General features: G+C 32.3%; 57 protein-coding genes (2 of these 57 running past the window's edge). 23 read left to right on the forward strand and 34 right to left on the reverse strand.

What is annotated here, in order from left to right; all coding sequences use genetic code 11:
- From Q1B37_RS06390 to Q1B37_RS06430, 9 genes are all read right to left on the reverse strand, one after another.
- Positions 1-168, reverse strand: the beginning of a protein-coding gene (locus tag Q1B37_RS06390) for a M48 family metallopeptidase (RefSeq protein ID WP_299601325.1). Its footprint begins 654 nt before the window's first position; only the first 168 of its 822 coding nucleotides appear in the window; the start codon lies at positions 166-168; its stop codon lies beyond the left edge, outside the window.
- 124 nt (positions 169-292) lie between these two features.
- Entirely contained in the window at positions 293-2,692 is a 2,400-nt protein-coding gene (locus Q1B37_RS06395) for a glycoside hydrolase family 31 protein (RefSeq protein WP_299896840.1), read from the reverse strand.
- A 159-nt stretch (positions 2,693-2,851) separates the two neighbouring features.
- Complete coding sequence (glgB, locus tag Q1B37_RS06400) at positions 2,852-4,762, reverse strand: 1,4-alpha-glucan branching protein GlgB (protein WP_299896842.1); 1,911 nt, start codon at positions 4,760-4,762, stop codon at positions 2,852-2,854.
- A 65-nt stretch (positions 4,763-4,827) separates the two neighbouring features.
- Positions 4,828-6,099 carry a glucose-1-phosphate adenylyltransferase gene (locus Q1B37_RS06405; RefSeq protein WP_299896844.1) on the reverse strand — a complete coding sequence of 424 codons (1,272 nt, stop codon included), beginning with the start codon at positions 6,097-6,099 and terminating at the stop codon, positions 4,828-4,830.
- A 5-nt stretch (positions 6,100-6,104) separates the two neighbouring features.
- The gene (locus tag Q1B37_RS06410; RefSeq protein ID WP_299896848.1) at positions 6,105-7,511 is read right to left on the reverse strand and encodes a glycogen synthase; all 1,407 of its coding nucleotides are present in this window, start codon (positions 7,509-7,511) and stop codon (positions 6,105-6,107) included.
- 221 nt (positions 7,512-7,732) lie between these two features.
- Positions 7,733-8,575, reverse strand: a complete 843-nt coding sequence (locus Q1B37_RS06415) for a DNA alkylation repair protein (protein ID WP_299601315.1) — start codon at positions 8,573-8,575, stop codon at positions 7,733-7,735.
- 23 nt (positions 8,576-8,598) lie between these two features.
- Complete coding sequence (locus Q1B37_RS06420) at positions 8,599-8,913, reverse strand: hypothetical protein (protein WP_299896850.1); 315 nt, start codon at positions 8,911-8,913, stop codon at positions 8,599-8,601.
- Positions 8,914-9,049: 136 nt separating this feature from the next.
- The gene (locus Q1B37_RS06425; RefSeq protein ID WP_299601311.1) at positions 9,050-9,730 is read right to left on the reverse strand and encodes a YafY family protein; all 681 of its coding nucleotides are present in this window, start codon (positions 9,728-9,730) and stop codon (positions 9,050-9,052) included.
- Between the two features lie 8 nt (positions 9,731-9,738).
- Positions 9,739-11,052, reverse strand: a complete 1,314-nt coding sequence (locus Q1B37_RS06430) for a cation:proton antiporter (protein WP_299896853.1) — start codon at positions 11,050-11,052, stop codon at positions 9,739-9,741.
- A gap of 160 nt (positions 11,053-11,212) precedes the next feature.
- Between Q1B37_RS06430 and Q1B37_RS06435 the strand changes: the two genes are divergently transcribed.
- Entirely contained in the window at positions 11,213-12,085 is an 873-nt protein-coding gene (locus tag Q1B37_RS06435) for a pirin family protein (protein WP_299896856.1), read from the forward strand.
- 4 nt (positions 12,086-12,089) lie between these two features.
- Here the strand turns inward: Q1B37_RS06435 and Q1B37_RS06440 are convergent, their stop codons facing one another.
- The 5 genes from Q1B37_RS06440 to Q1B37_RS06460 form a co-directional block, all read right to left on the reverse strand.
- The gene (locus tag Q1B37_RS06440; RefSeq protein WP_299601305.1) at positions 12,090-12,683 is read right to left on the reverse strand and encodes a hypothetical protein; all 594 of its coding nucleotides are present in this window, start codon (positions 12,681-12,683) and stop codon (positions 12,090-12,092) included.
- Between the two features lie 87 nt (positions 12,684-12,770).
- A complete protein-coding gene (locus tag Q1B37_RS06445; protein ID WP_299896859.1) occupies positions 12,771-13,088 on the reverse strand; it encodes a hypothetical protein in 318 nt (105 codons plus the stop codon).
- A 50-nt stretch (positions 13,089-13,138) separates the two neighbouring features.
- A complete protein-coding gene (locus Q1B37_RS06450; protein ID WP_299896861.1) occupies positions 13,139-14,359 on the reverse strand; it encodes a radical SAM protein in 1,221 nt (406 codons plus the stop codon).
- A 149-nt stretch (positions 14,360-14,508) separates the two neighbouring features.
- Positions 14,509-14,727 carry a hypothetical protein gene (locus Q1B37_RS06455; RefSeq protein WP_299896863.1) on the reverse strand — a complete coding sequence of 73 codons (219 nt, stop codon included), beginning with the start codon at positions 14,725-14,727 and terminating at the stop codon, positions 14,509-14,511.
- A 217-nt stretch (positions 14,728-14,944) separates the two neighbouring features.
- The gene (locus Q1B37_RS06460) at positions 14,945-15,334 is read right to left on the reverse strand and encodes a YchJ family metal-binding protein (RefSeq protein ID WP_299896866.1); all 390 of its coding nucleotides are present in this window, start codon (positions 15,332-15,334) and stop codon (positions 14,945-14,947) included.
- A 369-nt stretch (positions 15,335-15,703) separates the two neighbouring features.
- On the opposite strand from Q1B37_RS06460, the gene Q1B37_RS06465 reads away from it, so the two are divergent.
- On the forward strand, positions 15,704-15,955 hold the full coding sequence (locus tag Q1B37_RS06465; protein WP_299601296.1) for a hypothetical protein: 252 nt from the start codon (positions 15,704-15,706) through the stop codon (positions 15,953-15,955).
- A gap of 323 nt (positions 15,956-16,278) precedes the next feature.
- Here the strand turns inward: Q1B37_RS06465 and Q1B37_RS06470 are convergent, their stop codons facing one another.
- A complete protein-coding gene (locus tag Q1B37_RS06470; RefSeq protein ID WP_299896869.1) occupies positions 16,279-17,112 on the reverse strand; it encodes a DMT family transporter in 834 nt (277 codons plus the stop codon).
- A gap of 278 nt (positions 17,113-17,390) precedes the next feature.
- Here Q1B37_RS06470 and Q1B37_RS06475 point away from each other — a divergent pair, with 278 nt between their 5' ends.
- Positions 17,391-18,353, forward strand: coding sequence for a hypothetical protein (locus Q1B37_RS06475; protein WP_299896872.1), 963 nt, complete (start codon positions 17,391-17,393; stop codon positions 18,351-18,353).
- A gap of 12 nt (positions 18,354-18,365) precedes the next feature.
- On the opposite strand, the gene sulP is transcribed toward Q1B37_RS06475, so the two are convergent.
- Positions 18,366-20,114, reverse strand: a complete 1,749-nt coding sequence (gene sulP, locus Q1B37_RS06480) for a sulfate permease (RefSeq protein ID WP_366944307.1) — start codon at positions 20,112-20,114, stop codon at positions 18,366-18,368.
- A gap of 116 nt (positions 20,115-20,230) precedes the next feature.
- Between sulP and Q1B37_RS06485 the strand changes: the two genes are divergently transcribed.
- Entirely contained in the window at positions 20,231-20,986 is a 756-nt protein-coding gene (locus Q1B37_RS06485; protein ID WP_299896875.1) for a sulfite exporter TauE/SafE family protein, read from the forward strand.
- Positions 20,987-21,057: 71 nt separating this feature from the next.
- Positions 21,058-21,861, forward strand: coding sequence for an MBL fold metallo-hydrolase (locus tag Q1B37_RS06490; protein ID WP_299896878.1), 804 nt, complete (start codon positions 21,058-21,060; stop codon positions 21,859-21,861).
- A 17-nt stretch (positions 21,862-21,878) separates the two neighbouring features.
- Here Q1B37_RS06490 and Q1B37_RS06495 read toward each other — a convergent pair whose 3' ends face one another.
- Both Q1B37_RS06495 and Q1B37_RS06500 read right to left on the reverse strand, forming a co-directional pair.
- Complete coding sequence (locus tag Q1B37_RS06495) at positions 21,879-22,328, reverse strand: cold-shock protein (RefSeq protein ID WP_299601285.1); 450 nt, start codon at positions 22,326-22,328, stop codon at positions 21,879-21,881.
- Between the two features lie 218 nt (positions 22,329-22,546).
- Entirely contained in the window at positions 22,547-23,335 is a 789-nt protein-coding gene (locus Q1B37_RS06500) for a hypothetical protein (RefSeq protein WP_299896885.1), read from the reverse strand.
- Positions 23,336-23,504: 169 nt separating this feature from the next.
- Between Q1B37_RS06500 and Q1B37_RS06505 the strand changes: the two genes are divergently transcribed.
- On the forward strand, positions 23,505-24,092 hold the full coding sequence (locus tag Q1B37_RS06505) for a pseudouridine synthase (protein ID WP_299896888.1): 588 nt from the start codon (positions 23,505-23,507) through the stop codon (positions 24,090-24,092).
- Positions 24,093-24,132: 40 nt separating this feature from the next.
- Here the strand turns inward: Q1B37_RS06505 and Q1B37_RS06510 are convergent, their stop codons facing one another.
- From Q1B37_RS06510 to Q1B37_RS06535, 6 genes are all read right to left on the reverse strand, one after another.
- Entirely contained in the window at positions 24,133-24,765 is a 633-nt protein-coding gene (locus Q1B37_RS06510) for a chloramphenicol acetyltransferase (RefSeq protein ID WP_299896890.1), read from the reverse strand.
- The gene (locus tag Q1B37_RS06515; protein ID WP_299896892.1) at positions 24,765-25,454 is read right to left on the reverse strand and encodes an HAD family hydrolase; all 690 of its coding nucleotides are present in this window, start codon (positions 25,452-25,454) and stop codon (positions 24,765-24,767) included. The genes Q1B37_RS06510 and Q1B37_RS06515 overlap by 1 nt, the downstream gene beginning before the upstream one ends.
- Entirely contained in the window at positions 25,448-26,020 is a 573-nt protein-coding gene (locus tag Q1B37_RS06520) for a hypothetical protein (RefSeq protein WP_299896894.1), read from the reverse strand. The genes Q1B37_RS06515 and Q1B37_RS06520 overlap by 7 nt, the downstream gene beginning before the upstream one ends.
- Positions 26,021-26,029: 9 nt before the next feature.
- Positions 26,030-27,721, reverse strand: coding sequence for an energy-dependent translational throttle protein EttA (gene ettA / locus Q1B37_RS06525; protein WP_299601271.1), 1,692 nt, complete (start codon positions 27,719-27,721; stop codon positions 26,030-26,032).
- A 55-nt stretch (positions 27,722-27,776) separates the two neighbouring features.
- Positions 27,777-27,959, reverse strand: a complete 183-nt coding sequence (locus tag Q1B37_RS06530) for a CAL67264 family membrane protein (protein ID WP_299601269.1) — start codon at positions 27,957-27,959, stop codon at positions 27,777-27,779.
- A 218-nt stretch (positions 27,960-28,177) separates the two neighbouring features.
- Positions 28,178-29,587, reverse strand: a complete 1,410-nt coding sequence (locus Q1B37_RS06535) for a DNA/RNA non-specific endonuclease (RefSeq protein ID WP_299896896.1) — start codon at positions 29,585-29,587, stop codon at positions 28,178-28,180.
- Between the two features lie 256 nt (positions 29,588-29,843).
- Between Q1B37_RS06535 and Q1B37_RS06540 the strand changes: the two genes are divergently transcribed.
- From Q1B37_RS06540 to Q1B37_RS06550, 3 genes are all read left to right on the forward strand, one after another.
- Positions 29,844-31,472: a carboxyl transferase domain-containing protein gene (locus tag Q1B37_RS06540; RefSeq protein WP_299896899.1), complete on the forward strand. Its 1,629-nt coding sequence runs from the start codon at positions 29,844-29,846 to the stop codon at positions 31,470-31,472.
- Positions 31,473-31,610: 138 nt separating this feature from the next.
- Positions 31,611-32,408 carry a hypothetical protein gene (locus Q1B37_RS06545; RefSeq protein ID WP_299896902.1) on the forward strand — a complete coding sequence of 266 codons (798 nt, stop codon included), beginning with the start codon at positions 31,611-31,613 and terminating at the stop codon, positions 32,406-32,408.
- Between the two features lie 235 nt (positions 32,409-32,643).
- Positions 32,644-33,285, forward strand: a complete 642-nt coding sequence (locus Q1B37_RS06550; protein ID WP_299896905.1) for a hypothetical protein — start codon at positions 32,644-32,646, stop codon at positions 33,283-33,285.
- A gap of 116 nt (positions 33,286-33,401) precedes the next feature.
- Here the strand turns inward: Q1B37_RS06550 and Q1B37_RS06555 are convergent, their stop codons facing one another.
- The 7 genes from Q1B37_RS06555 to menA all read right to left on the reverse strand — a co-directional run bounded on the left by Q1B37_RS06555 (position 33,402) and on the right by menA (position 41,895).
- Positions 33,402-34,724 carry a M24 family metallopeptidase gene (locus tag Q1B37_RS06555; protein WP_299896908.1) on the reverse strand — a complete coding sequence of 441 codons (1,323 nt, stop codon included), beginning with the start codon at positions 34,722-34,724 and terminating at the stop codon, positions 33,402-33,404.
- Between the two features lie 100 nt (positions 34,725-34,824).
- Positions 34,825-36,939 carry a von Willebrand factor type A domain-containing protein gene (locus Q1B37_RS06560; protein WP_299896911.1) on the reverse strand — a complete coding sequence of 705 codons (2,115 nt, stop codon included), beginning with the start codon at positions 36,937-36,939 and terminating at the stop codon, positions 34,825-34,827.
- 106 nt (positions 36,940-37,045) lie between these two features.
- Entirely contained in the window at positions 37,046-38,161 is a 1,116-nt protein-coding gene (locus Q1B37_RS06565) for an AMP-binding protein (protein WP_299896914.1), read from the reverse strand.
- A gap of 69 nt (positions 38,162-38,230) precedes the next feature.
- Positions 38,231-39,172, reverse strand: coding sequence for a CPBP family intramembrane glutamic endopeptidase (locus Q1B37_RS06570; RefSeq protein WP_299896916.1), 942 nt, complete (start codon positions 39,170-39,172; stop codon positions 38,231-38,233).
- Between the two features lie 15 nt (positions 39,173-39,187).
- Positions 39,188-40,225 carry an o-succinylbenzoate synthase gene (locus Q1B37_RS06575; RefSeq protein WP_299896919.1) on the reverse strand — a complete coding sequence of 346 codons (1,038 nt, stop codon included), beginning with the start codon at positions 40,223-40,225 and terminating at the stop codon, positions 39,188-39,190.
- On the reverse strand, positions 40,225-40,905 hold the full coding sequence (locus Q1B37_RS06580; protein WP_299896922.1) for a metal-dependent hydrolase: 681 nt from the start codon (positions 40,903-40,905) through the stop codon (positions 40,225-40,227). Before Q1B37_RS06580 ends, Q1B37_RS06575 begins: the two co-directional genes overlap by 1 nt.
- A 30-nt stretch (positions 40,906-40,935) precedes the next feature.
- On the reverse strand, positions 40,936-41,895 hold the full coding sequence (gene menA, locus Q1B37_RS06585) for a 1,4-dihydroxy-2-naphthoate octaprenyltransferase (protein ID WP_299896925.1): 960 nt from the start codon (positions 41,893-41,895) through the stop codon (positions 40,936-40,938).
- A gap of 85 nt (positions 41,896-41,980) precedes the next feature.
- On the opposite strand from menA, the gene Q1B37_RS06590 reads away from it, so the two are divergent.
- The 8 genes from Q1B37_RS06590 (at position 41,981) to Q1B37_RS06625 (ending at position 49,726) form a co-directional block, all read left to right on the forward strand.
- Entirely contained in the window at positions 41,981-43,171 is a 1,191-nt protein-coding gene (locus Q1B37_RS06590; protein ID WP_299896928.1) for an AraC family transcriptional regulator, read from the forward strand.
- A 134-nt stretch (positions 43,172-43,305) separates the two neighbouring features.
- Positions 43,306-45,009, forward strand: a complete 1,704-nt coding sequence (locus Q1B37_RS06595) for an alpha-amylase family glycosyl hydrolase (RefSeq protein ID WP_299896931.1) — start codon at positions 43,306-43,308, stop codon at positions 45,007-45,009.
- 135 nt (positions 45,010-45,144) lie between these two features.
- On the forward strand, positions 45,145-45,669 hold the full coding sequence (locus tag Q1B37_RS06600) for a DoxX family protein (RefSeq protein WP_299896934.1): 525 nt from the start codon (positions 45,145-45,147) through the stop codon (positions 45,667-45,669).
- Positions 45,670-45,681: 12 nt separating this feature from the next.
- Positions 45,682-46,563 carry a DUF2807 domain-containing protein gene (locus Q1B37_RS06605; protein ID WP_299896937.1) on the forward strand — a complete coding sequence of 294 codons (882 nt, stop codon included), beginning with the start codon at positions 45,682-45,684 and terminating at the stop codon, positions 46,561-46,563.
- A 366-nt stretch (positions 46,564-46,929) separates the two neighbouring features.
- Positions 46,930-47,295, forward strand: coding sequence for a hypothetical protein (locus Q1B37_RS06610; protein ID WP_299896942.1), 366 nt, complete (start codon positions 46,930-46,932; stop codon positions 47,293-47,295).
- A 201-nt stretch (positions 47,296-47,496) separates the two neighbouring features.
- Positions 47,497-48,114 carry a VTT domain-containing protein gene (locus Q1B37_RS06615; protein WP_299896945.1) on the forward strand — a complete coding sequence of 206 codons (618 nt, stop codon included), beginning with the start codon at positions 47,497-47,499 and terminating at the stop codon, positions 48,112-48,114.
- A gap of 29 nt (positions 48,115-48,143) precedes the next feature.
- A complete protein-coding gene (locus tag Q1B37_RS06620) occupies positions 48,144-49,382 on the forward strand; it encodes a mechanosensitive ion channel domain-containing protein (RefSeq protein WP_299896948.1) in 1,239 nt (412 codons plus the stop codon).
- Positions 49,383-49,447: 65 nt separating this feature from the next.
- Positions 49,448-49,726, forward strand: coding sequence for a DUF3817 domain-containing protein (locus Q1B37_RS06625; protein WP_299896951.1), 279 nt, complete (start codon positions 49,448-49,450; stop codon positions 49,724-49,726).
- Here the strand turns inward: Q1B37_RS06625 and Q1B37_RS06630 are convergent.
- Together Q1B37_RS06630 and Q1B37_RS06635 are read right to left on the reverse strand one after the other, a co-directional pair.
- Positions 49,716-50,267: a hypothetical protein gene (locus Q1B37_RS06630; protein WP_299896955.1), complete on the reverse strand. Its 552-nt coding sequence runs from the start codon at positions 50,265-50,267 to the stop codon at positions 49,716-49,718. The genes Q1B37_RS06625 and Q1B37_RS06630 overlap by 11 nt on opposite strands.
- A 62-nt stretch (positions 50,268-50,329) precedes the next feature.
- Positions 50,330-52,375, reverse strand: a complete 2,046-nt coding sequence (locus tag Q1B37_RS06635; protein ID WP_299601232.1) for an HDIG domain-containing metalloprotein — start codon at positions 52,373-52,375, stop codon at positions 50,330-50,332.
- A gap of 180 nt (positions 52,376-52,555) precedes the next feature.
- On the opposite strand from Q1B37_RS06635, the gene Q1B37_RS06640 reads away from it, so the two are divergent.
- The 6 genes from Q1B37_RS06640 to Q1B37_RS06665 all read left to right on the forward strand — a co-directional run bounded on the left by Q1B37_RS06640 (position 52,556) and on the right by Q1B37_RS06665 (position 57,151).
- On the forward strand, positions 52,556-53,734 hold the full coding sequence (locus Q1B37_RS06640; RefSeq protein WP_299896966.1) for an acetyl-CoA C-acyltransferase: 1,179 nt from the start codon (positions 52,556-52,558) through the stop codon (positions 53,732-53,734).
- Between the two features lie 54 nt (positions 53,735-53,788).
- Entirely contained in the window at positions 53,789-54,538 is a 750-nt protein-coding gene (locus Q1B37_RS06645) for a C40 family peptidase (RefSeq protein ID WP_299896969.1), read from the forward strand.
- A gap of 11 nt (positions 54,539-54,549) precedes the next feature.
- Positions 54,550-55,080, forward strand: coding sequence for a GNAT family N-acetyltransferase (locus Q1B37_RS06650; RefSeq protein WP_299896972.1), 531 nt, complete (start codon positions 54,550-54,552; stop codon positions 55,078-55,080).
- Between the two features lie 78 nt (positions 55,081-55,158).
- Positions 55,159-55,740: a TetR/AcrR family transcriptional regulator gene (locus Q1B37_RS06655; RefSeq protein ID WP_299896975.1), complete on the forward strand. Its 582-nt coding sequence runs from the start codon at positions 55,159-55,161 to the stop codon at positions 55,738-55,740.
- A 48-nt stretch (positions 55,741-55,788) separates the two neighbouring features.
- Positions 55,789-56,376: an NAD(P)H-dependent oxidoreductase gene (locus Q1B37_RS06660; RefSeq protein ID WP_299896978.1), complete on the forward strand. Its 588-nt coding sequence runs from the start codon at positions 55,789-55,791 to the stop codon at positions 56,374-56,376.
- 25 nt (positions 56,377-56,401) lie between these two features.
- Entirely contained in the window at positions 56,402-57,151 is a 750-nt protein-coding gene (locus Q1B37_RS06665) for a glucose 1-dehydrogenase (RefSeq protein WP_299601224.1), read from the forward strand.
- Between the two features lie 55 nt (positions 57,152-57,206).
- On the opposite strand, the gene Q1B37_RS06670 is transcribed toward Q1B37_RS06665, so the two are convergent.
- On the reverse strand, positions 57,207-57,671 hold the 3' end of the coding sequence (locus Q1B37_RS06670; RefSeq protein WP_299896981.1) for a DUF5916 domain-containing protein. Its footprint extends 1,770 nt past the window's final position; 465 of the gene's 2,235 nt are visible here — the last part of the coding sequence; the start codon falls outside the window, past its right edge — the gene reads right to left on this strand; it ends in the stop codon at positions 57,207-57,209.

Below are 57,671 nucleotides of genomic sequence, written 5' to 3' on the forward strand. Positions count from 1 at the left end.
TACCACTTTACTTTCTCCTAATACCTGATTATACTGAGCAAAAGCTGCAGGCAGAATCTGGGAGTTAGGTACCAAAGCTAACGTTTGTTTACCTGTAAATGGATTTGTTGCACACGAAAGGAAAAGAGCTATAGATCCTAATGCAACTATTACTTTTCTTTTTTTCATAATAAGTAAGGATAGATATAATTTTTGTAATATAAAATTACAAAATTCAATACACCCATTAGAATAAAAAGCTATCTAATTATACACAAAAATCTATATAAGACTATAAATTCCGATAAACTACTTATTCCGCAATAATATGAAGTTCTGTAAAGTCTTTAGGAACAACAATAGAGTTCTTATTAAACTTAAGATCACTTAGAGATACTTCTACATTATCTATTTCGATTTTTCCTATAGTAAAAGGTAACGCGATGAATTCTATATTCATATTTTCATATTCTGTAACATACGTTCCATTCTTATGTTGCTGAATAATGATTTCATTTTCTTTACCAGTAAAAGAAAAACTTCGTAAACTATATCTTCCTTTAGTATAATCATACCCATCTTGTGCGTCTTCATATACCTTAGAAACCTCTTTATTTCCTAGCTTAAAATATACTTCTAGTTTTAATTCTTCAATTTTCTTTTCTCCAACATATTGTTGAATTGGATATTTCGGAATAATTGCTCCTTCTTTTACAAACAAAGGAATTGTATCCAAATCAGCATCTACCCATTGTTCCATTCCTCCTTTTACATATTCACGCGTCCAATAGTTATACCAGTTTCCTCGCGGAATATACAGCCTTCTTCCTTTGGCATTTGGTTCTTGTACTGGGCATACTAAAATTTGATTTCCAAAAACAAATTCATCCGTTCTATAATGTGTTTGTGGATCCGTTTGATCATAAAGCACCAAGGATTTCAACATTGGAATTCCTTCTTCAGCGTATTCCCAGAACATTGTATATAAATACGGTAGTAATTGATATCTTAATTCTACATATTTTCTAGTAACATCAATCACTTCTTCTCCAAACGTCCAAGGTTCCTGATTACCGTGATCACCAGAGGAATGCGTTCTACAAAATGGGTGGAAAACTCCAAGCTGTATCCAGCGAGCATACAATTCTCCAGTAGGATGTTCTGCAAAACCACCAATATCACTACCTGTAAAAGACATACCACTCATACTCATACGTTGTGCTTGGATATTAGCAATCCAAAGATGTTCCCAAGTAGCTACATTATCACCAGTCCATGACGAAGTGTATCGTTGAGCTCCTGAATATGCTGATCTCGTAATAACGAAAGGCCTTTTTGGGTATGCAAAACGCTTAATTCCTTCATAAGTAGCTCTGGCCATCTGAGTACCATAAATGTTATGAGCTTTTCTATGGCTACATGGATTACCATCATAAAAATGACGAACATCATCAGGGAATGTCTTTCCTGGAACCTCCATAACAGCGGGTTCATTCATATCATTCCATACTCCTTTGATTCCTATTTCGTCAATTAATTCTTTGAACAAACCTGCCCACCACTCTCTTACTTCTGGGTTGGTAAAATCTGGAAAGTAACATTCTCCTGGCCAAACTTTCCCTCTCATGTAAGGGCCATCGGCACGTTTACAGAAATAATCATTTTCCATAGCTTCCTGATATACCCAATATTGATCATCTATTTTAATCCCTGGATCAATTATAACAATAGTTTTGTAACCATCTTCCGCTAATTCGTCTACCATGCGTTTTGGATCCGGAAAATATTCTTTATTCCAGGTAAAACATCTGAACCCATCCATATAATCGATATCCAGATAGATAGCATCACAAGGGATTCTTAGTTCTCTGAATTTGTTAGTTATCTCTTTTACTTTACTTTCGGGGTAATAACTCCATTTACATTGGTGATATCCCAAAGCCCATAAAGGTGGTAATTCTGGTTTACCTGTAAGATCGGTATAACGTGTTATTACATCCTGCATATTAGGACCATAGAAGAAGTAATAGTTCATTTCTCCTCCATGTGCCCAAAAACTGGTTACATTGCGACGTTCATTACAGAAATCGAAGAAAGTTTTAAATGAATTATCGAAGAATATTCCATACGCTCTATCTTCATACATTCCTATATAAAAAGGAACACTTTTATATAAAGGATCTTGATCCTTCCCAAATGCATATTGATCTGTAGCCCAATTTTCTATTCGCTTCCCTTTCAAATTTAAATGCATTGGTTTATCTCCTAAACCATAGTAACATTCTCCTTGAGGGGCGGATTTACTCATTTTCACAATATTACCTCCATACTCGTAGCTTTGCTCCCAATGAAAACCCCAATCATCTTTGCAAATTACATTACCTTCTCTATCACTAATGGTAACTTGGATATTTGATTTAGCAATATTGATGATTACTTTTTTGGTAATAATATTATAAGAATCATCCAATTCTTCCACGGCTAACTCACTATAACCCCTAACACCTTTCTCACTAATAGCATAGGAAAAGTCCTTTTCGAAATTATTATCTGTAGCATATCTAAAACGAATAACACTACCTCTTAAAATGGTGACTTGTAGAATTACTCCATTTTCGGTTGTGAAATTTATTTTATCTACATTTTGAGAAAAAGAGACAATCTTTCCTGGAAATAGATTTCCTTTTATTTCTAATTCGGTGTTAGTAATCATAGCTTAGTTGGTTTCTTTGCTGTATTAGTATTGTAAAAAAACAATATCTATCGCAATAATTAAATTGTTTTATCGAGTATTTATCAAGAATATTTTACGAAAACGTTTGAAACAATATTCTGTTAACAATTGTTTAATATTGAAACTCAAACATCCATTCTACTTATCAAATTTAAACACTACAGCTCCTAAAGGTGGAATTGTAATTTCCGCAGAATAATCTCGGTAATGCCAGTCTTTTGATTCTATTTTTATTTTTGACGCTTTAAAATTTCCTGTTCCTCCATATTTGGTATCGTCGCTATTAAAAATTTGTGTTAAAGTACCTTTCATAGATATACCAATACGATAATCTTTTCTGGGAACTGGAGTAAAATTACAGGCTATAACTAATGCCTCTTTATCATTATGGCCTTTTCTAACATAGGTAATTACAGAATTTTCATGATCATCATAGCTAATCCACTCAAAACCATCCGCATCAAACTGTTTTTCATATAACGCTGGATTTTCTTTATATAATTTATTTAGATCGGTAATAAGGTTTTGAACACCAGAATGATAATCATATTGTAATAAGTGCCAGTCTAAACTACCCTGAAAATTCCATTCGTCATGCTGTCCAAATTCTGCACCCATGAATAACAAATTTGTTCCAGGATGCGTAAACATATAGCTATATAAAAGCCTTAGGTTGGCAAATTTCTGCCATTCGTCACCAGGCATTCTACCAATAATACTCCTTTTTCCATATACAACTTCATCATGTGATAATGGAAGCAAGAAATTTTCGGTAAAAGCATAGGTCATACTAAACGTTAGATCATTCTGATGATGCCTTCTATGAATTGGCTCTTTACCCATATATAATAATGTATCGTGCATCCAACCCATCATCCATTTCATACCAAAACCTAATCCTCCTACAAAAGTTGGTTTGGATACCATTGGAAATGAGGTAGATTCTTCTGCTATGGTTTGTACATCTGGAAAACTTCTATAAACCTCTTGATTTAATTCTTTCATGAAATCAATCGCTTCAAGATTTTCTCTTCCACCAAATATGTTTGGTTCCCATTCTCCATCTTCTCTGGAATAATCAAGAAATAACATAGAAGCCACTGCATCTACACGTAATCCATCTGCATGATATTGATCTAACCAAAATATAGCATTACTTATCAAAAAGCTTTTTACTTCATTTCGTCCGTAATTAAATATCAGACTTTTCCAATCTGGATGATATCCTTTTCTTCTGTCAGGATGTTCATATAAACAAGATCCGTCGAAAAAGCCTAAACCGTGACCATCTTCCGGAAAATGTGATGGTACCCAATCTAATAGGATCCCAATGTCATTTTGATGTAGTTTGTCTACTAAAAGTTTGAACTCTTCGGGATATCCAAATCTAGATGTTGGAGCAAAATAACCTGTAAGCTGATATCCCCAAGACGGATCATAAGGATATTCCATGATAGGCATTAACTCTACATGAGTAAAATTCATTTTTTTCACGTAGGCCACTAATTCATCCGCCAATTCGAAGTATGACAAGGATCTGTCTTCTTCTATTTTTCTTTTCCAAGAGCCTAAATGAACCTCATAAACAGAAAAAGGAGCATCGATTGCATTGTTCTTTTTCCGTTTTTTCATCCATTCAGCGTCTTTCCAGTCATATGAATCTTCCCAGACTACTGATGCTGTTTTAGGAGGATGCTCATATCTACGTGCATACGGGTCTGCCTTCTCGGTAATCACACCATTATGATGAGAATGAATTTTATATTTATAAATATTTCCTTTTCCGACTTCTGGAATAAAACCTTCCCAAATTCCAGAGGCATCCCAACGAACATTGAGTTGATGTTCATTTTCATTCCAAAAATTAAAATCCCCAATAACAGACACGGATTTGGCTGAAGGAGCCCACACAGAAAAATAAGTTCCCTTTACACCATTCACCGTTACGATATGAGAACCAAATTTTTCATATAACCTGAAGTGCTTTCCAAGTTTAAAAAGATCTATATCAAATTCAGAAAATAAACTATGTACTATAACTTTACTCATAAGAGGTAATCATGATATGAGTGCATATCATATTTAACTAAATAGAAACTCTATTTAATTGGTTATTAAATTTTGAAATTATCTGGGATGATAGTCCCTTTTCTAAATACTACAATACCATCCTTAATAACGAATCGATCATCTTCGGTATCTTTTAAATGTGATCCTCCATTTACAATCACATTATTACCAATCCTGCAATCTTTATCGATAATAGCATTATTGATGTTACAACCTTCTCCAACACCAATAAAAGGTCTATTTTCATTAGAATCGGTTTCTAACTCTTCTAGATCTTGATATCGGTCACTACCAATCATATAGGTATTTTTAATCACTGTATTTTTACCAATTCTAGATCTAATTCCGATTACAGACTGTTCAATTTCTTTTGCCTGAATGAGGCATCCTTCAGCAATCATTGCTTTATCTAAGCGTGTACCAGATATTTTTGACGGTGGTAGAATTCGAGGTCTGGTAAGTATATTACGCTCATTATCGAATAAATCAAACTTTGGAATGTCATTGGCCAACTCTATATTAGCTTCAAAAAAGGAAGCAATAGTACCTATATCTGTCCAATATCCTTCATATTGATACGCCAATACTTTATGCGTATCTATAGATTGTGGAATAATCTCTTTTCCGAAATCGATTCTCGATGGATCTGATAAAAGTTCTACCAATAATTGCCTGTTAAATATATAAATCCCCATAGAAGCAAGGTACTCACGTCCTTCATTTTTCATCTCATCACTTACTTCAGATTCCCAACCAGGCAATTTATCCGTACTTGGCTTTTCTGTAAACGAGCTAATAAAACTCTCATTATCAGTTTTTAATATACCAAAACTGGTAGCATCTTTAGCGTTAACGGGTAAGGTAGCAATAGAAATATCAGCTCCTTTTTCGATATGCGCAGAAATCATTTCATCAAAATCCATTTGATATAATTGATCTCCTGATAGAATCAGCGCGTACTCAAAATCATGATTTAAAAAATGATGCATAGATTGCCTTACTGCATCTGCTGTACCTTGAAACCACGTTTTATTATCTGGTGTTTGCTCTGCAGCCAATACATCTACAAAAGCTTGACTAAAAGAACTGAATATATAGGTGTTTTTAATATGACTATTTAATGATGCAGAATTAAACTGAGTTAAAACAAACATCCTTTTGATATCGGAATGTATACAATTGGTTATAGGAATATCAACTAAGCGGTATTTACCGGCTATAGAAACCGCAGGTTTTGATCTACTTTCCGTTAAGGGAGATAATCTGGTTCCCTGTCCTCCTCCAAGGATAATCGCAAGGACTTTTTTGTTAATCATTGTGGTTATTTTAAAGATTTATATAATTCTATGTATTTGCTCGCTGAATTATTCCAAGAATGATCAATTTTTACAATCTCTTTTTGTTTCTCTCTATAGTATTTTTGATTCTCGTAAAATTCAACTCCCCTTTTAATTGAATTATACACATCCTGAACATTTACCTGGTCATGACAGATCCCAAAACCGTCATCACCAATATCTATAATCGTATCCTTAAGTCCTCCAATTCTTCTAACAATCGGAATAAGTCCATATCGTAAGGCATACATTTGATTTAAACCACAAGGTTCTACGCGCGAAGGCATTAATAAAAAGTCTGCTCCTGCATAAATGATATGAGAAAGCTTCTCATCATATCCAATATAGGTGTTATACGAATCAGGAAATTCTTCTTTTACTCTTCTAAGTCTATTTTCTACTTGGTGATCACCAGATCCCAATATCAAAATATTCACATCTAAATTACGAAGTGTTTCTAAACATATATCTGGTAAAAGATCAGCACCTTTTTCATACACTAATCTTCCTATAAAAGCAAATAACGGTTTTTCTACATCCAAACCAAACTCATCACACAACCATTTTTTATTAGCTTTTCTACCAGAAACAATATTCTTATCTCCATAATTTTTTATAATCATTGGGTCCGTTTCTGTATTCCAGATCGTATGATCGATACCATTTAAGATACCAACACATTTATCTTTTTCATGATGCAAAAGACCTTCTAATCCGTTTGCTTTTGATTGTAATTCGTCCATATAACTAGGAGAAACTGTAGTTACTCTCCAAGCACATTTAATAGCAGTTGCTAATGGATTAATACATTGATCCCAATCCAACAATCCTATATTATGCAGATCAAATTGCGGAATATAATCTAATTTATCATAGGAAAACCAACCTTGATACTGTGCATTATGGATGGTGAGAACTGTAGGGATATCTATTAATTCCTGAAAGGCGGGAACTTGAGATACCAAAAAAGGAATCAATCCAGTATGGTGATCATGACAATGAATAACATCAGGTTTTATCTCTTGATTACGAAGCCAAATGAGTATGGCTAATTGAAAAGTAATGAATCTTTCCGTGTCATCATCATAACTGTATACATTTGGACGGAATAATAACTCTTTCTGATATACTAGATATATCTGAAAACCAAATTCTGATGAAATTACCTTCTTAATGGTAAAATCATAATGATGTATTCCTAAATTGATTGTTTCGGAAAAGACATCTTCACAAACAAGCTGATGTACCTTATCATTATCGTAATATGGTAGTATTACTTCAGTATTACAACCTAGTTCATTTAGATATTTAGGAAGCGAACCCACCACATCTCCAAGACCACCGACTTTTGCTAAAGGGTAACATTCTAAACTAGTATAAAGTACTTTCATTACTTACTCTTTTCTACTTCTAAAATTATGAAATAGGTCTATTGTTAATAACTTTGATAAGGAGTTTAAATCTATAAAAATCCTGAAAACATTTACCTATAAAAACTTTAAAAAGAATAAGATTTAATAGTAATTTAATAATTATTTAGTGTATTAATTCGCTATTTTATAATAATATGATAATCTTTGAAAATGTGGTGATGGTTAACAACTATTTTTTATTATTTATTAATTGACCGCAAGCCTTTTTTGACAATATACTTAGTCTCTTTAGTCTTGGATTCTGTTTCCCATTGATTGCAGATCTTTGTAACCCATTTTGGTTGTGTTTTACTTGCATCATTTAACCAATTTCCTATTGCGTCTCTTACATATTTTGAAGGATCCGATTTTAGTGGTTCTAAAACACTTAAAGCTTTTTCTGGAGATTCTTTAAGTTCATCGATTTTTTTCGTCCATACTCCAATAGGTCTTATCGTTTCTACCGCATATCTTCTAATATTCTCATCAGAATTTTTAACCCAATTGGATAATATCATAATAGATTGATCTAAATCCTGAATAATATATTCTTTGGTTGCAAAAATGGCTACTTCTCTTACTCCAAAATGACGATCTGCAGCAAATGGTTTGATCGTATGTAATCTTTCTGTTATAGACATATCAGTCGCCCCATAATACTGCGCCGCCCAACATCTGGGTATATCTGAAATATGATTTGAAAGATAATTTATAATACCTGGATCATTGGTGAGCTGCATAAATGTAGCTCCAATAACTTTGGTATTAGAATTTGCTGTTGGTTTCTTTTGATTAGATACAGCTTCATAAAAACTATCATACCAATTTGATTTATCTAATTCTTCTAATACTAGTTTTAATAAATGTAATTGATCAACTGCCAACCATTCGATCAAATTTGCTGTTTCTATTAAACCTTTATTTAAATACTCCAGAACTTCTGGGTTAAGATCTTTAGTACTTCTCGCTCCTTTTCTTTGTAAAATATGTTCAGGAATCATTCTACTGGTAATCTGTGAAATTGGTTTTAATTCTGCTAACATGGTTGTGTGGTTTAAAGATATGGTTATTCTTCGAATTGGTTAAAAACATCTAAATGATACATTTGCATAGTTTCTGGTTTGATAATTTCGAATATTGCAACAGCTTTAGGGTTTTTCATAATATCTTCGGATGCTTTTTTTGCAGCATTAGCATCTCTCCAATATAACAGATCAATAAATTTTCCATCTTCATTACTTGCGGTAGTTCTATCTATAAAACCATCATATAGTTTTATGATATCATTTAAAGAGGTCAAGGCTTCTTTGGCTTGTTTTGTAGAATACTCTGGATTGACTTCAAAGAGCACTACTTCCATGGTGTACGGTTTGTTTTTCATAAGGTGTTGGTTTTGACTAAATATACTTGCGCAGCATAAAAACAGACTAAGCATAACAGTGTGAATTAAGTGATACATGTTTTAATTTTTATCAAAACTAAATACCACATATGACAACCTTATGTCAGTAGGATTACTAGTGTTCTCTATATTTTTTAAAATAATCTTCTAGAGTGAATAATTTTGGAGGAAATATCTCTGAAGTTTCTATAAGATTTACAATACGATCCGTTCGGAATTCTCGATAATCATTACGTAATCTACAGAAAGCAATCATTACCCAAATAGTATTTGTAAAATATACCCCTAAAGGTTCTACGGTTCTTTTTGTAAACTCTTGAGAAGCCGCAGTGTACTGAATTTCTAAAACCCTTAAATCTGTAATCGCTTGTTGTATTACAGATAAATAGGTGCTTTCTGGTGATTTCCTAAAAGGCGGACTTACAATCCTTTGTTCTAGTAATTCTAATTTTTCCTTTTGCGAAGTGTTTAAAATTGCTTTTACTTTTTCTACCACTTCATTATAATCCGCGATTAACGAAGCGTCATTATTAGTCTCTATAATTTTAGCAGCTGTAATTAAAGCATTCGCCTCTTTCTCTGTAAACATAATAGGCGGTAATGAATATCCATCTACTAAATAATATCCAGTTCCTGCTTCAGCGCCAATAGGTACTCCTGCATCGGACAAGGCTAGCATGTCTCTATAAATAGTGCGTATACTTACATCAAATTTATCTGCTAAATCAGCAGCTTGCACTATTTTTTTGGATTGTAGTTTTACTAAAATCGCAGTTAATCGATGTAATCTTTTCATTATGAAACTTATTCTGGAGTTTCACCTTCTTCATCAGAAGAGTGTTCAATTTCACTAAGATCTGTCGTAGTATCCATAATATAAGCAACTTCTGCATTGGCAGCTTCCTCTATTTGTTCTGGAGTTAACTCATCTTCATTCGTACTCTTATCACGGATCATTCCACCAGTCATAATCAAACTTGTTCCTATTATTACAAATAACAAAATGCCAGGTTCAAATCCAGGGATAATCGCTTCAGCCGGAATTGCATAAAATAATAAAACAGTTATCAAACCTCTTGGGGCAATAAACAACTGTGGTGATATATCTTTACCCACAAATATTCTCAATAGCGCATATCGTATTGCGTAAATGGATATAATTATCAATATGCTTATCAGCGCTACTTTCAAATTTAACAGCGAAGATAATGTTATTGTAATTCCAAAAATTACGAAAAACAATGTTCTTACCACAAAGGCTGTTTCTGCGGTAATCACATGTAGCTCATGATATATAGCCTTGGCCTTTTCATAGTCTAGGAGGTTTTCCAATTTCCACTGAAAAAACAGTTTCATATTGGCTATAACCAATCCAAAAATTAGAATGATAATAAGCGAGGATAAATGCATCTTCTTTCCTAATCCATATAATAACAATAGTACTGCAATCAATAAGAACAGTTTTACCTGACTCTTAATTTTTTGAAAAATTAAAATGATACCGTAACTAGCTATCAACGAAATGATGATGGTAAGGATTAGGTTAAATGCAAAACCTGCCACGCCCGCATCCTCGGCAGGATTTAACTTTCCTGTTAAGAAATAGAACATCATGATTCCCAGAATATCCGAAAATGTACTTTCATATACATGAAATTCTTTTTTTGCTTCTGATAATCCCGCAACACTAGGAATTATAATCGCACTAGATAAAATAGACAATGGTGTAGCGTATAACAATGCAGATTGCATTGTCATACCGTCAATTAACGCTTTTAAAACAACAGCCGCAACATAAGCCGAAGCCACTAAACCTATTAAGGCAATAGCTAAGGATTTTAAAATAGGAACCAATTTTTCCCGTTTTAATTTTAATTCCAAAGCAGCTTCTAAAACGATCATTATTAGCCCAATAATTCCTAAAACTTCTAACATTGGAAAGAAATTAAAAGAACCTTCACCAAATGCTTTGATCGCATACTGGATAACAACTCCCAATATAATAAGCATTAAAACTGCCGGTATTTTGGTTTTTTTTGCTATTCCATTAAAAATAAAAGATAAAATAAGTACTAAAGATACTTCTATAATCAGGTTATAAGAAGAAAAAATTTCCATTGGTTGGTTTAGGTTGTTTAAGATTGCTTCGGAAAAGATAGTAAAATAATTTCACCTACTTCACGTACTATTTTTTTAAAGAATGACTTAATAAATTTTTAACGTATTACCTATCCTAAAAAGTGTATTTTACCAAAACTATTCACAAATCATAAAGCAAATGTCTAATCAAGGATTGATAATTGAAGAACGTAGCCGTGATATTGGTGATTTTCTAGTAGGAAGATTAATACCATTTAGAAAAAAAAGAATGGTTGGTCCTTTTATATTTATAGATCATATGGGTCCTACTATTATTAAAAACGGAAAATATATGGATGTTGATCAACATCCACATATCGGATTATCAACGTTAACGTATTTACTAGACGGAGAAATTATGCATAAGGATAGTATTGGTACAAACCAGCGTATTTCTCCTGGTTCGGTAAATTGGATGGTTGCCGGAAAAGGTGTAACCCATACCGAAAGAACTCCAGATGATATGAGAGATGGTACAGAGTTTTTAGCACATGGATATCAAATTTGGGTTGCATTACCTAAAAACCTGGAAGAAATAGAACCAGAATTTCATCATATAGATAAAAAAGAACTTCCTTATTGGAATGACCATGATACAGAGTTTAGATTAATTGCAGGAAAAGGATATGGAAAACAATCTCCGCTACCAGTGCATTCAGAACTTTTTATGGTTGAAATAAAAAGTACAGAACGATATGAGCTGCAAATAAAAGGCGAGTTAAAAGGTGAAATAGGGATTTGTATTGTAGAAGGTGAAATAGGTGCTTGTGATTCCATTATTGGAAAAGGAAATATGCTAGTGTCCAAAATTGAAGATACCTGCTCTATAGTATTAGAACCGAACACCCATGTTTTATTATTTGGTGGTGAGCCGTTTCCTGAAGAAAGGCATATTTACTGGAATTTTGTTTCTTCGAGTAAAGATCGATTAGAAGAAGCAAAAGAAAAATGGAGAAACAAACAATTTCCAAAAGTCAATGGTGATGATAGTTATGTAGTTATGCCAGAATAAATAACTAACCTGCAGCTAATTCGCGTCTTATATCTTTCAAGCTTTTGTTGGTGTTTACCAATTCTAAAATGATTTCTTTACGAAATTCATCTAGATCATCATAGTCATAGTATTTTGCCCATTTGTGATCTTCCAAAAGCGTTTTAATCTGTTTTATTAGTTTTCGGGTCGCATCCACTGGCCTTATAATAGCTATTTGATCATAATCAGGATTGTCTTTGTGCTTGTAACTAACAGTTTTGGTTTCGAAATTAACAGATACATAGTAGGCATCAACATCCTCACTCAGGTTTTCTCTAAAGTCAGTCCAATCAGCGTAACCTAATCTAAGGTCATCAATTTCTACAGGTATTTCGGATACTAATCGCCAGTTACATTTAGCAGCTCTTCCCCAATGATTCGACAATCGATAAACCCCGTTTGTAGTATAATAATAGGTACTACCTGATTCACTTCGATAATGTGGTTTTCTCCTAGATATTTCTCTTAATCGAACTCCTCTAAAAACACAGTATGTATTCTTAAAAAAGTTATTTCTGGTAAATTTCTTTACTTTCGCTACTTGTTCTTCCAATGACTTTAATTTTTCCGAGAGCAAAGAAATTATTTTTTGAGAAGAAAAGAAAAACAAGTTTTTAACAGCATATTGTTAGAAAATTAAATACTCATTTCTAAATATGCTAATTCATGCAGGGTTATTTTTTTTACCAAAAATTAAAAACATACAATAACCGGATACATTTCCTATAAAAATCCCAATATAATGTGGTACAGCGAAAAAAGCTTCATACCACCAACCTATTCTTTTTCCGAATTTTCTAGTACACGCTCTTCCTATATAAGACATTCTCCACCAATGGATTGTTTTTTTTCCATCACGACCATCACGATATACTTCTTTGCCTGTTGTATATACACATCTTAAGTGTCCTCGTAAACTGCATTGATCTACAATAGCAAATTCTCCCATTGAATTCTTTTGCTTTTCAATTTTGTTTCCCATCTTGTAGAAGTATTAGTTTAAACTATAAAATTTTATTTCAAAATATCAATTTATTTTCCATAAGTAGCAAAATACTCCAGATCACTTTTATATCGTGAAGATCCTAACTCTTGTCTATCAAGAAAAGACCATATCTCTTCACTTTTCATTTGATCCACTTTCTCATTAGCAAAAAGATCTGGAAAAAGAATCATCAATTTGTTTTGAATGTAAGCCGTAAACTTTATCAGATCCTTACAGTATACGGATACATTGTCAAAACCATTTTCTTTTTTAAATCGATGTACCAATCTTCCACCTTGGCATATTTCCATAATAGGACAACTAAGACATTTTGAATTTAATTTTGTTGTACTATCTTCAAAATACAATTTCCCTAGTGGTGATTTTTTAATATCCGAAAAATTATGAGTATTAATATTCATATCCGTTTTCGTAAAACCATGCCCGCATGCTTTTAAAGAATCAATGGCTTCAATTTCTCCGTTAGTCTCGATTACCAATACTGTAGATTCGTTATTAGTATGCTCAGTAGTTCCTAAAAGTCGATTTATTAAACCAGCAAACATAGGTATCTGATATCTTTCTGAATCTTCTATCCAAAGATCAAATAGTTGAATCAACCAATCTGCCATAATCGTTTTTGTTTTATCGAAAGGAAATGTATCATGTGTAAAATCAGGAATTAAAAAGTTAACCGAATTTACATTCATATCTTTAAAACTATTATAAATGCATTGAGGATCCTCTTCTACATTGATTACACATACTGTGTCAGCGTATCCTATATGTTCTTTTAGTATTTGGACTGATTTAAAAACACGATCATAACTTCCATTTCCTTTATGATCTTTTCGATACATATCATGAGCTTTTTTTGTCCCATCTACACTAACACTAGGATAAATATTTAATTCTCTAAACAAAGAACACCACGATTTATCGATCAAAACTCCGTTCGTTTGTATATCATATTTGAAGATTACGTCGGATAGTTGTTGATTTAATTTGTTTGCCTTTTTAATAAAATATCTGTAAAACTTTTTATCTATCAATAAAGGTTCTCCTCCATGAAAGATAAATGAAAACTCTTTCTTTTTATATCTAAGGATATATTGTCTTGTTTTATCCAAAATTTCATCAACTAGCTCATAGGACATAAATTTTGGTTGCTGTTTATATGTAGTATCACCAAGATTGTACATAAAACAATAGGAGCAATTAAGATTACATCTACTTGCTACTTTTAGAATTAGCGCATCGAATTTCATAAGGATATTTTAATTAGAATCAATAGGTGCGAAAAATGTACTAAGCGAAGCATAGTGATAAAAATGTACAAGTTTACTATACTCCGCCTAGTTATACGTAGATTGAAAAACCTACAGTAAGTTCCTAATACGAAACCATATCGTATATACTATCGGTGATGTGCAGGTGTTTCTATAGCTGTTGCCACACAACGTCCTAATGTTTCTGACCAAACCTGACCTTCTGCACATCTTCTACCGCCACTGGTTGGGTAATAGATGATATCTGGTATATTATTTTCTACACCTCCAAGAATGGCTTTCATGTTTTGAAGTTCTTTTGAAGAAAATTTATCCAAGCCCTTGCGTATTAAAAATACTTTTTTCATTGTATTGAATGTTTAGATTTTGCCTACTCTATATGATTTTCGGCGGCCTCATGATTAGTGTGTGCCCATGCGCGCAAATGGACATTACAACATTAAATACACAAAGGATGATTTTGTTACCCTTCATCGGGAAAAATATTTTATTTGATATAGTAATTTGAATTGATCTTGAGGAAGAAATAAGTATATAAAAAGAACAATTTAAATGTCAAATAGATTATACTACGCCTAAATATACCCAATATCCATTTTCCTTAATAAACTTAGAATTTTCATGAATACACTGTAATGATCCATTTTCGAAGTAAAATGCTTTGAATTCGACCGTACCTTCTGAATCATTTTGAAGACCTTCTTTTGTATTCAAAACTTCTAACTTTACCCATTGAACAGATTTAGCCCATTTTACTATGGATTTCTTTTCTCTAGCAGAAGGACGTGTTGTACTATGATGACTATGCTGCAAATAATCTCCATTTGCAACGACAAAAGCACTATAACGAGATCGCATTAAAGATTCCGCAGTTAGAGCATTAGTTATATCTAAATGAATTTTATGACAACAAGCCTTGAATGAATCCAACTTTCCGCAATAACAGTTATTCATTCTTTATGAGTTTTCTTTAGATTGGTTTACTCTATTTACAATTTCTTTTAACCTTGCAACCCTCAATTCTTTCTCTTTTCGCAATTTGTTCTTTTTGCGATCCATGAGTTTTTTATGCTTTGCTTTATTGAGAGTATTTTTTGCTTTTCCCTTTTTAGGCATTATTTGAAGGTTTATGTTGCAAAAATAACGAAAGCATTTCTAAAGATTAAATTAAACAAAAGAGCGTTCAATTATTATAAAATTAACTGAATTACAACTATTTACTAGTAATAAATGGGGAATTTTTAATTTTTTGCACTTTTTTATTTGATTTATTACGGTTTTTCCGTAGTTTAGTCTTGCCTTAAATCTTTAAAACCATTGCTTATGCATAAAACTACTCTTGAGAAGCGATTTAATTCGCAAAATTTAGCAGAAAAATATCGTCATGTTTGGAATAAAGGTATTCACCTTTTTTCGATCAATGATGCCAATAGAGACTTCTATTACAGTGTTTTTTACATTGACTTTCTATTCGCGGAAATTATATATAACAAATTAAATGGTGAAATAATCACTATTAAAAGTTTTACAGATAAAGCAAAACTAATGTATTATCTAAGAGAAGATTTTAGTTAGCCATATATTATTATTGAGTATATGAATGCAGTAATCTTAGTTTAGTTTCTAGATTAGAACATTTTGCCCCAACAATTGTCGAAGTCTGATTTTTAAGTGATTAAATGATTAGTTAATTAGTTAGTTAGTTCACCAAACGCTCTGTATTTCATATGCTCATTAATAATGAGATAAAAACATTTATCCAAAACTATTGTAACATATAACTCAACTATTATATACATCGTCGTAAATACCCAAGAAACGTTCATGATACTGAAACAAAAGTTCATGAGCGTTTTGCTTTTTAATAGAAGTAAACCCTATTTCTTTTTAATCATGAATTATTTGGATTTATAGAACATATTTAGAACTAGTCCAGTAATCACCATAATTGTACCTAATATGCTAAGAATGGGATAATTATCTCCAAAAATAAATACTCCAGCAATCATGGTAAATATTACTTCCATATATTTCAGAGAAACAATTTTATTAGTCGCTTGTGATTGAAAAGCTTTTGTCATAAAAAGCTGTCCAAAATAACCAAAGACTCCTAAACTTAATAACAATGCCCACTCTGCTCCTTGAGGTGTTTTTGTCCATTGAAATATGGATAATATCCCGCCCAAAATCGTAGATATCCACATAAAATAATTTACAATAACTACTGGATGATCTCTTAAACCGATTTTATTTATTAATACATAGACAAAACCACTAAACAAGGCGGATAAAACAATTAATAATAATCCGAAAGAATTAATCTCTGTATCAAAACCTTTTATAATTAAAACACCACTAAAAGCAATTAAAAAGAAAAGCCATTGAATATGCTTTACTTTTTCCTTTAAAAATAAAACGGCCAATAAAGTTGCAAAAATTGGAGAAAGATATCTTAAAGATACTGCTGATCCTATTTTAAGATATTCTACAGACATAAAAAAAAGTCCCATAGATGTTACTCCTGCTAATCCACGTAGTATCAACCATTTTTTCTGATTCCCTAATATAGGAATCTTGTGATGTAGCAAAAAAGGCATTGTAAAAAACAATGTTCCTATAGATCTAAAAAAAACTAATTGATACGCACTAAAACCTTCTAAATACTTAACGAGCAGATTCATTACAGTAAATGAAATTGTGCTAAGAATCATAAAATAAATTGCCTTCTTCAAATATTCTCCACTTTAAAAATTTGAAACTATTTTTTATCTGGTTTTAGAGTTCAAATATAGAATTAGTTCATAGATAATCCTTTAAAACATAAATGCATTATTCTTAAAAAATGGATCTTAAATAAGAAGAGTTATAATTTTATGGAGCGGTTTTTGCTTAATTAATAATAAGAAAAACAATGATTTTATATATTTTGAGTTATTAATAAAACCTTTTAAAAGTTGATATTAGATTATTTTTATTAATTTTAACTACTATTTAAGTCCCTCAAATCCCTATGAAGAACGTACTCCTACTGTTGGTATTACTTGCCTATCAGTGTATTTACAGTCAAGTACACACTATTCAAGATGCAGGTGAAAAATTCCCTATTTCTTATGCAACAATTTCATTTGGTAATGGAAATGGGCTCTTTGCAGACGAAGACGGAGTATTTGAGTTTTCAAAAAAACGATATAAGGATATTGATTCTATCTATATTTCTGCTTTAGGGTATAAAGAAAAAGGAATAAGCACAAACAATTTACCGAAAATAATAGAGTTAACACCAGACGTAGCACAATTACAAGAAGTTGTAGTAAAAGCAGAAAATTTAGGTAGATATAAAACAAAAAGGAAAGGATCCAAAATACACGACGATTATTTTAAATGTTGGTTACCTACAGTAGAATCTGAAATTGCAGTGTTTTTTCCACGAGATCCATTAAAATCAACCAAAATTGCATCCGTTTACTTACCCGTAATGATGGAATCTTCTAGAGGATCTTCTAGTAGGAAGCAAGCATTCTCTACCCTATTTAAAATGCAATTTTATAGAAACGATAATGGGTTTCCAGGAAAACGATTAGCTGGGGATGATATTATTTTTAGAATTACCAATGATGATAAAACTAATTTCGAACTTAATATTTTAGAACATAAAGTTTTTATTCCAAAAAATGGTGTTTTTGTTTCTATTCAAGTTTTGGGTTACACCGATAAAAATGGAAAACTACAGCATACTAAAAAATATCATGAGGTCGAAACTCGTAAAGGTATCGTAAAAGTTTCCACCACATTTAGGCCTTTGCTACCGTTTACCAATAAAATTGAAGATAATATCACATTCACAAGGAGAATATTTTTTAAAAATAGAACTTGGCAACGGTTTGATGAGAAATACAGCGAAAATAACATGCTCATTCAAACAGGATTTATGAACTACGGAATGGGCTTAAAAATGCATGTATATGAAAAATAAACCTTATTTTATTTAGTCTAGAAAAGATCTCTTTTTATTGTATTGTACGGCTACTTCCATGGATTTTTTCTGAATGGTTTTATGCTCTGTAAAATCTACAGCGTCCTCAATATTCAGGAAATTATGTTGACCACCCAAATTATCTGTAAAACCTGATCTTTTCAAAAAATCACGAACAGGTCCAATTGTTCCAGAAATTAGTAATTGTATTCCTTGATCTTGTAAATAACGATGAACATCTTCTAGTATATGCAGCCCTGTACTGTCTATATCATGAATATTAGTACTATCCAAAATCAAAAATTCTGGCGATTCGTCTCTTTTCTTTATCTGTTGAATCATCGCTTCCTTAAAATAACTCGTATTGGCAAAATACAATTGATCATCGAATCTTATAATGAGATATTTCGAAGATCGCTTAGCATCTGGAAATCTTTTAATATTTCTATAATAATTAGTATTCGGGATATTTACTAATTCCGCAATATGGGGTCTAGAACTATAGTACTGTAAGAAAATGTATGACAAAATAACACCAATAAAGATCCCTTTCTCTACTCCAAAAACAAGTGTTCCTAGAAAGGTAATAAACATAACTATAAATTCTCTTCTTCTTAATTTGAGAAGGTACTTTGCTTCAGAAATATTGATTAAACCAAATACAGAAACTAATATGATCGAAGCTAAAACGGCTTTGGGAATGTAATAGAAAAAAGAAGTTAGAAACAATAAAGAAATTACTACCATAAAGGCGGTAATTATAGACGAAACTGTAGTTTTTCCACCTGCTTCGTCATTAATAGCAGATCTACTATAACTTCCTGATGATGGAATCGCTTGAAAAAAAGCACCTATCACCTTAGCAATACCTAAGGCTAATAATTCTTGATTAGGACTTACGGTATGATCACGATTTTTCATCTCCAGTGATTTTGCAATCCCTATGCTTCCAACATATCCAATAAATGTAACCGTCAAAACAGAAGGAATCAAAGCAATCATAGAATCATAATTCATATCTGGAATACTAAAAGAAGGTAGTCCTTTGGGCACATCCTCAATAACTGAAAGTCCTAAATTTTGTAAATCAAAAATTATCGTAATAACCGTTGTAACCACCAAGACAAATAAAGCTCCAGGAAAAGATCTTTTCCATTTCTTAAGAACTAACATCACAAAAATAGAGCCTAAACACATTCCTAATGTAATAAAGTTCACGGAAGAAATATGTTGCACTGCATACCATAAAGATTGATGCACATAATCAAAATTAGGAATTTTGATACCCAGCGACTCACCAAGCTGTGATATGATAATAATAATGGCTGCTGCTGAAATGAATCCAGAAATCACGGGTTGGGAAATCAGATTTACTAAAAATCCCATTCGCAATAAACTCAATATTATTTGTAATAAACCGATTAACAAACCTGAGAAAATTACCAAATTGGTAAACTCATCTGTAAAAGGAGTCGCTATCTGGCTCACTCCGCTCATTACTAATATTGCTGTTACCGCAACAGGACCAATACTTAACTGTCTGGAGGTTCCAAATAATGCATAGATAATCAATGGAATAAGACAGGCATATAATCCAAAAATTGGAGGAGTTCCCATTAACAATGCGTATGCAATCGCCTGCGGAATAAGAATAACTCCTACCGTAACCCCTGCTACTACATCAGCACCAAAAGTGCCCTTTTTATAGCCTTTAACTGCTTCTAAAATTGGAAGTATTTTGTGGATTTTTTTAACGTCTATTTTGGTTTTTGTTTGCTCCTGTAAATCTACAACAGTTTACGATTTTATGCCAATTGATTTTAAAAAAGCAATTATATTTTATGGTTTTATTTATTTTTGAAGTGTAATAAAAACTAATGAACGATACATTACTTTTAATTATTCTAGCATTGATTGGCTTCTTTGCCGGAGTTATTAACACCATTGCGGGAGGAGGATCTTTACTCACATTACCAATGCTTATTTTTATGGGGTTACCACCTGCAGTAGCAAACGGAACCAACCGCATTGGTATTTTTATACAAAGTATTACATCCGTTGCCGGATTTAAAAGCAAAGGAATAAAACCTTCTATTTTAAGTGTTTATTTAGGTATATCTGCATTAATCGGATCTTTAATAGGTGCAAAAATTGCGATTGATATTAAAGGTGAAACGTTTAATAGAATATTGGCGATTATTATGCTAATCGTAGTTCTTTTTATGGTTTTTAAGCCCAAAGTTGATCTTGCCAATATTGCCGAACGCACCCAAGGAAAGTATAAGTTGCTATCCATAGTAGTTTTTTTTATCATCGGCATTTATGGAGGTTTCATTCAAGCAGGAGTTGGGATATTCATTCTTTTAGCATTAACATCTATTAACCGCTTAAACCTTGTAAGTTCAAATGCCGTAAAGGCATTAGTCGTTTTTATCTACACTATTGGCGCACTAGCAATTTTTGCTCTTAATGATCAAATCGATTATTTATATGGTCTTGTCCTAGCATTTGGAAATGCTTCTGGTGGTTGGATTGGAAGTAGATGGTCCGTTAAAAAAGGGGACGGTATTGTAAAGGTATTTTTAGTGGTGATGGTTATTGCCATGGCAATTAAATTATGGATAGATAGTTAATCTTACATTAAAATGTTTTCGATTCTATCCTCATTTTATACCTTGTTGAGATAACTAAACCTTAAAAGTTTATGAAATACTATATAACACATCCCCTATTATTAGTTTTCACTATATTTCTTTTTAGTTGCAATTCTAATACCAAAGAAAAAAATAAAGATAATAACGTTCCTACTGATGTTGCTGAGAATAATACTAAACCAATTTCTGATTTGAAAATTATTCCTATTCAACATGCTACTACGGTTCTGGAATACAAGGAACATACCATTTATATTGATCCAACTGGTGGTCTTAACGCATTCAAAAATCAAAAAGAACCTACAATTGTATTAATTACGGATATTCATGGAGATCATATGAATATTGAAACCTTAGATAGCTTGGATTTATCTAAATCTAAAATTGTAGTGCCGCAAGCAGTAGCGGAGAAGCTTCCTGCAAATTATACCAAACATCTGGTAATTCTAAATAATGGTGAAACAAAAGAGGTAAATGGTATTTCTATTGAAGCTATACCAATGTATAATTTAAGAGAAGAAGCTCTAAAGTTCCATAATAAAGGAAGAGGAAATGGTTACGTTATTACATTGGGTGGAGAAAGACTATATTTTTCTGGTGATACCGAAGATATTCCTGAGATGAGAGCTCTAAAAAATATTGACAAAGCTTTTGTTTGTATGAACCTTCCTTACACCATGACAGTAGAAAGTGCTGCTGATGCAGTTTTAACTTTTAAACCAAAACAAATATATCCCTATCATTATAGAGGAACTCAAGGTTTAAGCGACGTATCAAAATTCAAAGAAATTGTAAATACTGGTAATAAAGAAATAGAAGTAGTTCAATTAGATTGGTATCCCGATATAAAGTAAATACTCTTAGGAATTAATTATTGCTTTTTAACCCTAACTGCATTTAATCCTTTTAGTCCCATTTCTAATTCAAAAGTAACTTTATCTCCTTCTCTTACTTCTTGCATTAGACCGTTGACATGAACAAAATATTTCTCTTGTGATTCTTGTTCTGTTATAAAACCATAACCTTTAGATTCATTAAAAAAAGCTACTCTACCCTTTTTTATTGGATCCTCTTCTACATGCTCTTTTTTAGGAATCGCTATTTCTATATTTTCAGCCTTTATCTTTTTTTTCTTGGAAAGATCTGGAGGCGTATCAGAAAGATGTCCATTTTCATCGACGTAAGCAATCATATTATCAAAACCACTACCCTTTTTCGAATTTGCTCTACGTTCTTCCTTCTTTTTTTGTTTTTCCTCTCGTTTTTTTAACTTCTTTTTTTCTTTTTCAATCTTACTAAAAGTCTGTTGTGATCTACCCATATCATTTTTTTAAAGTATTTTACAAGTCATCGAAATACTTAACAGAAAATTATACAAGGGTTAATGACATCACCTAATAATTGGTCTCATTAGCGGTAGAAACGACGAAGTATAAAATTTATAATTATACTTATAAGCTTACAAAGATATACTATACACATGAATTAAAGGTTATTCTAAAGAATTAAAACCATATTTTTTAATAAACAATGTTTTTCTTATCGTTCTCTAAAGCGATGTATTTCTGTACTGGACAACATTCTACTTGTAAATGCAGGACATCTTCTTAATGCTGCTCTAGTTTCTGAACTTCTTTGCAAATCTGATGATCTATCTCCATATAGATGCACTGCAGGAGACATGCTACTATAACATATAAAATACATATATGCATTACAAAGAGCTTCTAATCTTCCTGGATTCCTAGATACTCTGGTATTAGATAATGTTTCTCTATCCGCTGCGGAGAAATAGCGATAACTAATTTTACCCGAATGGGTCATCACATGACCAATTTCATGCATTAGAGTTGGTATTATTCGGAGATTTTGATTTCTCCATAATGCGCCATAGGTTATTATTATACCATCACGCTCATCAAAAAAATCAGTAGTACGGTCATCATAAATTGGATTTAAACCACCAGTATATCTTTCAGAATTTCCTCTTCCTGCAGAATTTGAAAATATAATACCTTCTGGTTTTCGTTGTTTTAGCCACCTTAAATGACCAGAAGGAATTAAATCCAAGGTATTTTCTACAATAGAAACATCCGACAATCGAACACGATAAATATTGATATTAACATGATTTCTAGAGGTATACATTATATTAACCAAATCTTCATTAGAAATACTCTTGTAATAGCCTCTAACAGGATCACTTTCCCAATTTTCTAGTAGATTAGGACCAAAATAATTCGGTTCTTGGTTTCTTCTTCTACCTGAAGCATACCCTCCAACTATAATATCTTGCCGGTAAGGCTGTCCAATAAATTGAATTGACATAATAACAACTATTTAAAAACAATAAATTACATCTGATTATTAATTAGTTATAAAATGTTTATAAAAGTAAACATGATCGCTTTAAACATTCTATAATCATAACTACATTTGATGCTAGTAATTAAAAATTATTGTATCTGCTATAGGTATTTGTTTCACCACTATTTCCATGAATAATCATAAACACTTTAAAATTTACAAACCATATGGATATCTTAGTCAGTTTGTAAATAATGGTCAAAAACAAAATTCAAAACGATTATTAGGTGAATTATACGATTTCCCGTCGGGTAGTATGTCTATTGGTAGGTTAGATGAAAAATCTGAAGGGCTTTTATTAATTACTACCAACGGTAAAATAAGCAACTATATATGCAGTAGTGGTATTGAAAAAGAATATTATGCACAAGTAGATGGTGCAATTACGGATGAAGCTATTGTAGCATTGCAGAATGGAGTAGAAATTGGTTTCGATGGAAAAAAATATATGACCAATCCCTGTAAAGCTTTTAAAATAAAATCAGTTCCTAATTTTCCCGAAAGATCAAAAAAAATACGAGATGATCGACACGGCCCAACTAGCTGGATATCCATTACATTACAAGAAGGTAAATTTCGGCAAGTTAGAAAAATGACATCTGCGGTTGGTTTCCCTACATTACGTCTAGTTAGAGTTCGAATAGGAAGTATTCATTTAAATCAAATGGGTATTGGTGAGATCATAGAAATAGACACATCTACCATCACATCTGATTAATTTATATTATACCTGTATAACTTTGAAACCTTTGCATATTTTATTCATTTAATAGTCGTTGAAACTCTTCCAAAAATAGTCCAACGTGGTATCCATCCATTAGGGCATGATTTACATGCACAGAAATAGGCAAACTAATCTTATCATTTTCTTTAGTGTATTTCCCAAAAGAAATTTTTGGAACACTATCTCTGTATGTAAAATGTCTTGCATGAGAGATACTACTAAAATTGTACCAAGGAATTGAAGAAATATGCAAGCTATCTAGTCTTTTGGCATTATCATTATGACGTAATCCTATTGAATTCTTTACTGCTTCTATTTCTTTTTGTCCATTGTGAGCAAATGCCTTAAAATCAGAATGATACTCTATAAAAGAAAAACCAAAAGTATGATCTTCTCTTCCAATCGTAGAAGAAGCATGTACTTGATCATACTCATATACTTCTCCATCTTCGATTCTATATCTAAAAGGTTTTATGTTATTGGCTGCCTTTACCGCTTTATGTAAGTAATACAAAAAATAAGAATAATTATGATCTTTTACCGTTTGATAACCTTTTGAAAAATCAACATTAGATACAATTCCAAAAAAAGGTTCATCGAAACCATTAAAGAAGTCAAAGTGTTCTTTTCTGTTCCATGTTGAAAGATCTAATTTTGTTTTTGTCATTACAAATAGTGTAGTAATTCTTTAGAATGTGTTAAACTTTTAAAATTAGGGTGATCAATGGTTCCATTATGAACTTCGTGCGCCCAAGTTGTATGAAAAGGTATATGGAAAGCATGCGCTCCTATATTTAACACTGGTAAAATATCAGACTTAAGAGAATTACCCACCATTAAAAATTCCGACTTGTCAATATCTAAGTGATCTACCAATTTCTGATATTGTTTTTCAGTCTTATCGGAAACAATTTCTATATGATGAAAATACTTTTCCAAACCTGATTTTATCAACTTTCGTTCTTGGTCAAGTAAATCCCCTTTAGTAGCCATTACTAAACGATATTTCTTTGATAAATATTCTAAGGTTTCTTCAATACCATCAATTAATTCCACTGGTTCTTGCAACATTTTTTTTCCTCTTTCTATGAGTGTTTCAACCAGTGAAACATCCATGTTCCCATTCGTTATTTTGATAGCTGCTTCTATTAACGAAAGTGTAAACGGTTTAATACCATACCCATACAACCCAAGATTTTGCATTTCTATCTCAAAGAGTAATTTATTTGCTTCTTCCTTTGGAAGATGTGCTGACACTAATTCGCAAAAATCCTCTTCTGCCTTTCGAAAAAAGGTTTCATTTACCCATAAGGTATCATCGGCATCAAACGCAATTACTTTTATATTACTCAACATTTGGTATTATAATATCTTACTACTCTTTCCAAGGCCTCAATATTGTTATCAAAATAATCTTGCTCGATTTTAGAAATCACATCTGGGCAATCTTTAAAAAGATCAAATAAAACTTTTCTAACTTTTTTAAATTTAATGCCTCCTCGGATTTTTACAACTTCATTTTGACCTTCCCTTCCCAAATAGTAAGTCGAACTGACAACAGTTCCATCTCCAAAACCAGTAGATGTTTCTCTTGGAATATAAAAACATTCCATTTTACCAACCACAGCCTTCTTTAATCTCAGTGTTTTATCTGTATCCTTTAATTGTCTCAAGGAATATAATCCATCATATTCCTTTCCTGTCTTAAAATTGTTGACTCCCTTAATAAGTTTGTACTTATAAGATGTTTTCTCACCGGTACTGGAATCTCTAAAAATAAGCGAGTTATTATTCCAAACAACTACTTTTCCTCTTATTTCTGTACCATCTTTAAAAACTAAAAGATGAGGATATTCTTCTTGTGCAGAAATTTCTAAGGAGAATAATACAAATAGAACTACACCTAAAATTCGTTTAATCATAAACGTCTATTATCTAACAAGCTTTTTATACTTAATACGTTTTGGCATTAGATCACCTCCTAAACGTTTCTTCTTATTCTCTTCATAATCAGAGAAACTTCCTTCGAAGAAGTATACTTGTGAATCCCCTTCGAAAGCTAAAATATGAGTACATATACGATCTAAAAACCAACGATCGTGAGAAATAACAACTGCACATCCTGCAAAGTTCTCCAAACCTTCCTCAAGAGCTCTTAATGTATTAACATCAAGGTCGTTAGTAGGCTCATCTAAAAGTAATACATTACCTTCTTCTTTTAAGGTCATTGCTAGATGTAGCCTATTTCGTTCTCCTCCAGAAAGTGTAGAAACTTTCTTATTTTGCTCACTACCTCCAAAATTAAAACGACTTAGGTAAGCTCTAGAATTCACTTCTCTTCCTCCCATCATTACTAAATCCTGTTCGTCACTAAAGTTTTGCCAAATAGATTTTTCAGGATCTATATTCGCATGTGATTGATCAACATAAGCAAGTTTAGCGGTTTCTCCTACACTAAAAGTTCCTTTATCAGGAGTTTCTTCTCCCATGATCATTCTAAAAATAGTAGTTTTACCAGCACCATTAGGACCTATAATACCAACAATTCCAGCTTGTGGTAATTTAAAATTAAGATCTTCATACAACAGTTTATCTCCATAGGCTTTACTAATTCCTGTTGCCTCAATCACATTGGTTCCTAATCTAGGCCCGTTAGGGATATAAATCTCTAATTTTTCGTCAAGCTGCTTTTGATCTTGACTCATTAATTTATCGTAATTCTTTAAACGCGCTTTTTGTTTGGTTTGCCTTCCTTTTGTTCCCTGACGTACCCACTCTAACTCACGTTCTAATGTTTTCTGTCGTTTAGAAGCCGACTTACTTTCTTGCGCAAGACGTTTTGATTTTTGATCCAACCAAGATGAGTAATTCCCTTTCCATGGAATACCTTCTCCTCTATCCAATTCTAAAATCCAACCTGCCACATTATCTAGGAAATATCTATCGTGAGTAACTGCAATAACAGTACCTTTATATTGTGCCAAATGATGTTCTAACCAATGAACAGATTCTGCATCTAAGTGGTTGGTAGGTTCGTCTAAAAGCAATACATCTGGTTCTTTTAGTAATAATCGACATAGTGCTACCCTTCTTCGTTCTCCACCTGATAATACTTCGATTTTCTTATCTGGTTCTGGAGTTCTTAGGGCATCCATCGCAATCTCTAGTTTGGTATCAAGTTCCCATCCGTTTCCTGCATCTATTTTATCCTGTAGTACAGCTTGACGATCCATCAGCTTTTGCATTTTGTCAGCATCACTATACACTTCTTCAAGACCAAACATATCATTGATCTTATTATATTCATCCAACACAGCAACCATTTCTGCAGCACCTTCTTTTACTACCTCTAATACGGTTTTATTTGGATCTAATTGTGGTTCTTGTTCTAGATAGCCTACAGAATAATCTGAAGAAAACACAACATCACCTTGATAATTTTTATCAATTCCAGCAATAATTTTTAATAGTGTAGATTTTCCCGAACCGTTCAATCCAAGAATACCAATCTTTGCACCATAGAAAAAACTTAGATAAATATTTTTTAAAACTGGAGTATTTGCGCTTTTATACGTTTTTGTAACTCCAGACATAGAAAAGATAATTTTTTTATCGTCTGACATAAGCCCTAAATTTTAAGAATACTATTGTTATATATTTTGCGTCGAGAAAAGAATGTTAAACTCTACCTTTTAAAGCATTAAAAACCCAAGCATTAGCAAGAAATCCTACTCCAACTGCAGCAAATCCCCATCCAGAAACATGACGATACCTAAATGCGCCTAATGCGATTAATCCTAATCCTACTATAACCATTATAAAGGTAGCCCAAGCTAATACCGTATTTTTATTCATTCCCATAAATCACAAGTTATTTAGTTAAATAGTTTTGATCTCTAAAATCAAAAACAGCATACAAATATCGTCAATTTATCATCAAAAAATAGCTTTTTTACAACTTCTTGACTTCTGTAATCATCTTATTCTTTGGTAAACAAATACTTATGTATTCTTACTAATTAAAATAGGGGCTTATAAAATCATAAACCCCTACTTTTTATATATAATCAAGAGATTTTCTAGCTTGAAGGTCCGTTATCTACAACTGATTCTATTACGGATTCTATAGAATTAGTAATATTTTCAAATAAATCATACCCTGTTAAACTTTCAATAGCATCGACTGAAGTTCTAAACTGAGTCCAATCACTAGTAATTCCCTGATCATTGGGTACATTTATAGCGATAACTCTGGTTGATGTTGTTACCCGATTGATGTCATTTGTACCATTTGGTAATATCAATGCTACTTTCCAAAAGGAGTCAGGAACGGTTATGTTACCTCCATCTATAGTTGTAGCAAAACCATTTCCACCAATACCACCACTACCAGCAACTCCAGCAATGATATGAACCTCATTACCATCCAATGTTAATGATCTTAAATAGCTTTCAAAATTTGCCCAACTTTTACGATTATTGTCTGGTGCCTGAGGTGCAATATTACTCATGTAATAAGTATTTTCATTAGAATCTTCTGAGCCATTTCTATCAGCAGACGGACATAAATGCCCTCGATCAAAACCTGAATTTGTATAGTCACTAGATGTTGCTCTAAAAAAACTACTTGGTAAATCATTGTCTCTTTTAAAACAATTGCATCTAGGAGTATCACCTGTCCAAGCACTACTTAAATGCCAACTTACCCAATTAGCTGTTCCGGTGTTATTATTATAGGATAACGAAAAGTCTGGTTTAGACAGGTAATAATTTGTTGAACTTGTGCCCGCATCGGAAGGATTTCCAAAAGTTATATTACTATCTATACCTGGACTAGATCCGCTATTGGTATCGGTAATAATTTCAACATTATCAATATTTATTCTATTAGATCCTCCAGAAAGTTTTTGTATCCCATATCGTACACTTGAAGTTTCATTAACATTAAAAGAAACCGTATTTAATGTTGTCGAATTTGTGGTAATTGTACTTCCGACATAATACCAAGAACCACCATTATCATATGAAGCAATTAGTCTCCAAGTAGAATCACCATCATTACCATACTTAGCATGACGAATTCTAATAGTTTCTGCACCATTATCCATATTAAAGGACATTATGGCATAACCCGTATTTCGAATTCTAACAGACTTAGACTGATATTTTCGATCATTAGACAAACCACCTAATAGCGCATCGCTTAAGTACCAATCGCCTGATGAAAGACTAACGCTGGCACCAGCATAACTAGATTTAGAACCAGACTCATAGGTTTCTATAAAACCCTCTTGTGTTTTAAAATGAAAACTATAATCGTGTGGGCCTTCATTATCGTACAAAAAAGTTCCTGCTTTGAATTCTCCAATTATTGTATTGGAGACATTTTGTATTTCCGCATTATAATTATCATCATCTATGTTACAACTTGTAAAAAAAATAGCACATGATAATATCCATAAAGTAGGATTTGCTTTCAATAATTTCATAATTGATTCAGATTAATAGTTAATATATTGTTATACAGTGGATTAAAATATCCATAAAACTACCTGTATACTGTTAAGTATCTGATAATCAAATGTTAGCAAACTGTTATGGAAATGTTATAGACTCTTAATATTGGAGATAATTAATTAACATTTTAGAAACTTTTTTGAAATGATTCTAAGCTGTTTTTGGTTTTGTTATTAATGATTTAAAAACTCATTGATTTTTGTATTTTCGTGCAAACAATACACACAAATGGATTTAAACTTCAATAAAAACGAAGACCACAATAAACTGTTAGTATCTTCCTTGCGCCAAAAGCTTGCAAAGGTTAAATTAGGTGGTGGAGAAAAAAGAATTGAAAAATTACACGCCAAAGGAAAAATGACGGCAAGAGAAAGAATCGAATATCTATTAGATGATGATTCTAAAGCTATAGAAATTGGTGCTTTTGCTGGTGATGAAATGTATCCTGAACATGGAGGTTGTCCAAGCGGAGGTGTGGTTATCAAAATAGGTTATATTAGTGGTAAACAATGTATAGTGGTAGCTAACGATGCTACTGTTAAAGCTGGTGCATGGTTTCCAATAACTGGAAAGAAAAACCTAAGAGCACAAGAAATTGCAATTGAAAACAGATTACCAATTATCTATCTTGTAGATAGTGCTGGTGTTTATCTGCCTATGCAGGATGAAATTTTTCCGGATAAGGAACATTTTGGTAGAATTTTTAGAAACAACGCTGTAATGAGCAGTATGGGAATTACTCAAATATCTGCAGTAATGGGAAGTTGTGTTGCTGGAGGAGCCTATCTACCTATAATGAGTGACGAAGCTCTAATCGTAGATAAAACAGGAAGTATTTTCTTGGCTGGTAGTTATCTAGTAAAAGCAGCAATAGGAGAAAGTATAGACAATGAAACCTTAGGTGGTGCTACTACGCATTGCGAAATTTCTGGTGTAACAGACTATAAATCAAAAGACGATAAGGATGCTTTGGACACCATTAAGAATATAGTTTCTAAAATAGGAGATTTTGAAAAAGCAGGATACAATCGAGTACCATCTGTAAAACCTAAAATGAATCCTGAAGAGATCTACGGAATTCTTCCGAAAGCTAGAAATGAGCAGTATGATATGATGGAAATTATTCATCGTTTGGTTGATGATTCTGATTTTGAAGAATATAAGTCCGGATATGGACAAACTATAATTACGGGGTATGCTCGTATAGATGGATGGGCAGTTGGAATCGTGGCAAATCAGCGTAAAGTTGTAAAAAACAAAAAAGGAGAAATGCAATTCGGAGGTGTTATTTATTCTGATTCTGCAGATAAAGCTACCCGTTTTATTGCCAATTGTAACCAAAAAAAGATTCCGTTAGTTTTTCTACAAGATGTAACTGGTTTTATGGTGGGCAGTAAAAGTGAGCATGGTGGTATTATAAAAGACGGTGCCAAAATGGTAAACGCAGTAAGTAACAGTGTAGTTCCTAAATTTACAGTTGTTGTTGGAAATTCTTATGGTGCAGGAAATTATGCTATGTGTGGAAAAGCTTATGATCCAAGACTTATTTGTGCTTGGCCGAGTGCTGAATTAGCTGTAATGGGAGGTGCGCAAGCAGCCAAAGTTTTATTACAAATAGAGACTGCATCTCTTAAAAAGAAAGGTGAGGAACTTTCTGAAGAGGATGAAAAAGCATTATTTGATAAGATTAAAGCACGCTATGATAAGCAGATTTCGCCATATTATGCAGCAGCTAGAATCTGGACTGATGCTATTATCGATCCTTTAGAAACAAGAAAATGGATTTCTATGGGTATTGAAGCTGCCGATCACGCTCCAATAGAAAAACCTTTTAATCTAGGTGTAATACAGGTGTAATCCTTTAATTTTTATAAAAAAAAGGGATTTCAATTGTATTGAAGTCTCTTTTTTTTATCTAATGGTAATTTATGACCAATTGTAATAAATAAAAAATAGTTTCGTTTTGAACATAATAACTCAAAAAAAATATCAATAATGAACAAAGTATTTTTAAATTTAAAAGTAGTTCTTGTTGCGGTTATGGTCGGACTATTTGTGGTAAGTTGTAGCGACGATGATAGCAATAACACCTCTGCTGTAGACATCACTCAGGAAGATGTAATGAAAAGCTTGGAGGTAGAGAAAATATCTAGCTTCATAGATGAAATGACGTTGGATAATATTTCTATGAATAGATCTAGTAGCGAAATCTCATCAAAAGTTGGGAAACCAGGATGTGCAGATTTTAGTATTACAGATACTGGGTATACACTTACATTTACAGACTGTACAAATGAAGATGGCGAAACGATTAGCGGTGCTATCAATGTTTCTGTGGTAATGGAAAACAATACCGTGACTACAACTATTACATTTGATAACTTAAGTTATGCAGGTAATTCTGTAAATGGAAGTAAAAGCACTACCTATTCTATAGATACGGATGCTGGTAATTTCGTGTATGCGGTTACATCCGACTTATCTATTACTTTAGCCGATGGAACTACTGCTTCTGAACAAGGAACTAAAACATATACTATAAATGGATTCGGATCGGGAGACGCTTCATATACGATTGGAGGAAGCTGGATTGTAACCTTAGGTAGTGATAGTTACTCTTTAGCTACGGACCCTACATTAGCAGGAACTTTTAGTTGTGGATATATTACTAGTGGCACCTTAGTAATGACTAAAAATGCGTTAAGTGCCTCTATTGATTACGGAGATGGTACTTGTGATAATAAAGCAACGGTAACATATCCTGACGGAACAACAGAAGAAATAGAGTTATAAAGATTTTATAACCTTATAAGAAGAAATCCCTAAGAAGTATATATTTCTTAGGGATTTTTTATTCATAGAAGTCTTAAGCTATATGTATCAGTGTTTTATGTTTAACCAAACAAAAGCAAATTTATAAATTTGATGTTGCTTTCCTTTTAACTTATAGTATTTGAAGATAGTTTTATACCCGTATTCAAGCCGGCAGAAACACAAATCGTTTATTAACAATTTATATGAAACTATCATGAAAAATATTTTCAAAAAGCTTCTTTTATTATTATTACTAGTAGGTGCAATTAGTTGTCAACCAGAAGAAGATCAATTATTAGAGGAAAATTTAACTTTAGAAGAACAATTAGAGCTACAATCATCAGAAAAGAATAATGCCGACTTTAGAATTGTATGTTCTATAGAGGGAATTCCTCCAGGCTATGTAGTGGAAGAATATTTAACTTTAGGAAACTGTCCTAATTATAATTTATTTTTAGGTAGATATAATGCTGCTTTTGTATCACGAGATGGAACACCAAAAATTTCTCGAGCGGGAGCTGGATGTGATGACAACTATTGTATTTGGATTGTGGGTAATAATTTCGAAGATAACGCATACGTCGATATTAGAACTACGACAGGTTCAAACATTATCGGAACTTATAGAGGTAGTGATCGCGTACAGTATGTAAATGCACAAGGTCAAGATGTAATCACTTTGCGTCTTCGATCACAATTGGAGCGAAACGAATTTGCAAGTAGAGGATTACGGATCTGGGTTGTAAATCCTGAAGCTGCGAAATGGGCGGATGGAAGAACCGTAAGAAGACCTGGTGGAAACGGAAATGGAGATGATGGTGGTCCTGGAGATGACTGCAACCCTATTTGTCCATAAGTAATAATTATTGTCTGATGAATTATAAGACATTTTAATCACTAAGAATTGTAATTATATCTTATCGTTAATGAAGAGCGAGATGATTTCACTATTATCTCGCTCTTTTGTGATAATTATTGCCTTTTTGGTATAGTGATTAGCTCAGTTTGTCTCTTATTTACATATCTAAAACCTTTGGATCCCCAAAAGCCTGCTTCCTCCAACATAATACGAATATCCTTATTCCATTCTGGAATCGTCACAGTAGTATTTAATTCTATCGCATATACTGTATTCTCGAATAAAGGATAATCACCGTTTACGGGAACTCCTCCTTGTGAATCCCACATTCCTAAAGTAGTACCCGAAGAGTGTCCGTACAATCCTAAAGGGTGTGTATAAATAGCAGGTTTAAGACCTTCTGCTTTACCTTCTGCTAAAGATTCTAATAAAATCTCATTTCCTGTTTTACCTGTTTTAAAATTGCCTGTAAAAATATCTTGAACCCGATTACCATCGGCGAAAGCTTTTTTCAAATATTCTGGTGGCCCCATTTCTCCGTTCTTAAGAATATATGCATGCTGCTGGCAATCAGTATTCAATCTAAGGTAGGTAATCCCAAAATCACAATGAATAAGATCTCCTTGTTTTATGATTTTATCATTTGGTCGATTTGAAAAAGAAACGATATGATTTTCTAACGGCTCATCCATTCGTTGTATATCTACTGTAGGATGAAACCAGGTTTCTAATCCCATATCGGTAACTTTCTGTCTTAACCACCATACTACATCATCTGTTGTAGTAGTACCTGGCTTTACCACATCGGTACTAAAAGCTTCAGCAATAATATCATGTGTGATTTGCACTAATTCTTTATAGATTTCCATTTCCTGTTCGGTTCTGGTTTCTATCCAAGCAATTGCTAATTTTTCTGCTGAAGTAACCTTTGATTTATACGTTTCTGGAAGCACTTCCATAAACTCTTCATAATCAGTCTTTACAATACCATCAACAATACCGAAATGCGTAGAATAATTTACTCCAATATTTTCTGGTTTTCTTTTTTCGATAATATCTACCAATGCCTTCCACTGATCAGGCTGTTTTTCTTTGTCCCATGCTGAATCAATGTATTTTCCAACATTATATCTGGCTACAGCCAATTGTTCTATGGTATTCTTTTGCTTATCTCTGTAAAAAACTAAAATCGTTCTACGTCTGGCATTTAGCCATTTAGCGGGTAACATCGTTTTTAATACTGGATCTTCATTATATTCTCTGGAAATTAAAATCCACATGTCAAAACCAGTTCTATCCATTAATTCGGGCAATAATGTATTAAAGCGATCAGCAAGTACCTGATCTATTACCTCTGCTCTATCTCTTTCGGGAAGAATCTGTGCTTGTATGTCATGTAAAAAAATAAGTAAAAGTAAGATGGGTAGTTTTTTCATTTGTGTGATTTATTAAGCAGGAATAAAAATATTATAAAAAAAAGACACCCACAACGCTTTGCAGATGTCTTTATAATTCTAAATCTTTTTTAAATTTTTATTACAAAGTTTGATGGCTGTTCATCAATCGTACGAATTCTGCACGATATCCTTGCGGATCACTTGATTTATTCTCCTTAGCTAATGTAATAATATCGTTAATATCATCATTTACAAGATATTTAGATTTACGTATTTTCATTCCAAACCATGCAACAGAAGCGGCAAAATTAAAATCTTTTGAAACCTCTTTGTTATTTTTATTTAAGATATGAACCAGTTCTATACTTTTCTTTTCTTGTGGTCTTTTATATCTAAACTTTACAGTTAATAGTTCATCTCCAAAATCTTTGTTTTTCTTGGTATCTGTATACTTTAATTCTGGAATATACTTTAGAAACTTACTTTTTACTCCCACAGGAATCACTTCGTATAATGCTGTTACGGTATGCCCACTACCTAATTCACCAGCATCTTTAGTATCATCAACAAAATCTTCATCTTGTAGCATTCTATTTTCATAGCCAATTAATCGATATGCTTGCACTTTTGATGGATTGAATTCAACTTGAATTTTTACATCTTTAGCTATCGTATATAACGTACCTCCAAACTCTTTTCCTAAGATTCTCTGTGCTTCTTGCATTGTATCTATATAGGCATGATTTCCATTTCCTTTATCAGCTAAAGTCTCTACTTTGCTGTCTTTATAATTCCCCATTCCAAAACCTAGACAAGAAAGAAATACTCCTGATTTTCGCTTTTCTTCAATTAATGTTTTCATATCCTTATCACTACTCATCCCTACATTAAAGTCACCATCTGTTGCCAAAATAACTCTATTATTACCATCCTTTATAAAATTCTCTTGAGCTATTTTATACGCAAGTTCTATACCTGCTCCACCTGCTGTAGAACCTCCTGCTTCTAAATTATTTAATGCTTGGTTAATTTCGCTCTTATTAGCTCCAGATGTTGGTTTTAATACCATTCCGGCAGCACCTGCATAAACCACAATAGAAACTTTGTCTTTTTCTCTTAATTGATTTACCAATAATTTAAAAGCTCTTTTAAGCAATGGTAACTTTTTTGGAGAATCCATAGAACCAGAAACATCTAGCAAAAAAACTAAATTAGAGGCAGGAATCTGATCCTGAGGCACTTCTTTTCCTTTTAAACCAATCTTAACCAGTTTTGTATCAGTATTCCAAGGAGTATTTCCATATTCGGTATGAATAGCAAAAGGATGATCACCTGTGGGTTGTTTATAATCATAATCAAAATAGTTAATCATCTCTTCTATTTTAACAGCATCTGCAGGTATTTGTTGACCGTTATTAATCATTCGTCTTACATTACTATACGAAGCTTTATCTACATCTATAGAAAAGGTAGATAATGGTGACATCGTAACTTTTTCAAAATTATTCTCCACTATCTCTTTATAAGATTCATTATTTTCAATCTTATAGTTTCCTTTATGCGTAGTAATTATAATACAACCATGCTTAGCTTTTGATCCATAAAGTGATTTTGCTTTTTTATCTTTTAAGATGTTTATGCCAGAAATATTATTAGGATTAATATTTTGAATCTTAGCCACATCTTTTTGAGCTACAGGAACACCATCTACTATGTATAATGGTTGCTTTGTCGATAAATTACTACTTGCGCCTCTTATTCTTACAGAATTATTTGCTCCTGAATTACCAGCTAATTGTTTACTAATTTGTTTTCTTCTATTTTTTCGACGGTTTTTTCTTCTTTTAGAGCTACTACGTTTAGAAACAGACTCTGCAGAAATTGTAGAAACAGAATATCCGAGAATATTGCGTTGTCTTTTAACAGCTTGGGCAGTTATAACGACTTCCTCTAATACTGCTTCATCTGCCATCATAACAACATTAATAATAGAAACTCCTTTTTCTACTTTTATCTTTTTAGTAGTATATCCTACGAATGAAAATTCTAATACGTCATTTACCTTTGCTTTTATAGCATAATTTCCATCAAAGTCCGTGTTGGTTCCTGTTGCAGTTCCAAAAATTATAACATTTACACCGGGAAGAGGATCTCCAGTGTTTTGATCAGTTACAGTACCTGTTATCGTTACTTCTTGTGCATATGAAATTCCTATTGTTAGGAAAAACATCATAAAATAGTGTAGTGCTTTCATAATTGATTAATTTCTTGATTATGAAATAAAACTACTTTCTTAGCTTATTTCTAACAAACTATATTGAGGGAAGTGTTCTTTTTGAATAGGGAATAGATATCATCGCTTAGGATAATTTATGGGTAATCAATTCCAGAGTTTTAGAACGTTGGACCTTACCATTATCAGTTTCTATGAACTGCGATAGGAAGAATATTTCTTTAGGAGTTTCATATCTGGTTAAAATTTCTAAATGCTTCATAGCATCTTCTAGAGTTTCCTTAACTCCCTTATCATAATCACGTTCAATAACCAATACGAGTCTTTCCCCTAATTGATCATCTGGGATTCCAGAAATAAAAAATCGATGCCCTATTAATAGTTGAAGTTTAGTTTCTATTTCTTCTGGATATAATTTAATTCCACCACTATTAATTACATTATCAAATCTACCTTTCCAAAGAAATTTTTTATAGGTTTTTAATTCCACAACATCATTTGTAACTATCGTTTCCTCATTAAGCTGTGGTGCTTTAATAACTAAACAGTTACGTTCATCTTTTACTAATGTAATATTGGGCAATGCTTTAAAATACTTAGCATCTTTTTTATCCTTCTTTTTTGGATTTACTCTTCTCGCGGCGATATGCGTAATAGTTTCTGTCATTCCATAGGTTTCAAAAATCTTTGTTTTGATACCTTGAAGTAATTCCTTAAGGTTTTCAGGAACTGTACCTCCTCCAACAATCAATTTTTTAATAAGATGCAAACGATTGATGGAGTTATCTAATTGTAAAGGAACCATTGCACAAAAATCATATTGCTTGTATACAGTATCCAAAGGGTTCGTTTTAGGTGGTACCAAATCAATCTTCCATCCTAACACCATTGCTCTAACCAACATCATTTTTCCTGCTATATAGGTTGCTGGTAAACATAATAAAGCAGTGGTTCCTTCTTTAACTTTAAAAAAAGATCCTGTGGCTAAAGCACTATTAACCATATGCTGTTTAAAAATTTTGATCTTCTTAGGCTTACCAGTAGAACCAGAGGTTTGTACAACAATATGATCTTTTTCATTTAGCCAATCCAAAAGAAAATTACCTACCTCATGCTCGTAAAACTCTCCTTCTTTAATGAAATTATAGGCAATACGTTGCAATCCCGAATTATCGAGATATTGCTTATTAATACTGAAGTTTTCATGTATCTTAGGAATAGAAAAAGGCTCTTCTGTTTGCATACCCAAATTTCAATTTTCTTACATAGCTATGAGTTATCTTTACGTAAATTGTGTATTATCATTTTGTTATTATTGTTCTAATACTATATCAGACTTTATTTTTCCAAACAATTTTTCTTTCCATCCAGACCATTTATATTTTTTAGCCATAATAAAAATAATAAGAGGATATTGAACTAATATTGGTAAAATTATATCTAATCCTGCAGACGGTTCAGAAGTGTCAATAAAAAGTGCATCTGTCTGTAAGGCACTCCAATCTGTAGTTACTAAAATCGCTGCTAGTATATTATTAGCTGCATGAAATCCCAATGCTAATTCCATACCATCATCCATCAATGTCATAACACCCAATAACAAACCTGTACCAATATAAAAAACCATCATTACATTGCCTAATTTGGCAACCTCTGGATTTAAACCATGTAATAAACCAAAAACAACCGAAGTAAATAATAAAGGAAACCATCTATTTTTGGTGATAACTCCAAGTCCTTGCATAAGATACCCTCTAAATAAATACTCTTCGAAACTCGTTTGTAATGGTAACAATAAAACTGAAACTAAAAACAATATCAGAAAAGGAACAGCTTTAAAATTCCAAGTATAAATCTCAGATTCCGTAAAATAACTAATCAAAAACAATATTGAACTCATACCAACAACCAAGAAAAAGGAAAAACGTATTCTACTCCAATCAGTTTTATTTCTTGAAGTTGTTAATTCTCGTATAGTTTGTCTATTCAGAAATTTAGCAGCAAAAAGTAATGCTAATAGTCCCATAGCAAAACTGAATATCATTAATACTAAAAATAGATTTTTATCTATTCCTAATTCCACAAAATTATTTTGCGCCGCTGCTTCGAATTCTTGTAAACTATCCACTTTCATAAAAGCGACTACAATAAGTGGTATAACTCCTATAACTTGCCAACCAATAAAGATTATGAATAAACCAATTAAATAATTCCACCATTCATTTTTTGGTTTTAAAGCTTGTTCTATATACATATAAATTCAATTTTATTATAAATATGGCACTGACCACTGATTATTTATGGAGTACATTAATGTGCCTTTTTCTACTAGCAAAGGCGATGCTATATTGTTGGTATATAAACTACCCGTTCCAAGACCTTGCGGCATACTATTGTTCAAAGTATGGGTAAATTGGGCTATAGCGTTTAACCCAATGTTACTTTCTAATGCACTAGTAATCCACCACCCAATATTTAACTCGTCAGCAATATCAATCCACTCCTGTGTACCTTTAAACCCTCCAATCAAACTCGGTTTTAAGATGATAAACTGTGGTTGTATAGTTAGTAGTAATTTCCTTTTTTCTGTTACATCAAATACTCCAATTAATTCCTCATCTAAGGCTATTGGTAAAGGTGTATCATTACAAAGATCTTTCATCATCTCGTACTGCCCCTGTTTTATGGGTTGTTCTATGCTATGAAGATCATGGACACTAAGTCTTTTTAACTTATCTAACGCTTCATCAGGAGAAAAAGCACCATTTGCATCCACTCTAAGCTCAATTACTTCTTTCGAAAACTGAGATCGTATATAGGCTAATAGATCTAGTTCTGCATCGAAATCAATTGCTCCTATTTTCATTTTAATACAATCAAATCCTTGATCTAATTTTTCTACAATCTGATCTTTCATAAACTTCTTCTCTCCCATCCAAATGAGTCCATTAATCGGAATAGCATCATTCCCATTTACAAATTGAGATGGGAACAAATTGAATCCATCTACACTTTCTAATGATTTAAATGCCATTTCTACACCAAATTGTATGCTTGGAAACTCTTTTAACTCATAATACAAAAAGTTTACTCCTAAATGAATATTATCACATGTCCATTTTAATTTCTCTTCATAATCCGGACGATCATCAATACTAAGAGTTCTTAATATTCCGCATTCTCCTATTCCCTTTTTTCCATCTGCTGAAATGACAATAAACCAGGTTTCTTTTGTTTTTAGGATTCCTCTAGAAGTACCACTAGGTCTTTTAAATTCTAGAATATGTTTATGATAGGTAGCTTTCATTACAACTCTACGCTCTTTCCAATATCCAATAAAACGAGATCTTTATTCTTATCAGTAAACTTTTGTTTTGCTTCGTTATGATCAATTTCTATATATCCAAAAGTATCATAATGCACTCCTAATACCTTATCACACTCCACAAAATCACTCGCTATAATGGCTTCATCAATACCCATAGTAAAATTATCACCTATTGGAAGTATTGCGAGATCTAACTTCGTAAAAAGAGGTATCAACTTCATATCTATGGTTAATGCTGTATCACCAGCTATATAAATACTCTTCCCTTCACCTTCAATTACAAATCCTCCAGGTTGTCCTCCATAGGTTCCATCTGGAAAACTACTGGTATGAATAGCATTTACGTACTTTACTTTTCCAAAATCAAAATTCCAACTACCACCATGGTTCATTGGATGAACTTCAATACCCTTATCCTGATAATACATCGCAATTTCATAATTAGAAACAATTATTGCCGAACTATGTTTTGCTATTGCCTCTGCATCTAATGTATGATCTTGGTGTGCATGCGTTAATAAAATAAAATCAACTTTTATATCTCTAATATCAATTTTATCTTTGGACAAAGGATTTCCAGAAATAAAAGGATCTACTAGTACTTTATTTTTTCCAATTTCTAGTAATAATGTATTCTGCCCATAAAAGGTAATCTTCATTGTGTAAGGTTTTAAATTAAAAATGGAAAGTTAAAAAATCTGACCAATACTAAATAATATCGATAATAAAAATGTAGATAAAGCTACTTTCTTTAATTCTGGATCCAGTTCTTTAGTATCTTCAGTTTTTATAACTTTAAAAAAATGAATTATCAAAGGAATAAAAGCAATAAGAAAAAGTAAATCAAAGTAGCTATCATAAGTGTTGACAATAAAAACTATCATAGAACACAAAGCAATAAAAAGCAATAAGTAATGATACTTTTTAGCAGCAGAAACACCTAGTTTAACTACTAAGGTATTTTTACCAGCTTTTTTATCGCTGTCATGATCTCTTAAATTATTTAGATTTAATACTGCTGAACTTAACATTCCAATAGTAATCGCCGGAAAGATAATTAGCCAATTTAATTGTTTTGTAAACAAAAAGTAACATCCTATAACACTCACCAAACCAAAAAATACAAACACAAACACATCTCCTAACCCGCGGTAGCCATAAGCAGTTTTACCCATTGTGTATTTAATTGCTGCAATGATCGCTGCTACTCCCAATAAGAAAAAGAAAACTGAATATAGGAAATATGCTTGTCCAAAAGATTGATAAATAAGACAAATGGCCAAACACAAAGTTACAATAGCTGTAATCACAATTCCTCTAAACATTTCTTTTTTGGTAATTGCACCACTTTGCAAAGCTCGTTGCGGACCAACTCTATCTTCATTATCAGTTCCTTTTACACCATCTCCGTAATCATTGGCAAAATTGGATAGAATTTGTAATCCCAAAGTAGTAGCTATCGCTAGCCAAAAAATAGATGTCTCTGAGAAATACAAAAGCTTTCCACCGAAACCTTCAGAATATTCTAAAGAAGGATTCGTGTTAACTTTTAGATTATTGAACATAGAAGAACCTACTATTATACCTGATATAGATAAAGGTAAGGTTCTAAGTCTAGCTGCAGAGATCCACGCTTTTAAATTAGCCATTACAATAAAATTATGGTCAAAGGAACAGTATTTTAATTTCAAAAAAAAATAAAAAATTATTCTATGAATTATTTAAATTAGCCATATGCCGATTTCGATACCTTTAGAGTTTCCTGCGTTTAACATTTATAGTACTCCTTTATTGGTGCTAGTATTACAGGCTTTTCTTTTTGCTTCCCTTTTATTGCAAAGATACTTTAAGCATAAGTACATATCTGCACTATTTTTAGCGTTGCTGATTTTTATTACCGGCTATCATAGAACTACTTATACTATTGGTTTTATGGATTGGTATGATACCTATCGAAATACAAAAATCAACTATTGGTTAATCGCTTTATCTCTGGCTATAGGTCCTTTACTTTATTTTTATGTAAAATCAATTACCACATCTGGTTTTAGATTTGTTAAAAAAGACCTAATTCATTTTATTCCGGTTTCTATTTACGTTTTATATAAAATAGTCATATTTATTTATGACGCTTCTCAACCAGGATTCTCGGAAACTCAAAACGGATATTTGAAAATAGCCTTAGATGAAAAATACGTAAGTCCATTAATTGGAATTGTAGAAAATCTTCAAATGTTATTATACTTGGCTTTTACTATTCAATTATACTATCTGTATCGAAAGAAAATACAACACTTTTTTTCTAATACCTATGCGCTGGAGCTTAACTGGATTCGAAACTTTCTTTTCATCTATTCTTTCTTGTTTTTATATAGTGTTTTTCAAGGAGTAATCGACTCCGTTATAACAGATCTTCATTGGACCCAAAGATGGTGGTATCATTTTTTTACAGCGGTAGCAATCATATATATAGGTATAAAAGGATACTTTACGGATACCAATAAATTAAATAATCTTAATTTTTCTGTATCGGTAAAACAAACTTCTCCTGAAGAAAGTAAGACAGAGTTAAGCAACGAAATTATTTATCATAAGAAAAGAATCGAAGAGTTTATGAATGATCAACAGCCTTTTCTTAATCCAGATCTCAATTTAACAGAACTATCCAAAATGTTACGTATTCCTTCAGCAATGGTATCCGAAACCATTAACGCGGGTTTTGAAAAGAACTTCAATGATTTTATAAATTCTTATAGAGTTAAAGCTGTGCAGGACATGATTCACCAAGGAAGACAAGAACAACTGTCGCTACTTGGAATCGCTTATGAGTGTGGGTTTAATAGCAAAGCTACATTCAATCGAGTATTTAAAAAACTTACGAACGTTTCCCCTTCTCAATACGTAGCATTGCAAAACAAATCCTAGAAGTCTATCATTTTTATGGAATTCGCAATTCTTTGTACTCGTTTTTTTTAAGGCATTTTTATAGATTAGCATCTTAAACTCTTATTTATTACGATAGTTCCATCATTTAAATTATGGAATACAAAAACAAACACATGAAACATTTATCAACTGCTATTCTTCTAATTTGCCTGAGCATATTTGTCTCGTGCAAAGAGGAAACTAAAACACCAAAAGAGATAATCGAAACGAAAGAAACAAAAGAAGTTACACCTGTAACTACTGACAAAATTCCTTTTATATGGGAAGGAGCAAATGTATATTTCTTACTTGCTGATAGATTTAATAATGGAGATACTAGTAACGATGAGGTTCTTGATAGAACAAAAGAAACCGCGGTATTACGAGGTTTTGAAGGAGGTGATATTAAAGGAATCATCCAAAAAATTGAAGAAGGGTATTTTGCTAATCTCGGTATTAATGCACTTTGGGTAAATCCGTTAGTGGAACAAATACACGACAGTGTTGATGAAGGTACTGGAAACACCTATCCTTTTCATGGATATTGGGCTAAGGATTGGACAAGAATAGATCCTAACTTTGGAACTTATGATGACTTAAAAAAACTTGTAGAAGTTGCGCATAAAAATGGAATTAGAATTCTAATGGATGTTGTAATTAACCATACAGGTCCTGTTACAGAAAAAGATCCCGTTTGGTCCGATGATTGGGTAAGAACTGGACCTCAATGTTCTTACAAAGATTATGAAACAGCTGTAAAATGTACTTTAGTAGCTAATCTACCAGATGTAAAAACTGAAAGTGATGAAGAAGTAAAGTTACCAGAACCTTTACTAAAAAAATGGAAAGAAGAAGGACGTTTGGAAAGTGAAATGGATGAACTTGAAATCTTTTTTGCTAAAACTGGGCTTAAAAAAACACCTAAAAATTATATTATCAAGTGGTTAACAGATTACGTTAGAGAATTAGGTATTGATGGCTATCGTGTAGATACAGTAAAACATGTGGAAGAAGGTGTCTGGACTGTACTGGCGGAACAAGCTAAACTTGCATTTGCCGAATGGAAAAAGAATAATCCCGAAAAAGTATTGGATAATAACGAATTTTATGTTCTAGGAGAATTATATGGATATGGAATTGACGGTAAACGTTTTTATGATTTTGGTGACCGCAAAGTTGATTATTATGCCAATGGATTTGACAACCTTATTAATTTTCAATTTAAATATGACGCGAAAAAATTAGACTACGAGAAATTGTATAGTAAATATAGTGCAGCGCTTCATACTGGATTAATTGGAAAAAGTGTGATGAATTATATCAGTTCTCATGATGATGGTGATCCATTTGATAAAGAAAGAAAAAAGACTTTTGAATCAGCTACTAAGCTTTTATTAACTCCTGGAATTTCGCAAGTTTACTACGGTGACGAAACGGCGAGATCATTAATCATAGAAGGAACTGAAGGTGATGCTACTTTAAGATCAAAGATGAATTGGGAAGATTTGGAAAATGAAGACACTAAATTACTCCTTAAACATTGGCAAAAACTTGGTAATTTTAGAAAGAATCATCCATCTATTGGTGCGGGGAAACATAAAATGATCAACGAATCACCATATGTTTTTTCCAGAACTTATAACAAAGATAATATTGTTGACAAAGTAGTAGTTGGATTAAATCAGAGAAAAGGAACTAAAACCCTTAAAGTAAATACTATTTTTAAGGATGGAACAACCGTTATTGACACCTATTCCGGTACAGAAACTACTGTAAAAGATGGAAATGCAACCATAAACTCTGATTATGAAATTGTATTATTAGAAGCCATGAAATAGGCAGTAATAGTAAAGACTCACTTAAATAGGACGGCTCAAATCATGATTTGAGCCGTCCTATTTTGTTTTGGGGCGCAGTACTAAGAAACGATTCAGACATTTGAACCATCAAACAATCTAAAAATCGTTTCAGTTATGAAAACAGTGATCAAAAGAATTATCCAACCTATTACAATGAAGCATTGGTCAGCAGATTTATTATTTGCCTTTCCAAGAATTGTATGTGGTTATTTTTTAGCAGTAAATTTTGGGGGAAGTAAATTTGGAGTTCCTTGGAGTCCTGAAGGTTCTCCTGATCTAAGATTCCTAGAAGTTGTAGAGTGGTTTCCAAAAGACATAGCAGAATACGGAGGCGTATTTGCCATGTTTCCAGTATTCTTCGCATGGATGGGTGCAGCAAGTGAAGCCATTGGAGGCGTTTTTTTATCTCTTGGTTTTAAGACTAGAGTCGCATCATTTTTTATCATTTGTACAATGCTAGTAGCCATTATCTTCCAAAAATGGGATCAAGGACTATGGGGTATGTTGCCTGCCATGGGATTCCTATGGATTGGGATTTATAATCTCATTTTAGGATCAGGGAGATTTGGAATTGACTATGTATTAACTAAGAAGTGGTCATTTAAAACTAATAATAAATTAACACAAAATTTCATTTAAAAAAATAATGTCATGAGAAATATCACACATTTAATTGTTCTATTCATAAGTATTACAGCAGTGGCACAAATAAGAGGTAACAAAGAAATTGTTACTAAAACTTATAACGCTAATAACATTACGAAGGTAAAAATTAACTTTTACGCACAAGTAATTATAGACCAATCGAAAGAAGAAAGCATTACAATAACTACTGATTCTAATTTATTAGAATACATTGATAAAGAAATAATAAACGGTACTTTATATTTGGATCAAAAAGAATGGATATCTCCATCAGAAAATGTAAAAATAGTAATTGGCGCTCCTAATCTAAGAGTTGTAGAAAGTGGAACTCATGATATAACCAGAATCATAAATCTAAATAATGATTACATACAGATTTTGGCACCTATTGGTAAAATATTTCTAGAAGGAAAAACAAAAGAATTACGAATTGGTGCAGAAATGGCTTCAGTTAATGCATCTAATTTAATAGCAGAAAATGCACGTATTGATATTTGGAGCCGTGGCAGTGCCAAAGTACGAGTAATAGAAGAATTAACAACAAATTTGAATAAAAATGCAAAATTGGAGGTTTTGAATACTCCTAAAAAAATAAAAGGAGATATAAAAAGAATAGCTTCAAAAACTAAAAAAATCAAAAATCCTAATGCTAAGTTTATCAAATTTAAAATAAAAAATAACTCAATTACCAGAAATCAATTCTATGTTGTTGGGCCAAAACCTGATGGATCAAGATTTAGTTATGGTTTTCCTATGATGCCACAAGCAACTAGAAAGGAAAACTGGACTGTCGGAACTAAAGTATATAAAGTGAGTACTTTAGGAAAACGTAGGCTATTAATTACTATAAAACCTGAAAATGAAAATACTACAGTAGCATTATTTTAATAGATATGTCCTAAAAAGAACTTACCTCCTGTATTCAAGGAGGTAAGTGTTGGGGAAAACAAAAAAAGTAAGGGAAAAATTGTAATTGGAATACTTTTCAAAGATAAAGAGGATTAAGGAATTATGGTTACGGTTTAACCTCAAACTTTAGCTGGAATACAAGCATTACGTAAAATTATTCCAAATAAACGATTATTTATCAGCATATTAAGGGGAAAATTCCTCTAATTATTAATTTTACTTTTTTTTAATTTATTTTTTTTGGCCTAAAAAATAAATTTATTGTTTTAAAAGATTTTAAAGAAGTATATAAAGAGTTAAATTTGCCGAAATCATTTTTTTAAAACCCTACTAATTATATAATCCTTGGAAAATAAAAAGGCACTCAAATTAATTGACAAGATTCTGGCCGATATTGAAACATCTGGAATAAATACGGACACATTAATAGAAGATCTTAAGGATTTAAGGTCTTATGCACTAGAACAGCAAGTACCTTTAGTGGTTAAAGTATTAAGACTTACTTACGAACATATAGAAGAAAATGATAGTTTCTTAATACCAATCCCAGATGATGATCCAATAGAAGATACTGAGGTTGCACCAGAAAACAATAGTGAAGTAGATCCTGTAGAGAGTTTAATGTATTTAATTTCTTTATTAAAAGATATTAAGAACAAAATGAATATCATGGATTTATCTGATTATAGAGATGCCCTGAACGCATTCTAACGATCACTCTATTTAATAATATTATAAAAAAGACTTTGATTATCAAGGTCTTTTTTCATTGATACAAAACAATAAATCTTTCAAAAAAAAGTTTAGTTAATTCTTGTAATAATAATAACAAGTTGACGACAAAATTTATGATTTTATAAACGTCTAAGAATCATTAAAATATTATTTTTGTTGCCTTGTGGAAAAATTGTTATGAAAATGAATCCCCGATCTGTTAAAAAAACACGATTACAATTATTACATCAGTATTATAGCTATACTGGTTTTTATAAGTTTTTAGGAACTAGCCTTAAAAAAGCCTTACCTCCTATTCTATTGTTCATTGCTGGACTATTAATTATTAATTATTTCGTAATTAATATTAATGACTTATTGATCTATGTAACAGAAAACTACGCGGATTATATTGTTTTTAGTGTATTTTTCGCTTCAGAATCCCTTTTAGGACTTATTCCACCAGAAATTTTTATTGCTTGGAGTGATAAAGCTGCAAGTCCTATTTTATATCTATCTATATTGGCTTTACTATCCTATCTTGGAGGTGTTATATCTTATTTTATAGGAAAGGCAATCACCAAAATACCATCAGTACACGAATACTTAGAAGTAAAAATGGCAAAACACATAAAAAATACTCGAAAATGGGGAGGTTTTTTAATTGTAGTGGGTGCATTGTTACCAATTCCATTTTCCATTACTAGTATAGCCGCTGGTATGATTAGATATTCTTTCGTAAGTTATCTTTTATTTGGATTACTTCGATTTGTACGATTTTATTTGTACGCGCTAGCTATTTTTAATTTAGTGTAGATATATAGCTCTCGTTTTTATTTCTAAAAATGCAAGATCTAACAAGATTCTTTTACAAGCTCCTCGTAGAAAATAATGTTTCTACACAACTAGCCGAATATCTTAATGTAATTATAGGAATCTTAGTTTTACTACTAGTTGTTTTTATACTTGATCGAATTATTCATAAAGTAGTATTAAGTTTATTTAGAAAGTATGCTTCTAAATCAAAAAATACCTTTGATGATTATTTGGTAAAAAACAAAACCTTTGATTACCTATCTCATATCATACCGCTATCGATATGTGTTTGGGTAATACCAAAGTTATTTATAGCATTTCCAGTTGCCGAATATTATTTAGAAGTAATATTTGATATTTTGGTAATCGGATTAACCATCTGGATTGTAAGAAGTATCTTAAGAACATTCCGTGATTTTTTAAAGTCTTTAAACTCCTTTAAAGATAAGCCGATAGATAGTTATGTACAAATTTTTATGATCATCGTCTGGGCTATTGGCAGTATCTTTATATTTTCTTCTCTTACTGGAAAATCTATTTGGACTTTTCTCACTGCTCTAGGAGCAATGTCTGCGGTAATTCTTTTAATTTTTAAAGATAGTATTCTTGGTTTTGTAGCCAGCATACAGGTTGCAGTAAATGATACAGTGAGAATTGGAGATTGGATTACTATGGATAAATACGGCGCCGATGGTGATGTAATCGAAATTAATTTATCTTCTGTGAAAGTACAGAACTTTGACAAAACTATTACCACTATACCCACCTATCATCTTACTTCGGAATCGTTTAGAAATTGGCGAGGAATGATGGATTCTGGAGGAAGAAGAATAAAAAGAGCCATTTTAATCAAAGCTTCTAGTATTCGATTCTTATCCGAATCTGATATTATCGAACTTCAAAAAATCTCTTTAATCGAAGAGTATATAAAAGCTTCACAAGAAAGTATAACTAATTACAATACAGAAAAACAGATCAACAAAGATATTTTAATCAATGGCCGTAATTTATCCAATATGGGATTATTTAGAAAATATGTAGAGTTATATCTACAAAATCATCCTTATGTAAATAATGAAATGACCATAATGAGTCGTCAACTAGCACCTACACCTTATGGAACTCCATTAGAGATTTATGCGTTTAGTAATGATAAAGAATGGAAAAACTATGAAAAAATAGTTGCCGACATCTTTGATCATTTACTTTCTGCGATTACTTATTTCCATTTAGAGGTTTTTGAGCTGGATTTCCCAAATAAAAATTGACTTTTTCTCTGAGCAATCTGTTACGAACCTTACCTTTGCGGATATTATAAATTAAGTATTTGCATATGACTACTATTTTCAGACTTATAAGTTATTTAGAAGGAATTTCTTATCTACTTATTTTGTTTGTTACCATGCCGTTAAAATATTTATTTGCTTCTCCTGAGCCCAATAAAGTGATTGGTATGGCACACGGATTTTTATTTTTATTATATATCGTTTTTGCTTTCCTGATTAAACCGGAAAAAAAATGGAATAATAAAACACTAATTATTGTTCTTTTATGTTCCATTATACCATTTGGAACCTTTTGGATGGATAAAAAATATCTTTCTAAAAGTTAATTGTTCCATTAAAATCTCCTTCAAATCTACTGTGTAGATTGATAACCGAATGAAATCCGTTCTGTCTTGGTTGTAGTGAAACACTACCATCTCTTAGTTCGATTGGCTGATTATTCAGGATAACTTCTGCAATTCGGTTGTTCTCTGAACATTCGCAAGAATTATAACTATGGTAATTATAGTCCTGTGGATTTGCAGTAATTAATAATATCTCTAGTATATCACCAGAATCCAAAGCGTAAATAAGGCGCTCTTCTCCCCCATTATATGATTCTAACTGTGCATCGGTTACTTGATATATTTGTCTGCCGTATGGCCCGTTTTGATTTTGGATTTCACCGAAAGAAATATTTTCATAAACAGGTTTCGGTGGTCTAGAAATAACTTCTGGATTTGGTTTTCTCCCAACAACAATTACTTCTGGAATAGGAAGATCTATATTGATATCTACCGAAACTCCTCCTCCAATCCTAATTTGACTAAAAGATTGATTAGCTATGATTAAAGAAAAGATAATTACTAAACAATGATTGGTTTTCATAGTACTTCAATTTGATGATTTTGTGAAGTACTATCCTAATCAAATAGCATACCAGAATCTATTTATTCTGGATATTCTATTCTTAAATGATAAATATTTGTAAGCTTTCTTTTAAACACTTTTTTTACCTGCTGAATTTCTTTAAATGTAATATTTGCATTTAAAAACTGTCCATCATCCATTTGCTTATTCACAATTTTTTCTACAAATGAATCAATAAGGCTACTAGTAGGGTTTTTTAAGCTTTTAGATGCCGCTTCCACACTATCACTCATCATAAGAATAGCTGTTTCCTTGGAAAAAGGCTTAGGACCAGGATATTGAAAATCTTCAATATTTACATTTTCATTTATTTCTTTCGCTTTCATATAGAAATAATAAACCGTACTGGTACCATGATGTGTTCTTATAAAATCAATTACCCGATCTGGCAAATTATACTTTTTAGCAATTTCGATTCCTCTAATTACATGATTAATGATAATCTTTGCGCTCTCTTTTGGAGATAATATATCATGAGCATTTCCAGAAGCGGTTTGATTCTCCGTAAAATATGTAGGATTTGCCATTTTACCAATATCATGATATAAGGCTCCTACCCTTACCAACATGGCATTAGCACCAATTTCATTTGCAGCAGCTTCAGCTATATTTGCAACATTAAGAGAATGGTGAAATGTTCCTGGAGCTTTGTCTGATAACTCCTTTAATAAGGAAGAGTTCGTATCACTTAATTCTAATAAAGAAACATCGGAAATAAGCCCAAACATCTTTTCATAAGCGTAGATCAACGGATGTACAATCAGAGTAGCAAAACCACTGATAATAAATAATCCTATCGTGGTCCAATCAATATCAGTAATATTACCTTCCTGAATGATATGAAATGCAATATATGCAAGAATATAGATCATTGTAATCTGACCTACGGTTATAAATAGATTTGCTCTCTTATAAGATTCTGAAATCGTTAATATCGTAACAATACCAGCGATAATTTGTAAAAACGTATACTCATAGCTATTCGGTACTACAAACCCTAAAATAAGTACAGTAACTACGTGTGTAAACAATCCTAATCTAGAATCAAAAAAGGCCTTTAGAATCAAAGGTAAAATACACAAAGGAACAATATATATGTAATCGGATTTATATTTTACAACCAATGTGGTGATCAATACCATTAATAAGATATTAAAAGCGATAAAGGTTACCTGTGTATTATTATCAAAAATATCTCTTCGATACTTTCTAATAAATAATAATAGCATTAATAACGCTAAAGATACTAGTATACCGTATCCAAATACTATCCAATAAAAATTCTTATCACTCCAAACTTGGGATTCATATTCTGCTTTTAACGACGTTAATATCTGTAGTCGATTACCTTCTACAACTTCCCCTTTGGCAATAATCCTACTACCTTTTGATACACTTCCTCTAGTACTTAATACCTGAGCAAGTTCATTTTCCAAAGTACTTTCAGTTAATTTTTGATTGAGCGAAACATTAGGTTTTACCAAGTCATAAAAAAGCGCAACAAAACCGCTCTTAAATTTTACATATTCGCTTTTTTCAATTCTAGAATTGATAAGCGCAGTAACAGAACTAGGTGTTAGAATCTGTCCAAAAGTAATTGCATCTGCTTTATTCCCTTTGCTAAGAAATATTTGCCGCTTATTTTCATAACTATAGGACTCTTGCAACACACCATATCGATAAATGTCATTAAGTAATATTCTACCGAAGAGTTTTGCTTGTTTTCCAGAACTACTTTGGTCTAGTGTTTCCAAATTACTTTTGAAAGCAGCGTCATACGTGTCTTTAGCTGCATTTGAAATGATTGTATCATATTCAAAATAAGGGATGTTGTTATCTTTAATTCTCTTTTTCTCAGCAGCTATTTCTTCTTCAGTTTTAGCTATAGCAAAATCAAAAGGAGCATATAAATTTTCGTATTGCCATGGTTTCCCCTTTGTGAACTCATATTTAAAAACACCTCCTTTTGGAAATAAATAAACAATGAGTACCAGCGTACTTGTGAACAAAAACCCTTTGTATAAAAGGGACTGATTTTTATAAAAATTGTTAAAAAAATTCTTCACTTCGATATTCGTATGGGTATCCAAAAGTACTAAAAAATAAGTCAGTACAAATTGGAATAGAAAATAGAAGGATAATGGGATAGAGAACTTACGAAATCAGTAAAAAACTAAGCTATGTTTATCCTTCAAAAATCCTTAAATTCGCAAAATAACAAACATACATATATTAAACACAATATAATGAGTAAAGACGTTGTAATAGTATCCGCAGCACGTACACCAATCGGTAGTTTTTTAGGAAGTTTATCAACCGTTCCTGCAACACAATTAGGATCTGTAGCCATCAAAGGAGCTATGGAAAAAATAAATCTAGATCCTTCTTTAGTTCAAGAAGTATTTATGGGTAATGTGGTACAAGCGGGAAATGGACAAGCACCAGCTAGACAAGCTGCATTGGGAGCTGGAATCGGTAATCATGTTCCTTGTACTACAGTTAATAAAGTATGTGCAAGTGGAATGAAAGCAGTAATGCACGCTGCACAAGCTATAGCGTTAGGTGATGCTGATATTGTGATCGCAGGAGGAATGGAAAATATGAGCTTAATTCCACACTATGTAAGATTACGTGCAGGTCACAAATTTGGTCCGCAAACATTTGAAGATGGAATGCAGAGAGATGGTTTGGTAGATGTATACGATCAAAATGCAATGGGAGTTTGTGCTGACTTATGCGCAACAGAACATAATTTTAGCAGAGAAGATCAAGATGCTTTTGCAATACAGTCGTACGAAAGATCAGCGAAAGCTTGGTCAGAAGGTAAATTTGCAAACGAGGTAGTTCCTGTGCCAGTACCACAACGTCGTGGAGAACCTGTAATGGTTACGGAAGATGAAGAGTATAAAAACGTAAAAATGGAAAAAATTCCTGCATTACGACCAGCATTTACAAAAGACGGAACAGTAACTGCTGCAAATGCTTCTACTATCAACGATGGTGCTGGAGCTGTAGTTGTGATGAGCGCAGAAAAAGCTGAAGAACTGAATCTAAAACCATTAGTAAAGATTAAAAGCTATGCTGACGCTGCACATGAACCAAAATGGTTTACTACTGCACCTGCTAAAGCGTTACCAAAAGCAATTGATAAAGCTGGTATTAGCTTAGACGATGTAGATTTCTTTGAATTCAACGAAGCATTTTCTGTTGTTGGTCTTGCCAATATGAAGATACTAGGATTAAACGATACAAACACAAATGTAAATGGAGGAGCTGTATCTCTGGGTCATCCCTTAGGATGCTCAGGTGTTCGTATTTTGATTACATTAATGAGTGTACTAGAACAAAATAATGCAAAAATAGGAGCTGCTGCTATATGTAACGGTGGTGGTGGTGCTTCTGCAATGGTAATTGAGCGTCTATAATAGTGTTTTTGATCCTATCATATCTAATAAAATAATTAGCTTTTAAGAATACATATGTTATACGGTATTTGCAATCTTAGTATTGTGCCTCTTCGTTCTGAACCTAATGATCCTAGTGAAATGGTTTCACAGGTACTATACGGAGAACATTTTAAAGTCTTAGAAAAACGTAAAAAATGGAGTCGAATACGATTGGCCTTTGATACTTATGAAGGATGGATTGACAATAAACAATATCTAGAAATTACCGAAGAAACATATAAGGACTTTGATAATAAACCAATTGATATAGCATCTGACTTAATTGACTTCGTAAATTGCGAGAATGATCAATTAATGCCGATTTCATTAGGTTCTTCTCTAAGTGCATTAAACTATTTTCAACATAGTTATGAAGGCAACCGAATACAAGAACAGCAACCTAAAGAAAAACTAATAGAGACTGCTTATCTTTTCTTAAATGCTCCATATTTATGGGGAGGAAGAACCAATTTTGGAATCGATTGTAGCGGTTTTACGCAAATGGTTTACAAGCTTAATGGATATAAATTATTAAGAGATGCATCTTTGCAGGCTACGCAAGGTGATCCTCTTAGTTTTATTGAAGAAAGTGAACCTGGTGATTTAGCATTTTTTGACAACGATGAAGGTGCAATTACCCATGTAGGTATTATAATGAAAGATAACTATATTATCCATGCGCACGGGAAGGTGCGCGTGGATCGTATAGATCATACTGGTATCTTTAATGGAGAACGCCGTTTATACACACATAAACTAAGAGTGATAAAACGAATAATATAGTCTACTAAAAGATGATGGAATCTAAGGAATTAAATTTTGTAAGAGTACTTCCCGAAGATAACCATACGATGCTAAATATTGGAAAAACTACCTTCTATCAATCATTTGGACCACCTTTAAATACAGAAGAAAATATTCAGAAATATCTGAATCAACATTTCACTCTTCCAAAAATTACTCAGGAAATCTTACGTCCAGAGTCTTACTTCTATTTTATAAAACATCAAAAAGATATCGTTGGATATATAAAACTCAATTTCGGAACTGCTCAAACGGAGACTATTACCGGCAACTCATTAGAAATTGAGAGGATTTACTTGGTACAAGCCCATCAGGGAAAAGGAATAGGCCTTAACATACTAAATTGGATTATAACGTTTGCTGAGAAATATACAGTGGATTTTGTATGGTTAGGAGTTTGGGATAGAAATATAAGAGCCATAAAATTTTATAAAAGAAATGGTTTTATAAAGTTTGGTGAACATCCATTTTTATTAGGAAACGACCTGCAAACTGACCATCTCATGAAACGACTACTATAATTATTTAAAAACTTTAATATTTTTATAACAATTCCATATCAAGATATTATTTAATTTTGAAACGTTCATTTCAATAAAATGCCAAAAGTAGAAACTTTCGATAGAACCAATGTATTGCATAACGCAACCGAAGTATTCCATAAAAAGGGATACAATGGTACTTCTATGCAAGATTTAGTAGATGCTACAGGTCTAAACAGGTCTAGTATTTATAATTCTTTTGGAAGTAAGCTTGGTATGTTTATGGAAGTATTGTCTTTTTATCGTAATAATGGTAATAAGCAAATGGGCAAAGAAATTGTTCAAAATCAAAATGCTTTAGACACTTTACAATCCATTTTTTGTTGGTATGTAACAGATATTATTGAAGATAAAGATCACAAGGGATGTTTAATTGTAAACTGCAAGTCTGAAATGGTCAACCAAGAGCCATTGATTCGTTCCTTTATGGAACAAAATCAAGAGCAAATGATGGCATTTCTTGAAGATGTAGTACATAATGGTCAAATGGAAAAGATCATTAATGAAGATCAAACAGCCACACAATACGCATTGTATTTGTACTCTTCGATCCAGGGATTAAGAATGACAGGGATTTTAAACACCAACAAAGAAGAACTTGAAAACCTGATACACACAATATTATCAGTACTTAAATAATTTTTTTTAACCTAATATGAAACGATCGTTTCAAATAAAAACAATAAAATGAAAGCACTATTAAGAATCGACAGTAGTCCAAGGAAACAAACGTCCATTAGCAGACAACTAGCAGATGTTTTACAAGAGAAACTTGAAAAATCCGAACAATTCAATACCCTAAAAAGGGATGTATACTATGATAACCTTGTAACACTGGGTAATGAAGATAGCGTTACAGCATACTTTACACCAGAAGATCAGCAAACATCTACTCAAAGAGAAGCCGTAGCTTCCTCGAATATTTTAGCTTCAGAATTCTCAAAAGCGGATACTTATATATTTTCTGTTCCCATGTACAACTTTGGGGTCACAGCGGGATTAAAAGCTTACATAGACCTTATTTCACGTGCCGGTATAAGCTTTAAGTATACCGAAAATGGTCCTGTAGGACTTTTGGAAAACAAAAAAGCATATGTAATCATTACAACTGGCGGAACAAAACTTGGAACTGGTGTGGATCATGTAACAGGATACATGAAGACCTTCTTGAATTTTCTTGGAATTACTGATATAGAGTTTATTAATTCTGATCAGATTATGGCTGATGCAGAACAGGTAATCGCAAAAGCAACAGAAATTATAAATAACATTTAATCATTAATAAAATAGAACTAAAAAAATGAAAAAATTAGAAAACAAAGTAGCCGTAATTACAGGAGCAAACAGTGGTATTGGATTAGCAACCGCAAAATTATACTTACAAGAAGGAGCTAAAGTAGTTGTATCTGGAAGACGACAAGAGGCTTTAGACGAAGTTGCTAAAGAATTAGAAGGAGATTTCATCACTGTGAAAGCTGATGTTTCTAAACCAGAAGATAATAAACATCTTATTCAGGAAGCGACAAACAAATATGGTAAAATAGATGTTTTATTTCTAAATGCTGGAATCGCACCTCCTACTCCAACAACCGATATTACAGTGGATCATTATACCGAAATATTTGATATTAATGTAAAAGGACCTATTATCGCCGCTAAAGAAGCACTACCACATATTAATGATGGAGGTACGATTTTATTTACCAATTCCATTGTACATCAAAAAGGTTTTGAGGGATATGGAATATACTCAGCTTCTAAAGGAGCCTTGCGTGCATATCAAAGAGTACTTACATCTGAGGTGAAATCCAGAGGAATTAGAGTAAACGCGATTGCTCCTGGACCTATTGAAACTCCGATTTATGGAAAAATGGGACTATCAGAAGATGTAATTGAAGAAATGGGAAAAAGTTTTGCAGAACAAGTACCACTAGGAAGATTCGGAACTTCTGAAGAAATTGCTAAATCAGCATTATTCCTAGCTTCAGAAGATGCTTCTTATATTAATGGTGTAGAATTAGAAGTAGATGGTGGACTAAGCCAGATTTAATATAAACAATGTTTTAGTGTATGGAAAAGGTTGGTTTTAATAATCGACCTTTTTCTTATAAATTAAGCCAGTAAGTAACTTTAAGCACAATAGATCTTGTTCGTATATCAAAGGCAAAACGGTCTGCAGGACTAGCGTCATTTCCTGTAAAATAATTATCAGTATATACAAGAATTAGATCCGAAACTGGAGCAAATCTCCATTGAATTCGGGCATTGATATTGGTATTATCACTTTGCGAGTTGTACTGCACAAAAACTGAAGTGAATAAACTTTTAGACAGTGTATAATCTATTCTTGGACTAATAAGGTAGGTCTCACGAGTACCTTCCAAATGTGGTAAATCAAATACATTCACAGCATAATTTAAAGAGAAAAAGCCTTTGGGCTGAAAACGAACATTAAAACCACCACGAGTACCATAACGCCACCCGTTAAAATATTCACCAATGTAAGGACTAAGATTCCAACTAAATACCTTTCTCCTATCACTCCTATAATTTCCAGTAAAACTAACCCA

The sequence above is a fragment of the uncultured Aquimarina sp. genome, from assembly GCF_947492965.1.
GTDB lineage: Bacteria > Bacteroidota > Bacteroidia > Flavobacteriales > Flavobacteriaceae > Aquimarina.

Bases quoted from the DNA above. Each gene is read 5' to 3' on its own strand.
- Q1B37_RS06395 (WP_299896840.1), bottom strand. From the start codon at position 2,692: ATGATTACTAACACCGAATTAGAAATAAAAGGAAATCTATTTCCAGGA.
- glgB (WP_299896842.1), bottom strand. From the start codon at position 4,762: ATGAGTAAAGTTATAGTACATAGTTTATTTTCTGAATTTGATATAGAT.
- Q1B37_RS06405 (WP_299896844.1), bottom strand. From the start codon at position 6,099: ATGATTAACAAAAAAGTCCTTGCGATTATCCTTGGAGGAGGACAGGGA.
- Q1B37_RS06410 (WP_299896848.1), bottom strand. From the start codon at position 7,511: ATGAAAGTACTTTATACTAGTTTAGAATGTTACCCTTTAGCAAAAGTC.
- Q1B37_RS06415 (WP_299601315.1), bottom strand. From the start codon at position 8,575: ATGTTAGCAGAATTAAAACCAATTTCACAGATTACCAGTAGAATGATT.
- Q1B37_RS06420 (WP_299896850.1), bottom strand. From the start codon at position 8,913: ATGAAAAACAAACCGTACACCATGGAAGTAGTGCTCTTTGAAGTCAAT.
- Q1B37_RS06425 (WP_299601311.1), bottom strand. From the start codon at position 9,730: ATGAAAAGATTACATCGATTAACTGCGATTTTAGTAAAACTACAATCC.
- Q1B37_RS06430 (WP_299896853.1), bottom strand. From the start codon at position 11,052: ATGGAAATTTTTTCTTCTTATAACCTGATTATAGAAGTATCTTTAGTA.
- Q1B37_RS06435 (WP_299896856.1), top strand. From the start codon at position 11,213: ATGTCTAATCAAGGATTGATAATTGAAGAACGTAGCCGTGATATTGGT.
- Q1B37_RS06445 (WP_299896859.1), bottom strand. From the start codon at position 13,088: ATGGGAAACAAAATTGAAAAGCAAAAGAATTCAATGGGAGAATTTGCT.
- Q1B37_RS06450 (WP_299896861.1), bottom strand. From the start codon at position 14,359: ATGAAATTCGATGCGCTAATTCTAAAAGTAGCAAGTAGATGTAATCTT.
- Q1B37_RS06455 (WP_299896863.1), bottom strand. From the start codon at position 14,727: ATGAAAAAAGTATTTTTAATACGCAAGGGCTTGGATAAATTTTCTTCA.
- Q1B37_RS06460 (WP_299896866.1), bottom strand. From the start codon at position 15,334: ATGAATAACTGTTATTGCGGAAAGTTGGATTCATTCAAGGCTTGTTGT.
- Q1B37_RS06465 (WP_299601296.1), top strand. From the start codon at position 15,704: ATGCATAAAACTACTCTTGAGAAGCGATTTAATTCGCAAAATTTAGCA.
- Q1B37_RS06475 (WP_299896872.1), top strand. From the start codon at position 17,391: ATGAAGAACGTACTCCTACTGTTGGTATTACTTGCCTATCAGTGTATT.
- Q1B37_RS06485 (WP_299896875.1), top strand. From the start codon at position 20,231: ATGAACGATACATTACTTTTAATTATTCTAGCATTGATTGGCTTCTTT.
- Q1B37_RS06490 (WP_299896878.1), top strand. From the start codon at position 21,058: ATGAAATACTATATAACACATCCCCTATTATTAGTTTTCACTATATTT.
- Q1B37_RS06495 (WP_299601285.1), bottom strand. From the start codon at position 22,328: ATGGGTAGATCACAACAGACTTTTAGTAAGATTGAAAAAGAAAAAAAG.
- Q1B37_RS06500 (WP_299896885.1), bottom strand. From the start codon at position 23,335: ATGTCAATTCAATTTATTGGACAGCCTTACCGGCAAGATATTATAGTT.
- Q1B37_RS06505 (WP_299896888.1), top strand. From the start codon at position 23,505: ATGAATAATCATAAACACTTTAAAATTTACAAACCATATGGATATCTT.
- Q1B37_RS06510 (WP_299896890.1), bottom strand. From the start codon at position 24,765: ATGACAAAAACAAAATTAGATCTTTCAACATGGAACAGAAAAGAACAC.
- Q1B37_RS06515 (WP_299896892.1), bottom strand. From the start codon at position 25,454: ATGTTGAGTAATATAAAAGTAATTGCGTTTGATGCCGATGATACCTTA.
- Q1B37_RS06520 (WP_299896894.1), bottom strand. From the start codon at position 26,020: ATGATTAAACGAATTTTAGGTGTAGTTCTATTTGTATTATTCTCCTTA.
- ettA (WP_299601271.1), bottom strand. From the start codon at position 27,721: ATGTCAGACGATAAAAAAATTATCTTTTCTATGTCTGGAGTTACAAAA.
- Q1B37_RS06530 (WP_299601269.1), bottom strand. From the start codon at position 27,959: ATGGGAATGAATAAAAATACGGTATTAGCTTGGGCTACCTTTATAATG.
- Q1B37_RS06535 (WP_299896896.1), bottom strand. From the start codon at position 29,587: ATGAAATTATTGAAAGCAAATCCTACTTTATGGATATTATCATGTGCT.
- Q1B37_RS06540 (WP_299896899.1), top strand. From the start codon at position 29,844: ATGGATTTAAACTTCAATAAAAACGAAGACCACAATAAACTGTTAGTA.
- Q1B37_RS06545 (WP_299896902.1), top strand. From the start codon at position 31,611: ATGAACAAAGTATTTTTAAATTTAAAAGTAGTTCTTGTTGCGGTTATG.
- Q1B37_RS06550 (WP_299896905.1), top strand. From the start codon at position 32,644: ATGAAAAATATTTTCAAAAAGCTTCTTTTATTATTATTACTAGTAGGT.
- Q1B37_RS06555 (WP_299896908.1), bottom strand. From the start codon at position 34,724: ATGAAAAAACTACCCATCTTACTTTTACTTATTTTTTTACATGACATA.
- Q1B37_RS06560 (WP_299896911.1), bottom strand. From the start codon at position 36,939: ATGAAAGCACTACACTATTTTATGATGTTTTTCCTAACAATAGGAATT.
- Q1B37_RS06565 (WP_299896914.1), bottom strand. From the start codon at position 38,161: ATGCAAACAGAAGAGCCTTTTTCTATTCCTAAGATACATGAAAACTTC.
- Q1B37_RS06570 (WP_299896916.1), bottom strand. From the start codon at position 39,172: ATGTATATAGAACAAGCTTTAAAACCAAAAAATGAATGGTGGAATTAT.
- Q1B37_RS06575 (WP_299896919.1), bottom strand. From the start codon at position 40,225: ATGAAAGCTACCTATCATAAACATATTCTAGAATTTAAAAGACCTAGT.
- Q1B37_RS06580 (WP_299896922.1), bottom strand. From the start codon at position 40,905: ATGAAGATTACCTTTTATGGGCAGAATACATTATTACTAGAAATTGGA.
- menA (WP_299896925.1), bottom strand. From the start codon at position 41,895: ATGGCTAATTTAAAAGCGTGGATCTCTGCAGCTAGACTTAGAACCTTA.
- Q1B37_RS06590 (WP_299896928.1), top strand. From the start codon at position 41,981: ATGCCGATTTCGATACCTTTAGAGTTTCCTGCGTTTAACATTTATAGT.
- Q1B37_RS06595 (WP_299896931.1), top strand. From the start codon at position 43,306: ATGAAACATTTATCAACTGCTATTCTTCTAATTTGCCTGAGCATATTT.
- Q1B37_RS06600 (WP_299896934.1), top strand. From the start codon at position 45,145: ATGAAAACAGTGATCAAAAGAATTATCCAACCTATTACAATGAAGCAT.
- Q1B37_RS06605 (WP_299896937.1), top strand. From the start codon at position 45,682: ATGAGAAATATCACACATTTAATTGTTCTATTCATAAGTATTACAGCA.
- Q1B37_RS06615 (WP_299896945.1), top strand. From the start codon at position 47,497: ATGAAAATGAATCCCCGATCTGTTAAAAAAACACGATTACAATTATTA.
- Q1B37_RS06620 (WP_299896948.1), top strand. From the start codon at position 48,144: ATGCAAGATCTAACAAGATTCTTTTACAAGCTCCTCGTAGAAAATAAT.
- Q1B37_RS06625 (WP_299896951.1), top strand. From the start codon at position 49,448: ATGACTACTATTTTCAGACTTATAAGTTATTTAGAAGGAATTTCTTAT.
- Q1B37_RS06630 (WP_299896955.1), bottom strand. From the start codon at position 50,267: ATGAAAACCAATCATTGTTTAGTAATTATCTTTTCTTTAATCATAGCT.
- Q1B37_RS06640 (WP_299896966.1), top strand. From the start codon at position 52,556: ATGAGTAAAGACGTTGTAATAGTATCCGCAGCACGTACACCAATCGGT.
- Q1B37_RS06645 (WP_299896969.1), top strand. From the start codon at position 53,789: ATGTTATACGGTATTTGCAATCTTAGTATTGTGCCTCTTCGTTCTGAA.
- Q1B37_RS06650 (WP_299896972.1), top strand. From the start codon at position 54,550: ATGATGGAATCTAAGGAATTAAATTTTGTAAGAGTACTTCCCGAAGAT.
- Q1B37_RS06655 (WP_299896975.1), top strand. From the start codon at position 55,159: ATGCCAAAAGTAGAAACTTTCGATAGAACCAATGTATTGCATAACGCA.
- Q1B37_RS06660 (WP_299896978.1), top strand. From the start codon at position 55,789: ATGAAAGCACTATTAAGAATCGACAGTAGTCCAAGGAAACAAACGTCC.
- Q1B37_RS06665 (WP_299601224.1), top strand. From the start codon at position 56,402: ATGAAAAAATTAGAAAACAAAGTAGCCGTAATTACAGGAGCAAACAGT.